Raw genomic sequence first — 55,970 nt, 5'->3', positions numbered from 1 at the left:
TTGATTATTGAATGCTGTTATATTACAATTATAAAAAAAGGAGGCGTCAACTATGATTCCAGTATCTGAGTTCTATAACAACCTTCCGAAGAAAACATGTGCTCGTTGCGGATCTGTAATATCTGAGCAAGCTGAATCGTATAAAACGGAGTGTGAAGAGTGCCATACGAATCACGATAACTACCCTGCATAATAGAATAAAGATAGGAAACGTCAATGAAACAATACACTAAATAGCACCTCACCAAAAAAGTTTGGGGAGGTGTTTTGTTTTTTGGGTATATAGAGAAGATAACCTAAATTTCAGAAATGAGGTGCAGCATGTATAATAAAACGGTCAACTCGCTGCAAGCCGACATCCTACTGCAGGTGAAACGCTGGTTTTCTTCTTGGCCACCAAGCTATGAACAACTCGAAGGCTTTATTTATGGTTATCTCCAAAATTGTGACCCCACTTCTCCTATATCAGAAAAAAAGCTTTTTGCGCGAGAATTGGTTCCACGCATTTATGAAGAACTTCATAAACACGATGTTATGTGAACACTTGAAATGCAATAGTGTTTTATATTATGATTATTCTTACCTTGAATACAATAGGCAATGATGAAGAGAAGTAAGCGGAACGAGACGTAATAGAGAGCCGGGGATGGTGGAAGCCCGGTACGCACTCCCCGACTGAATGGACTTCTGAGCTCCCTGTCGAACGAATGAAGCAGCACTAGTAGACAGCGGCGGGTCTCCCTCCGTTATACGGGAATGAAGTGAACTGGCTGCATATGCCGGTTAATTAGGGTGGTACCACGGCTCCTCGTCCCTTGCGGATGTGGGGTCTTTTTTATTTATTTTTACATAGAAGGAGTGATGTACATATGAAACAGATCTTTTCTGGTGTACAACCTAGCGGAAATTTCACATTAGGCAACTACATTGGCGCCATGAAGCGCTTTGTTGACCTACAGACAGAAGGAAACTGCATCTACTCAATCGTTAACCTTCACTCGCTTACCGTGCCTAAAGAAGCCAAAGAACTGCATGACTATACGATGCAGTTAGCCGCCATGTATTTAAGCATTGGAATCGACCCGCAAAAATCGATTTTATTCATCCAATCGCAAGTACCTGAGCATGCAGAGCTTGGATGGTTAATGCAGTGTACGGGATACATCGGGGAATTAGAACGCATGACACAATATAAAGATAAGTCGGCGGGCAAAGAAGTCGTTACCGGCGCTCTTCTTACCTATCCTGCGCTGATGGCTGCCGATATCCTTCTCTATAATACAACGCACGTTCCTGTAGGAGAAGACCAGAAGCAGCACTTAGAATTCACAAGGGATATGGCAATGCGTTTCAATAAGAAGTATGGAGAAACATTCGTAATTCCAGAACCGATGATCCAAGAATTCGGCGGTCGCATTATGTCGCTCGATGATCCAACGAAAAAAATGAGCAAGAGCAATCCAACTGCCGGAAGCTATATTGCTCTGTTAGATGAACCAAATGTGATTGCGAAGAAAATCAAACGAGCTGTCACTGATTCAGAAGGCGTCGTGCGCTACGATAAACAGAATAAACCGGCTGTCAGCAACCTGCTCACTATTTATGCAGCATGCTCTGGCGAATCAATCGATACGATTGTACAGCGTTATGAAGGACGAGGATATGGCGATTTCAAAAAAGATCTGGCCGAAGTCGTTGTCAATGCACTTACACCGATTCAAGATGAGTATACGCGCTGGATGGAAAGCCCAGAACTTGTTGATATCTTAAAAAATGGAGCGGAACAGGCACACGCTATTGCCGCTAAAACAATGGACAGAGTACGTAAAAATATGGGTCTTGTCGCATTCTAGGCAAACTAATGGCAAAAGGCGTGTATGTCCTCGGGATATACACGCCTCTTGCTTTATTTATTCTCCTTTAAACTCAGGCTTACGCTTTTCGCTGAATGCATTCAGCGCTTCTATACGGTCCTGTGTCGGAATGATAACTTCATATGCTTTTGTTTCGATTTTAAGACCGGTCTTTACATCAACTTCCATACCATAATTGATCGCATACTTCGCCTGAATGACAGCTAGCGGTCCGTTCTGCATAATTTCTTCAGCTAGCTCCCGGCACTTTGGCAGCAATTCTTCACGCGATGCTACCCCATTTAGGATTCCGAGCTGTTCTGCTGTAGTCGCATCAATTTTTCGTGCCGTCAGAATAAGTTCCTTTGCCTTTCCTTTTCCGATCAAGCGCGGCAGGCGCTGCGTCCCACCCGCCCCCGGAATAATCGCCCAGCTTACTTCTGTCATACCAAGCTTTGCCGAGTCGACAGCGTAGCGAAAATCACAGGCAAGCGCAAGCTCAAAGCCGCCGCCGAAACAAAAGCCGTTAATTGCCGCAATCGTTGGTTGTGGAAGCTCTTCTACCATATCAAATACCGAACGAATTTTATGAATAAACTTGCGCACATCTTCTTCGCTCATTGTACGCCGTTCTTTTAGATCCGCCCCCGAACTGAACGACCGCTCACCTGCACCCGTGAAAATAACAGCTCGAATTTCTTTATCAAAGCGGATTTGATCAAGAGTGTTTTCGAGCTGCACTAGTGTATCGTAATCAAAACAATTCAGCTCATCAGGACGGTTCAATGTTACGTATGCCAGATGGCCTTCTTTTTCGAAAAGAACTTTTGTCTTTGCTGCTACTTCATTACCCATACATTCGCCTCCACTTTTCTGCAGTTTTACCTTTTCCTGCCCTATAGATTCGACAAATGTATGCGTTTTCCTTCTATATTATATAGATTCAAAGAGGAGCTTTTTTATCACTTGATACCATAGCGTCTTGGACAATCCCGCTCCAACGTGATTGCCAGGTAATTCCCTCCATGACCCATTCTTTTATTTGCTTGATCGTATATTCAGTTAGACCAAGCGCTTTGCCGATGCAATAAATCATCGCAATTTCTTCTTGCGCAATATCTTTATCCAATGCAGCCAGCTTGAACATCTTACGAATAAGAACCATCTTTTCGGTATGGTCTAAATACGGACTTACCTCTAAGGCCAGTTCCTCTGCGTTCTTTGGATTCTCTAAATCATCATGGAAGATCTGTCTTTCTCTTACGGTAAAAACATCTAGATTTACCTGCTGAAAAATCCGCTGCATCTCTTCATCGTCTAGATATCCATCTGCCTGTGCTACACAAATTAACAACCTAATTTCATATAGTTTCGGATGACTTGCCGCATCCGCTTCGCCCATCATGGAATCAATACTCCTTTCATGAAAACGCTTTAACAACATTATAACATGTTTGATTGTAATAATTATTGTGAAAATCGTAACGTTCACATAAAGTTTATAATTTGCAGTCCAAATGCAGGAAACGGCCCTGCAAAATGCAGAGCCGTCCGCTTTACTCTTTTGTCGCGTGGATGGTTTGGGCAAGTTGAGCAATCGTTGACGTTAACTGTTCTAGCTTGGCTTCAATTCGCACCAATAAGTACAGTGTGATGGTCACCGGAAAGCCTACATTTGAAATAAAAGCCACCCATTCATTCATACTATGCCTCCTTATGCTAACGGGATTACGGAGGCTGTCTGATCAATCACGCGTGCGTTTTTCTTACCGGTAATTGTTCCTGTCGTCGTTGTAAAAATCTGTTTTGCAATTAGCAAATCCATCGTAGCCGCTACCTGTACCGGATCAACTGGGAGCTTAGGATTTGGCAGCGTAAGACGCAGCGTACTTCCGTCCTGAGCCGCGAATGTCAATTCCAATGTTTTCATGCCTGCTTCTCCCTCCTTTCAGCAATATCCACTTCCATCCTTACTCCTCCACTACATCTGTCGTAACAAGCTGCTGCACACCTGCAAGCGGAAGCGTCTGCAATTTCGCAAGCGCTGTCGCTGCTTCATGAATTGCTATGGGCGTAGCCGTTGTAGCTATATTTTTGTATACTTTTTTAGCAAGCTTCATTCTCCCTTTTACGTCTACGCCATCCTGAAACAAAAGAACCAGTTGTATTCCAGATACGGAACTTGTAACTGCCATCGTATTCCCCTCCTTTCTTTCGGCACTCTGTACCTTTCTACTGTATAATCCCAGCCCTCTTTATTAAAACGGGACAATATACAGTAATAATACAGAAAAAAAATAATGTTAAAAAAATTATTCCTTTTATCCCATAAGATGTATAAAATAAAATGAATGCTATATGTGTAAAGGAGATGAATATGGAACACAATAAACGGCAGCATTTTAGATATGTATTTCAAAAGCCATTATGTGCAAATATGACAATCGTTCAGATTAAGGAAAATCGCATTGATGCAAAAAGTATCAAAACATGCATTCTAGACATCGGGCCAGGCGGCATACGATTTATGACCCATCTTACACTGCCTGTTAACCCTTATGTGGTGCTAGAATTTCAGACACGAATTCTGGATCGGGAATTACATTTCCATGGCTATATTGTACGGAGAACTGCAGGGGATGATGAGTTTAAAGAATACGGGGTAAAATTCATGCTTGATGAAACCGAACAAGCAGACCTTACCTCCCTGCTGCATCTAATGTCTATTCGACTTAGGGTACATGTAGAGTCGCCCTCGTGCCAATTCTGCACCAGCTCGAATCATACCGTATGCCTGCGCAGTCTTACCCTCTCGCATGAGGGAGGAGACAACCCCTCTCATCCGTTCGCTTCCTCATAACTCCAAATAAAAAAGAGGGCATAGGCCCCCTTTCATCGTTTTATCCTTATTCTTATCTTATTAACGATTAATCCGTTGCATAGCTTCATTTTTGCTTGAACGCACAGAAAGCGGGTGAGGCAGAAGAGCACCCGACTCACGTACAGCGTCTCGAACGGCCAGGCGGGCAAGAATAGCAGGAGCTACTGCATTGGCTACCCGATATAAAATAAACCCTAATACAAGGCCGCCCACTACATCAAGTACCCAATGAATACGCAAGTACATTGTAGTAAAGATAATTAATGCACTGTACACTCCCCAAAATATAGCGAAGCGCTTATTCTCCCGTAGAGCGAGCAGTAAGCAGGAAAACGCAACAGACGTATGCAAGCTCGGGAAGCAATTTTTCACTGAGTAGGGAATATGACCCCAGTTATAGTTGATGGTAGACCATACCTCATGTACGTTAAAGAACAAATAGAATGGCAAAGCCAAAACCGCATGTACCATCCAATTGACAAATAAAAGACGTACCAGCGTCTCTCGGTTAGCTGTTACATATGCATATACTGCATATAATAAATAGACAGCAATAAAGCCAATTACATATACGTCATACAGCGGGTCTTGTGGTGTAAGCTCCCGAAACCAAAAAAAGGAAGCGTCATTATATGGAATAGAGGCCATGAATGCATTGGCATCCATATAAAACGGCTGTTTCTGCGCCCAGGCATGCAGCGCATCATTCGCTTGAAACATAGAGGTTGACAAGATTCCCATAACAACAATCACAAGAAGGATGAACGTATTCGTAAACCATTGCTGCCGTGTCGTTTTTTTCATGCGCTCAACATCTTCACCCCGAATCGTCAATGGCAATACAAGCAATACGATGAACAAGCTATTAAAACCGATTTCGTATGAAACAAGCAGCGCAATGAGAATAGTGAATAGAAAGCGTTGGATCATTATATGCGTCACCTTTTCTGTATAGCTTTGTTGGTATATAGCTTTCTACCGCAAGTTCGCACAAACCAAACTGGTGAATTATTCAAACAAGCGGGTAAATTCGTCAATTATTTGCTTATCCTGTAGAGCATTCCGTTTTGCTACTGCAAGCGTAATGCTTCCTAATGAAGCATAAAAATCTAATAAATCCGGATTTGTCTTTAAAATCGCATCCATGTGCTTTCTTACCGTGCTTATGTCCCCTCTAGCAATCGGGCCGGTGAGCGCTTGTTCCGCCCCCTTCTCCACTACATTATACACTGTCGCTTCAATGAGTGGGGTAAGAGCTTTCAATGCTTGTGTATCTTTGACCCCGGCTGCTTTCATCAATTCCACCGCATACCCGATGACGCCCACGAGACTGTTCGACGCTATGCTCGCGGCTGCATGATAAAGCGGTTTTTGTTTTTGTTCAAGCACAAAATAGGCATGCCCCAACCTTTCGACCCATTCTGTTAGGAGCGCAACCGCTTCCTCATCCCCTTCGATTCCAAACATGGCCTTCTTCATTGCATTAGCTCCCGAGTTTGCGTCCGCAAAGGTTTGCAGCGGATGCAGCGAGGCTACTACAGCGCCTTTTGCAGCCAAAGGGGCCAACAAAGCAGATGTTGCCGCACCGCTCATATGAAAGATCACTTTTTCATTAAGCGCAATACCGCTAGCGGAGATCGATCTTGCCACATTTTCAATCGCCGTATCATTTGTCGTGATCGCAATCCAGTCACTTTGCGCAATCAATGCCGATAATCTAGAAAACGCCTGAGCATTTGCACCTACAAGCTCAGCGGCTTGTCGCGCATGCTCATATGTACGGCTATAATACCCACATACCTTCTCCTGTCGCCTTGTCAAATAGAGCCCGAAGGCTACGCCTACTTTACCCGCACCAACCAATCCGATCGCTGTCACCTTATTCTCCCACCCTTATCCTTGGTTTGTATAAACAGTGTGAAACAGTTTTTTATAAAATACAAGTCAATGTGCGTAAACTTCTTTCATATCGGGTAGTACTACATGTACTAGCCTTTTTTTGTCCACATATTTTTGTAAAGTTTGTGTAAATTTTAGAGGTGTACCATTGTCTTTCGGTAAATTTTTAATTAAGATTTTAATGTTCGATCGGATTTGCTAAAATAAAGTTTGTATGAAAAAACTTTTGGAGGTATTGTTGCATGATTTTCTCGGCAAAACGAGATGTATTTCTGGAGATGCTTTCTAACATCGCAGAAAATTTACAGGAAGCCGCTCAGTATTTCGTTGACTTCAAAATTACAAACGAGGCGAATTTAAAGGAATTTGCTTCAACAATGAAGGACTATGAAACGAAAGGCGACCGTTATATTCATGAAATTATTGTAGCGCTGAACAAAACATTCATCACTCCGCTTGAGCGGGAGGATATTCTAGAATTAGCGAACGCCATGGACGACATTCTAGATGGAATGGAGCAATGTGCTTCCCGTTTTGAAATGTATAACATGACCAGCGCGGACAAGCATATGATTCAATTCACAGAATACATCTTAAAAAGCACGGAAGAAGTTGCTAAATCAGCCAAACTGTTGAACAAAAAGAAGCTGATGGACATTCGCCCGCACGCAATCAAAATTAATGATTTAGAATCGCAATGCGATGATCTGCTGCGCGTCTGTATTAAAGAGTTGTTCATCAAAGAAAAAGACCCGATTAAAATCATCCAATATAAAGAGCTGTACGAGATTTTAGAAAGCATTTCAGACAGCTGTGAAGACGTAGCCGACACCCTGGAAACGATCATCATGCGAAACGCATAAGGAGAGGCTCTTTTTTTATGGATACAATGATGATACTTATTATCGCGATTGTTATTCTCGCGTTAGCGTTCGACTTCATTAATGGATTTCACGACACGGCCAATGCAATTGCGACTTCGGTATCGACCCGCGCATTAAATCCGCGGACCGCTATTATCTTGGCAGCTGTTATGAACTTTATTGGCGCCATTACTTTTACCGGAGTGGCCAAAACCATAACGAAGGGGATCGTTGACCCGTTCGCGCTTGAGAACGGGACTCTTGTTGTGCTTGCCGCCCTGCTCTCGGCTATTATTTGGAATTTAATTACCTGGTGGTACGGAATTCCAAGCAGTTCTTCCCATGCGTTGATCGGCTCGATCGCAGGGGCTGCCATTGCCGCAGCAGGCATCCAATCCATTAACTACACCGGCTTCACCAAGATTATTCAATCATTGCTTATTTCTCCTTTTCTTGCTCTTGGAATTGGATTTATCGTCATGTCAATCTTTGCTTTAGTATTTAAGAACTTTAATCTAGGCAAGACCAATCGAGGCTTCCGAACATTCCAGATTTTCACGGCCGCCCTCCAATCCTATTCGCATGGGACAAACGATGCCCAAAAGGCAATGGGGATTATTACCCTGGCTTTGATTGCCGGCGGCTTTCAGTCTACAACCGATATTCCAACATGGGTACGAGTGAGTGCCGCTGTTGCGATGGGTGTTGGTACATCGGTCGGAGGCTGGAAGATCATTAAAACGGTAGGCGGAAAGATTATGAAGCTACAGCCGGTTAATGGAGCGGCAGCTGACTTATCCTCAGCAGCCATTATTTTTGGAGCGACTCTCATTCATCTGCCTGTAAGTACTACGCACGTAGTTTCCTCTGCGATTATGGGCGTAGGTGCCGCTAAACGCGTTAAAGGCGTAAAGTGGGGCGTTGCCCGAAAAATTGTTATGACTTGGATTATTACACTTCCAAGCTGTGCATTGCTTGCAGGAATTCTATATAAAATACTTGTGCTATTCATGTAAGTAAAATCAAAATCCCAGCGGGATGTCCGCTGGGATTTTTTATTTTCGACAACTATATAATTGCATCTTCGCATTTCCAAGCCCTTCGACGGCATGCACAACCATAACACTAAGCTTGGCATCATTACCCTTATCTTGGAGCTGCTTAACAACAAGAAATAAATCTTGGTACAAGTATGAGAAGTCTACATGCTGACGCGGGTACTGCTGCTTAAGCTTCTGGTCAATATCTTTTAGCTTCTTTCCTGCGGCCAATAGATTCTGCACAAGCTGCGCACTTACTGGCGGCGTTAATTTATATGTGGACTGATATTCCAATATGTCTTTATACAAAGTCCCCATATGCTCCATCGTCTCTTCTCCACGCAGAGCCTGAAAGTCCGCTAGATAGCGTTCAGCCTGATATTGTTGGTATTTTATAAAGCCAAGGTACAGCAAAGAAAGCACAAGCATATACAACACGATCTGCTTTCCGATCTTCTTCTTCAACGCAACCCCCTCCGCTCTTTTCCCTTCTGTACATGTTATTCTTGTCCATCCCTATTTTATGTCATAAAAAAAAACCGAAGCGCTTTGCACTTCGGTCTCCTTTAGAAAAACAATTCTTTTTCCCACTGTTTCATCTGCTGATCTAATGTTCCTCGATGAACCTTATGATGCTGAATTTTTTCCTTGTGTTTCTCAACTTCCTGCTCCAATTGATAGCGCCAACGCCTAATCTCATGAATTTTGCTATCGCAATCATGTATTTGCTTAATCCGGTCCATATAATAAACAGGCAGTTGAATAATATCCTTCTTCATCGCGACCATCTCATCGACAAGCTTACCGGATAGCCGCTTCATTTCCCGTTCTGTGTGCGCGCCGCTAATGCTCGTGTCAATACGATTCCATAAGCTTCGCAGCAGACCGTCCTCTCTCTCTTCTTCTCTCGACTCATGTACGTCCTCCCATTGCTCCTGAAGTTCTATCATTCGATTGCGAACCGTTTTCGCCTTGCCTTCGAACACACCGTCGAATTTATGTACATCGTGAGGGAGACGGTGGATGAGCGCAGTCTTGATATTCTCTCGTTCTTCAGCTATTTGATCAAGCTGACGCTGAAGCACTTTCATGTTCCCTGTTTTCTGTTCTAATAACCGATCCTCTAATTCAATAGCGTGCGCATGCTCTTGCATTTTGTTTCGCAGATGGTCATAAATCCCCTTTTTTTCTTGCCAATACCGTAGGAAGCTCCCAATCCTCTCTTCCGTATCTTCCGCTGTCAACGCTTCATTCCACAAAAATAGCATATAGATAACAAATGGCAGCATCCGCTCACGCAGACGCTGTGCAGAAAAAGCGGCAAGCGTCTTGCTCGACGGCTCAAAAAACTGCTGCATGTACAAAGCGATGCAGCCAGCATCCGGACGAAGCGGCACTTCAAGATTACCTTCTCTGCGTGCATTCTCGATTCGGTCCCCTTCATACATAAGCAAATCAAGCAAAGCCTCACCCTGGAATTCCTTCTCGTTTTTTGAAAGCGTCGCAAGCGCTTGTCCTACAACCTGTGACATATTCTGAATCAAATCTTCTTTTGTTATGTACATAATCTTTTCGTTATGAATGGTTTGATTCAAACGAATAAGGAGCTTTAGCAGTACTTCATTTCTAGACCACCCGCTTGCTCGGGCGGCTTCTCTCTCCAATGTTCCACCCAGTTTACCTGATATCAGATCAAGTATATTGCTTTTGTCAAGCAGCGCAAACAACAATCGTGCCGCCCCATCCGGCAACGATACGAGCGCATTGACGACAGCCTGCTTTTCCATAATGAATCCTCCCCCTTCCCTCTTCTTTACTACTAAATGTACCATAAGAGTATAGACGCATCAGTATTTGTTCACTTTTTCGCCACATTCGACAAAAGTAGAGCAAACATCATTGAGAAATATGCAACCGTTTGACAAAATTCACATGAAAAACATGGCATACTTAAAGTGTTGTAACCACTCCTCTATTTTAATCCCTGCCGCTAATGGCAGGGATCTTTTTTGTATGATCCGTGATGACAATCACAGCACCTGCATGGTATCAGTGATAGAATTATGTATAATAGAAAAAGCACAGCATTCTGGAGGGATTCAAAAACAATGATGTCACATAATCCATATGAAGCGATCGGCGGCGAAGAGACGCTTCGCAAACTGGTAGCTGCATTTTACTCACGGGTTGCAAAAGACCCGCTGCTCAGCCCGATTTTTCCGAAAGACCTCACTCTTACCGAACAAAAACAATTTATGTTTCTTACACAATTTCTCGGTGGTGAGACACTCTACAGCGATGTATACGGTCATCCAATGATGCGAGCACGCCATATGAATTTTCAGGTCACGCCAAAGCGTGCGGAGCGCTGGCTTGCCCTTATGAGCGAATCGATGGACGAGATCGGCATGGAAGGATCTGCCCGTCGCTATATGTATGAACGCCTCATTCAGGTTGCTCATCACATGGTCAATTCCCCTGATGATGAAACGACTGATCGCTTAGCTTCTCTATAGACAACAAAACAGCGGAGCGGGAGAATCCCGGCTCCGCTGTACACTGTTACCCTACGCATTCGCATCTTCTATGACCGTAGCTGCTCGCTGCACTTCTTCCTTATACCACATAAGCAATTTTTTGAAATACGGACCCGGAACACCTGCGCCAATCACCGTCTCATCCACTTGTACAACGGGAAGCGCCTCCTGAATAGAGCTTGTAACCAGTACTTCATCCGCGTCTTTTAACGCTGCTACCGATATATCCCTTTCTTCAATCCGTACCCCGTGGACACGCAATAACTCCATCATTTTCTGTCGGGTTATTCCGTTTAGGATGGAGCGATCAGCAACAGGTGTAAAGAATATCCCGTCTTTTACAATGAATACGTTGGTTGATGACCCTTCTTTAAGCTTACCCTCCCGAACAAAAAGTGCTTCATGAGCTCCCTGACGATGAGCCTTTTCTTTAGCCAATACATTAGGCAGCAGACAAAGGGATTTAATATAGCAGTTGCTCCATCTCTCATCCTCAAATATCCTCGTTGTAATCCCCTGCTCACGCATCTGTGTTAGGTCAGATACGCCTTCCTTCCAAATAAGATAGAGATTTGCCGCCACATTCTGCGGAAATAAATGATTACGTGGACTTGACCCGCGTGTAATCTGTATATATACAGTACCCTCTTGGATACCAGAACGTGTAATTCCATTATAAACAAGGTCGACAAGGTCTTTTTTTGATACAGGAAGTTCTAAGAGAATTGCTTCTGCTGAAGCTGATAGACGTTCAATATGTTCCGTTAGCGTATACGGATGCCCATCATATATTCGCAGCATTTCATAAATACCATCGCCAAATTGCAGACCTCTCTCTTCTATAGATAGAACCGGTTCGTCAAGTTCGATAAAACGACCATTGAAATAAGCAAGGTTTTGTCCCATGTTACTTCCTCCAGTCTTATATAAGGTTATCTTTGTACATTTGCATCCACCTTCAGCCATCTGCACATCGATCAGTTCATAAAATATACAAACTATTATGGCATGGGTGTGTATAAAAGAAAAGGACTTCTAGCTGTATTTGCTCTAATGGTTTTCATATATATGCGGCATACTATATGTAAAAAGGAGGGATCTATATCGTGGATGGGATGAATTTTATCGCGATTCTTGTAGGGATTGCTGCTGTTGTAACGCTCGGCTACTATCTTATTCCTGCTTTTAGCCCTGCGCTTGCAGAGCGCTTGAAAATCGCACAGACAGAAAAGCCCCCTTCCGATTCCGAAACGGATCAGTAAGGGGCCTCTGCTATATTCCTATACTATGCCAGCATGGCAGTAATTTTACGAACATAATTCTGTGTCTCTTTAAAAGGAGGGATTCCTCCATACTTCTTCACATTGCCAGGGCCTGCATTGTAAGCCGCAAGCGAGAGCTCAACATCTCCGTTATAACGATCAAGAAGCGACTTTAGATATCGTGTACCGCCGTCAACATTCTCATTAATATCAAATCCATTTTTCACACCAAGTGAAGCGGCTGTCGCTGGCATAAGCTGCATCAGCCCCATCGCTCCGGCATGAGAGCGTGCAGCCGGATTAAACCTGCTCTCCTGGTGAATCACAGCGCGCAGCAGCTTTTCCGGTACACCGTATTTTTCAGCGGCAGAGGCGATCACCTGATCAATATCAGTCCGACCCGAAGCAGGAGCTGTAGCAGCTGATGCATAAGGATTGCTTGCAGGAAGCACCTTACGTGTCAAGAACGCTGTCGGCAGCGTTGATGTCGCCTCTGCTGCCCCTACCTGTCCAACGCTAGTGCTTGAAGCCGAATAAGGAGAAGCTGATAGCATAGCCATCATGAGTTCCGAAGTCGCTGTCTGCCGATTGGGGTCTACGGTAAGAGATGCCGCTTCATCTTTTACGGCTGCAGCCAGCATCTCCGCAAACATTGCAGATTGCCCGGCAGTCATCTCCTGTCCAAGCTTCTGCTTCACTTTCGGATTTTTCTCGGCCATTGATAATATGATGCTGTCCGCAAACCAGTTCGGCGAGGCCACTTCCATCTTCCATTCCCCTTCCGTATCATTCCATTTCCTTTCTATTTTACCTCTTTTCCTTCTGGCATTAAAGATATATTTTGACAAACAACATATTTTACACTTTTTCTATTCAAATGTATACTTATGTGAAGCATACCAATGCAAGCATTTAAATTTGAGGAGGAATAAACTTGATACTGGAAGAAATCAAGGGCCTGCATGTGGGCAATTTTTATTTAACACACTCACAGCCGAACGATACGGCATTAATCTATCATGATACAAAAATTACATACGGTGAGTTAGACCGTACGATTTTGCAATATGCTACGTACCTGCAGCAAAAAGGGGTAAAAGCAGGCGATGTGGTTGCACTGAGCTGTTATAATACGCCGGAATTTATTTATACTTACTTTGCTATAGCTCGGCTTGGCGCTACTGTTGTACCACTGAACTTAACGTTAACAATGGAGGAAATTACATACGTTATTCGTAACGCTGATACAAAGGCGATGTTCATCCACGAGAACATTCTCGCTAAGCTTCAGATAACGGCTGTACAACTCCAGGCAAGCTTAGGATTACAGGACGTATTCATCATCAATCCAGAGACTTCAGCGATCATTGCCGCTATTGACCCTGTAGAGATGGTGGGAGTCAACCCACGCACGATTTCTACCCTTCTGTATACATCCGGTACAACCGGCAAGCCAAAAGGGGCCATGCTAAGCCATGAAAACCTCCTTGCTAATACAGCTTCGTGTAATCGGTTACTCCAACTCAATGAAAAAGACGTATTCATGTGCGTGCTTCCGATGTTTCATACGTTTGGCTTCACTACTTCGGTTCTGCTTCCCCTGTACGCAGGAGCAGCAATCGTTATTCATGAAGCGTTTCATCCAAAGGAAATTATGCAGTCCCTCGTTCAGAATCATGTAACCGTATTCTGCGGTGTGCCGGCTATGTATGTTGTTCTAGCGCAGGCTCTCCGCTCCGGTAAGGCGGAGTTTCCCGATTTGCGCCTTGCCGTCTGCGGCGGATCGGCTATGCCTGTAGAAGTGCTTAACTTATTCAATCACCAGTACAATATTCCTCTTGTAGAAGGATATGGCCTTACTGAAGCGTCTCCTGTTGTCAGCCTTAACCCGCTAGATGGCGAGAAAAAGCCAGGGTCCATCGGCAAACCGTTGCCTGCTGTAAGTGTTCGTATCGTTGATGAGAAAAGAAATGAACGGGCTGCCGGTCAGGAGGGTGAGCTTCTCGTGCAAGGTCCGAATGTCATGCAGGGCTACTATAAGCTAGAAGAAGCCACGAAAGAAACAATTATTGATGGATGGCTGCATACAGGCGATATCGCATATATGGATGAAGAAGGATATATCTTTATCGTTGACCGCAAAAAAGACATGATTATTACCCGCGGGCTAAACGTATATCCTCGGGAAGTCGAAGAGGTCCTATACCGGCATCCCGGCGTATTAGAGGCCGCTGTTATCGGAGTGCCTGATCCTGTTAAAGGCGAGGTTGTCAAAGCATTTGTTGTCCCAAAAGAAGGAGAGACGCTTGACCGCCGCTCCGTTCTTGATTTTCTGAAGCCGCATCTTGCGAATTATAAGATGCCTCGCTTCGTTGAAATTGTTGAAACACTGCCGAAAAATGCCGCAGGCAAGATCTTAAAGAAGGAATTACGCAATCTTCCGCACTAACCAAGCGAGTGAATCACAAACAATAAGAGAATTAGCACGGTGAGAATCGTGAATGGGTTGCCTTTGGCAAATGGGGAAGCCGAATTGTACAAACTGGCTCGCAGTAGAAAAAATATGATAAAAACAAACAACCAAACACCACCCAACAGATGACGATTCCACGGCTCCACCAGCCGAAGCATCATCCCGCCGTGCAGCGCAGCAACCGCAATACCCATCAGCGAAAAAAAGGAAAAGGCCGGTGCACTCGTACGGCCAAGCCTTCGGAAAGCCGAACTGCCGCGCATACTTGAAGCCAGGAAAAGCATATACGGAATTAAAAGTGCAAAAAGGGCCGCATACCCTACGCCCTGTCCAAACGCATACCATATACTTCCTGTCTCATTTTTGCCGCCCGCATTTTCTGCTGGCGGCTCTTTTTCGATCACTTTCTTCTGTTCGGTAGAGGACGAGCTTTGATGGTCGGCTGTCGCTTTATCCGCTTCTACTGTCTTTGCAGGTACACTCTGCTGATTGCTTTGTTCGTGCGTTTGCTGTTCTGTTTCCTGCTTGACCGAAGACGTACTTTCGTTATGGTCAATCCCCCCCTCCTTTCCCCCACCGGCTTCTTGTCCACCTTCCCTCTGTCCGACTGTCTGTTCTACCGCTTGCTCCGTATAATCAGGAATCGGGTCCATGACAAGTAAAAACAGCAAAATGCTAAACACGACAATACCGATAAGCAGGATAAACCAAATAATATTGCGAACCCACACCCCTTCTTCATCTCCTTCAAACCGCTCGTACATTCATACTTGTATATATGCTCGGCCCTCTAAAATATACACAGATCTCTAGATGAATTGGCGATAAATTGTAACAATTACACCTTACAAATACGGAAGATGCATTTATAATTAACGGTGGATGATAAAAAAGGGGGATTTTTACATTGTTTAAGCGTTTTATTCTTACTCTTTTTTTGCTTCTTCTTTCTCTTTTTGCCGTAGCCTGTACATCATCACAAGCTGCACAGGAGAAGCTTCCAAATGGTGATACTTTAGAAACCACCGACAGCATTCATAACACTCCACAAATGCTGACCAATACGGACGGAAGCATTCTACATATATATAAGCTTGCACTAGAGCACCAGGAAATCATGAAGCAGGTTCCTGTGTATGATGGTAGTGACTATCCTAATATCCTAGAGGCATTCCTGTATAAAATCAATCCGGATGGAAAAATTGTTTGGAACTCCCATGGCAGCACAAGTGGAAAGGCTATTGCAGTTGCCACTGATACAATTGCTCTGAGCCAGGCCGGTAAACCTCTACAGGAGATCCAGCAGGTGATTGCAAAAAAATATGGAGAAGAGTACGGAGCGGACTCTCCGCGACGTAATTATCAATAATAAAGAGAAGAAGGCGCGTAGGTATATACCTACGCGCCTTCTTCTCTTTATTATTATGAATTATATTGCTTTTGGCTTTTGTAAGGATATCCCGTTGATCTTTTGTGCCAGGGCAAAATCTTTGCCTGTTAATCCATTTTTGTCATGCGTTTTTAGACGAAGCTTTACTTTGTTATAACGGATGTCGATATCAGGATGATGTTGTGCATCCTCCGCGAACTTACCTACTTGATTTACAAATTCAAGTGCTTCGCGAAAGCTTCCGAACGCGGCTTTACGCTGAATTGATGCATCGTCTTCAAGCGTCCATCCAGGAATTTTGGACAAATTCAGCTCAATTTGTTCTTGCGATAATTTGGCCATCTTCATCATCCATCCTTTCTTCCTCTTCTAAATTTTTTACCCACTACCACTTTATGCAAAACCTAGATATTTTTTTCCCTAGGTAGGGAAACGATAAATCGAGAACCTTTTCCCACTGTACTCTGCACCTGTATGGTTCCGTTGTGGCTTTGTATGAGGCTTTTTGTAATGGCTAGCCCTAATCCGAAGCCTTCATACTTTTTGTTATAAGAGGAATCCATCTGCTTGAATGGTTGATATAGCTGTTCAATCTGCTCTTGAGAGATGCCGATTCCGTTATCTTCAACTTCAAGATAGCCAGCCTCATCGTCTGTGTATGTACGAATCACAATTCGACCGCCATCCGGGGTATATTTAATTGCATTTTGCAATAAGTTTGCGACAATCTGTTTGATTTTTCCGCGATCTGCTAACAAGTATAATGGAAGAGCAGCATGTTCTAGCTCAATTGTATGCTCCTTGACACTGATGCTCGTTGCAAGATCCTCTACAATCTCATCCACTACATCCTCTAGCTTAAAGCGCGAGAGCTTAAGTTCCAGCTTGCCGGACTCAATACGGGAAAAATCAATTAAATCATTAATCAAGCTTAACAAATCCTCAGACTTGCGGTGTATGGTCTGAACAAACTTTACATCTGTCGCGTTCTCTACTTTCTTCAAACGCTCAGCCAATAATTCAGAATACCCCATAATAACAGTCAGCGGTGTACGCAGCTCATGCGAGACATTCGCTAGAAATTCTGTTTTAACCCGATCAAGCTCGGCAAGCTTACGGTTTGTATCTTCGAGTATTTTATTCTGCTTTGACATCTTTCTTATAAAAGCCACAAGAATGCCGATCAGAGTAAAAATAATAATAATACTTGTTACCAATTCCCTTCCACAGACTCTCTCTGGCACCGCAATAAGCCGATAAATAAACCAACCTACCTGCAGAAGGATGAACACAAGAAAGAAAGAAACACAAAACTCTAAAGAATTCGTTCGCTTCACCAGCTTACCCTACTCCTCTATATGCGGAGCAGTAACTGAAGGCTGCCCCTCCTGTTTGTCCTGCAGCATATATGTCTCTATCTTCTCCAAAAAGCTTCGAATACGCACCGGTTTCGTAATATAGCCAATACAGCCTGCTTCTAGTGCCGATTTAATATCAGACTTCATAGCCAGAGCTGATAGCGCTACAATTGGAATCGAAGCCAATTCAGGAATGGATTTAATCGTTCGGGTTACAGCTAAGCCATCCATACGCGGCATATGGATATCCATCAGAATCAAATCAGGTCGAAATATCTCAAGCATCTCTAGCGCTTCGATTCCGCTTTCTGCTACATGTACTTCATATTCGGGCTTTAGCTGTAAAATTTCAATAAATAGTTCACGATTTGAAGGGTTGTCTTCCACAAGTAAAATGCGGTATCCCATCTTACATTCCCCTTTACTAATTCAATAACCTTACTTACGAGTATGTGAAGGCTCTTCAGCATCTTTCAAAGGAGGAAAAATATAATCCACTACTCTCATAACCTGTCCCCGTTCTACAAAACGCAGCGGCTTCTCAATATAAGCGTACACCTTCTGCTGCGTACACTCCCGTACACCTTCAAGAATATCGACATAACCGGGATGAAAAGACTGCGCCGCAATCAAAATATCATGTTCGGTATGTCCGCGCACAATCTTGACCGCTTCTTGCCTTGATTCTATCATAAACACCAAGAAAGAACGCTTATCTTTTTGAATTTGCCTAGAAAATTTAGAAAAGTATTCAAGAAAATCCTTTGTATACAATACGAGAAGCGGTTCACTGTCGCTGATTTGTGTGCATGATTGACAGCTAAGAGTTTCTTCGGCACAAGCAGGCAGCTCAAATGAAAACACGCTCCCCTCTCCTAGCTTGCTCGTAACTCCAATCGCTCCGCCGTGCAGCTCGATCAACTGCTTGGATAAGGCAAGCCCCAGTCCGGTTCCTTCGTATCTGCGTTCCAATTTACCGTCATTTTGATAGAACGGCTCAAAAATCTTGTTTACTTTCTCCGCCTCAATACCAATTCCCTCATCCGATACATGAACTACGACCGTATTCTCGCCCTGTTCTAATGTAATCTGAACCGTGCTATCTGGAGAGCTAAATTTAATGGCATTGTCCGTTAAGTTGAGTAGAATTTGCCGAATCCTTGTCTTGTCTGCAACTACGGGAAAAGCTGGATACGCTGTGGTAAACACAAGTGAAATGCCATGTCCGTCCGCTTTCGCTTCAAGCATGGTCAGCGTATTTCGAATCAATGCCACAAGATCAAATCGAGACATTTCCAATTCATACTTTCCTGCCTCAATCTTACTTAAATCAAGAATATCATTAATCATTGACAGCAGGTGTTCGCCAGCCTTCATAATATTATTTGTAAATTTTCTCTGAGCAGGAGAGAGCTGCTTCTCAGCATCCTCATGCAGAAGTTCCGCAAAACCGATAATGCCTGTAAGCGGCGTACGAAGCTCGTGTGACATATTCGCTAGAAACTCCGATTTCAACCGGGTAGATTCCTGTGCACGGCATGTTTCTTCCTGAAGCCTTACATTCGTCTCCCGTAACTCTTCCACTAGATTGTTTGTATTCATACTCATTTGATTGAATGCCTTGCTTAGCTCGCCCCATTCATCTTGGCTTGTTATGGCTACTCTAGAGCTAAAATCGCCTTTCGCCATGCGGCGAACCGTGGATAGAAGCGATAAAATCGGATTCGTAATACTACGTGCCATATAATAAGAAAACAGAAGCGCAACAAGGAGGGTAACTGCCATAACAATGTAGCCAGCCTTCGCTGAAGCCCATGCATTCTGCAATACCTTAGCATTCTCATGATTGATTTCTTTAATTTTTCGCTGTGAAAGATTCTCTACCTCATTCATTAATTGAATGGCGATCGGTTGTGCTCTTGCATTCAACGTATCCAGCGCATCCTTTCGGTTGTTGCGCTGATATACAGGAATGACTTCATTATATAGAATATCCTCCCAGTCTCGACTGTGGTTAATAAACCGTTCAATGCCTTCTTCTTCATAAGGCAGCGCACTGTGCAACAATTGATCCTCAATACGATGCGCATGGGTACTTGCATCTTCAAACTTAGCTAAGAATTCCTGGCGTCCTGTTGAAACATACAGCATCACATAGTTAATCCGCTCCATGATTGTACTCTTGAGCTGAAGCTGTGTTGTTGAGTTTGGGACAGAACGAGTAATAATCTTATCATTATCCCGAACCACCTGCAGCAGTTGGTTGTTCAACACAAGCATACCGCTTGCCGCAAACAGAACGACCGCTAAAAACACACTAAAAAACTTAAAGCGAATCGACATGTTATTCCATTTTTGAAGTATTTTCATCGCATCCGCTCCATTATTTTCCTCGGCATTTGACAGAATGAATGGGCAGTGGCAAGGAGAATTCTCCCGTTTTGTATTGCTTAATCTTTTGTTCTAATTGCTCTTGAACAAAAGGCGGCACCATCGGTCCAAAACCAGCCAAATCCTGTCCTCCATTGTTGAAGTCATAGTTCACACACCCGCCAGGCAGCGTTCCTTCCTTATGCTGCATGGCTACTTTAACATAGACATCGCTGACATTTTGCACTGTACTGGTAATAACCGTGTCTTTAGAAACGAACGATTGATCGGAAATATATCCAATAGCCCATCGTCCTTTATGATGAGCCTCCATAATTACATCAATATTAAAACCATCTCCCATAGGCACAAGAATATCTGCGCCCTCTTCCATCATCTGTTGGGCAATCTGTACCGCTTTTGCTCCGTCATTCCAGCTATTTACCGACCGAACCATCACTTTAGCTTTTTTATTATAGTCTTGAACTCCCCGTATAAACGGAGCAATCTCATTCATAGAGCTGTAAGCGGGAATTAAACCTACTTTTTTCGACTTGGTCATTGTTGCAGCTACCATACCCGAGAAATATCCGAGCGATTCGGGTGTAAAATTAATGGCTGATACATTATCCACTTCCGATCTCCCGTTAAAAAAAACAAACTGCGTATTTGGATAAACAGGAGCAAGCTGATTAAATACCTTCTCAAAGCTGCGCCCATTACCGAAAATAAGCTCATAACCTTGTTCAGCTAGTCGTTTGGTTTCGGCAATCTGCTTTTGCTCCGTATTTACATGCTGCATATATATTGTTTGCGCATTCATTGTCCGCTTAATTTCCTTTAGACCATCATATGCCTGGTTATCCCAGCCCTGATCGTATTTTTTTCCTTCTAGCAATAGCGCTATCTTCAGCGTTTTATTATGAGGAACATATTTTTCTTCTTTATCTGAAGAAAGCAGTGAGCAACCAGACAACAACAACAGCGCCAAAAGAAAAAATAGTTTTCTTCGCATACGGCACATCCCTTTTTCTATGGCTATATTACTACCATTGTAAACATTATACTCTAGAGGGCTGAAGTGCAAAAATTGCAGAAAAAAATCCAGATTGGTACATTTCTGGATTTTAAGGGGTGGAAATATTATATTGTTTAATTTTGTAATATAACGTTCGCAAGGAAATATCAAGCTTCTCAGCCGCCAGGCGGCGATTACCTTCTACTTCGTTAAGTACCTTCTCAATGTGCTTACGCTCTACTTCTTCAAGGGTCGGCAAATGTTCTGGTACACTCATAATAAACTCAATGGCATTCTGCACCGTATCCCGCAATTGAGGAAGCTTAAACGGCTTGCAAATATAATCAAGCGCCCCTAGCTTCATCGCCTGCACTGCCGTCTCAATGGTCGCATAGGCAGTGACCATAATCACCTGACAATCCTGCTCGATCTCTTTCATCTTGCTCAATACTTCAATGCCGTTCATCTCCGGCAATTGAATATCAAGCAGGACCAGTTCGGGATAATGCTGTTCATACAGTTGCAGCGCCTCTTGTCCCGAATAAGCAGTAAGTACTTCTACCTGATCGGATTGAATAGCGGTAACCATCAAAAAACAAATATCAACATCATCGTCGACAATCAATACGGTTGGCTTTCCTCTCATTCCCTATTCCACCCTCTTTTCTTTTCATTTTATATCATAGAAAACAGAGAAAATACAGAGAATAAGTGGAAAGAAATCTCATGCTATACGGTTTCTGCCGGTGTTTTCACTTTGATTAAGATGTCACGTGCAATATGAACGCCACAAGCTCCAGCCTGGGCAAGTCCACGTGTAATGCCTGCACCGTCTCCTCCAGCATAGAGTCCCTGAATCTCCGTCTCAAAATGCTCATTGAGGTAAGGACGCGCAGAGTAAAATTTAGCTTCCACGCCATAGAACAACGTATGTTCGCTCGCAATTCCAGGTGTTACATGATCCAGTGCTTCCACCATCTCAATTAAACTCTTCATCGTATTATACGGCAATACAAGTCCTAAATCACCCGGCACAGCTTCTTTCAGCGTCGGTTCTAGAAAACCTTCTTTTAAGCGTTTTTCTGTCGTTCTGCGCCCGCGCTTAATATCTCCGTAGCGCTGCACGATGACGGAGCCATTAGATAAATCATTCGCATGGCAGCAGATTTCTTTGGCATACTCGTTCGGTTTATCAAACGGTTCCGTAAACACATGGGAGACAAGCAGAGCAAAGTTCGTATTTGGAGAACCAAGCTTCTCATCTTTGTAAGCATGTCCATTTGCCGCCATGACACCACTATGGTTCTCTACGACTACATGACCGCTTGGATTGGAGCAAAAACTTCGAATTATTTGATCTGTAGTAGATTTATACAGGAATTTCCCTTCATATAGATGCTCATTAATTTCTTCCATAACTACATTGGATGTCTCAACTCGAACACCGATATCTACTTGGTTATTCAGCAGACGAAGTCCTTGACGCTTTAAGATATTGCCGAACCATTCAGAACCGTCACGTCCCGGAACGATTACTACATGGTCAGCTAGATATGTTTCGCCGGATTTGCATTCCACTCCCTGGATACGTAGACCTGTTTCCGTATTTTCAACAAGAATATCAGCGACTTCTGTTTTGAACTTCATCGTGATTCTCTTCTCTAACTCTCGATAGATGCTTTGAAGAATCTCAAGGTTTTGTTCCGTTCCGAGATGGCGAACGTTTGCACGCAGCAATTTCAAACCCACACCTGCAGCTTTTCGCTCAATTTCACGCACTGCTGACGTTGTAGGATCAGTAATACTTAACGTCGCACCATGCTCCAAGTTAATCTCATCAACATAACGAATCAGCTCCAGCACCTCTGAAGGAGCGAGATAATCAGTCATCCAGCCACCAAATTCAGTGGTGATGTTAAACTTACCATCCGAATAAGCACCCGCACCGCCAAAACCATTCGTAATCGAACAAGCCGGCAGACAGCCACTGAATTCCTTACGACCGGCAGGAGGCGGACACTTTTTAATTTTCTTTTCTAAAATGGGACAGCGACGTTTGAAGATATCGTGTCCTTTATCTATTAATAACACATCTAAAGCAGGATTTTTGCGTGTTAATTCATATGCCGTAAAGATACCGGCCGGGCCGGCACCTACAATCACAATATCGTACCTCATCAGTTGAAAGCCCTCCTGGATGTACATCTATTTTTGAGACCTTCCTGATTATATCGTCTACTATGTAAAGAATCAATAAAAAATACGAATGTTTTTATGTCTATTGCTATATTTGTTCGTTATTTGGCATACGAATATTCGGAAATTAGTGTTCCTGAGATAAATAAGTCTGTCCATCCATCCATAACTGCTTCTTCTGGCATAGAAGAAGGCTGTACATCATCTCCGTGAAGGATAAGGGAATAAATACGGGCAAATAATATATTGTAGAGACCGGAAGCAATCGCATAGCTATTGGCACTTGGCCGCACCTGACCCGCAATTTTGTAGTAATCGAAAAACGCAGTAAGCTTCTCAATAATTTTTTCGGAAAACATTGCCACATATTTACGGCACTCTTCCATCTTTTCCGCTTCACTGAGCAAAAGCTTAATCAAAGGCAGCTCTTTTTTGAATGAGGAAACAAACGTGCGAATGATGGAACGCAAATCCCGTTCATAATCATCTGATATACGTTGTACAATATATTCGCTAATTTCTGTTAGCAGCGCATGACGCTGGAACATCTCCGTAAACAGCTTTTCCTTGCTCTCAAAGTGACGATACACTGTCAGATCATTTACACCAGCCAAGCGGGCGATTTCACGTATGGTGGAAGCCTGGAAACCTTTTTGCGAGAAAATCTCTACAGCTGAAAGCAGGATCTTTTCTCTGGTCCTTTTTACTCTCGGGGAATACTTCTTTTCCATGCATATTCTCCTTTTCTCTATCAAGTTCTATTTCTTGCAACTGCCAAAATAATAGGCACAAAAACCTATACTACCAGTATCCACCATTTTCCTTCACGAAACAAGTTACAATTTAAAAAATTAATCGAAAAAAATTAATAAACATTAAAAAAAGCTTCAATTCGCATATCGAATTGAAGCTTTGAGATCTCAATATATAATGGTCGGGAAGACAGGATTTGAACCTGCGACCTCCTCGTCCCGAACGAGGCGCTCTACCAAGCTGAGCCACTTCCCGTCGATGGTACAATATATACAAAAAGTCCATGGTAGCGGCGGAGGGGATCGAACCCCCGACCTTACGGGTATGAACCGTACGCTCTAGCCAGCTGAGCTACACCGCCTTAAAACGTAATGATGGCGGAGAAGGAGGGATTCGAACCCTCGCACGGTTTAACCCGTCTACTCCCTTAGCAGGGGAGCCCCTTACAGCCTCTTGGGTACTTCTCCATATATAAATGGCGGACAGGGTGGGATTCGAACCCACGAGACGAGTTAACCCCGCCTACACGATTTCCAATCGTGCTCCTTCGACCGACTCGGACACCTGTCCGTAACTTTTAACAGTCACAAGATATATCCTATCACGCAGCCAACATAAAGGCAAGCATTTTAAAAAGGCTCCTTCCCCGTATATGGGAAAGGAGCCTCTCTTTTTATTCACAATGCTGTTTGTATGCTTCAAGCAGATCAGAAGCAATGATTTCAAGCGGGCGGTTCTCGATCTGATGGCGCTCCATCATATAGACCAACTTCCCGTCCTTTAGCAACGCGAAAGATGGTGAGGATGGCGGATAGCCTGTAAAATACTCTCTCGCTTTTGCTGTTGCTTCTTTATCTTGACCTGCAAACACCGTATAGAGATGATCCGGCTTCTTCTCGCTATTCTGCACCGAATACGCTACAGCCGGACGAGCAAGTCCTGCTGCACATCCGCATACGGAATTGACAACTACAAGCGCAGTTCCTTTCATGTTCTCAAACTTCGCCTCTACATCCTCGGGCGTCAGCAGCTCTTCAAATCCTACAGATGTAAGTTCTGTACGCATCGGTTGAATAACTGAACGCATATATTCATCATATGACATCATGGTAAAATCCCTCCGTTACTTTTTGTTGGCATTCCATTGCAATCTTTTTTCAAAAAAAACGATTGCCTTCATTATAACGATTTCTTTCTTTGGAGGAAAGTTTTGCAGAACATTTCCTTCGTTTTTACACATTCCATAGCGCTATGGAGTCTTTTTACAAACTTATTAATTTTTATTTTTACTGGAACTTTTTACGCACTGGCCTCGTTTTTATAGTAGAATATGCGATATAGCTTTATACGTAAAAAATTGCCACCCTTATTCAACGCAGACCTCTCAGCCATATTGTCAAGCATGACCTTATAGAGAAAGAAGGGACTTACTTTGGAGAATAACCGGAGGAGAAAAAGAAGAAATCGAATCTGGCTTGCTATCCTATTATTAGGCGCAATTATTCAGATTAACTTGATTTTTAATGAAAGCCCATCCGTTCAATCAGCAAATAAAATACTAAACCAAATTGCTGGTGAAGCGGTTTCCGATAAGAATACGGACGAACATAAAGACCAACCAACTCAACAGCCAAATCCAGCTACAAAACCCGCTTCTGACGCACCAGTTCAAACAACAAAACCACAACCACATTCTTCTGATATGCCAGTCGTCGGCCATATGATTGCAAAAATCCCACGCTCAAAACCGACCGTATACTTAACGTTTGATGACGGACCCGGAAAGCATACGAAAGATATCGTAGCAATTTTGGATCAACAGCAGCTTAAAGGCGGATTCTTTTGGATCGGGCAAAACTTAAAGACTGAGCAGGAAGCTGAATTTGCTAAGCAGATGATCAAAAACGGCCATGTTATTGGGACACACACTATGAATCATGCCAGATTAGCAAAAAAATCAAAAGAAGAACAAATCCAGATGATTCGCGCATCTACCGACTACATCTCGCAAAAAATCGGCGTGCCTATCCATTATTTCCGCCCACCCTATGGGGCCGTGGATCACAATACGATGCTAGCCTCTAAAGAAACCAATCAAATCCTAACGTATTGGAATGTTGATAGTCTGGATTGGAAATATGGAGATAAGCCCAACCTTATTATGGATAATATTGCTCGTGAAGTAAAGCCGGGTTCAATTATACTTATGCATGAGAAAGAACAAACGGTGCATCTGCTTCCAAAAGTCATCGAACTGCTTAAAAACCGCGGATATGATATCGCACCTCTTCCGACAGTAGACGCTGCAAAAAAAGCATAAGCTTTCCCATAAAAAACGGGACAAACCGCATCTGTAGCGATTTGTCCCGTTTCATTTTAGCTGAGCACATCGCGCCGGATAAATACCGTATACGCAATAAGCAGCGATACTGCGCTCCATATTCCAAGCACTGCCAGTGAAAAGGGAAGGCTTAACCCGGGAATAGGCGGCAGAGTACCTGATAAGTAATCAGGCAGTTGCAAATTAACCATAAAAAAGTACTTCGCCGACTCCCAAGCAGAGGCCATGTTCGTAAGAATTGTTCCGGCAATCAATGCCGACACCATAATCCCCATGCCAGCCGCCGTCGTGCGTACCAGGACTGATACCATAAAGGCAATGCATGCAACTGCAAGACAAGCGTACCATGAGAGACCGTATTCCATAAGAATATACAGCCATTGCGGCAGCACATGCACACCTTCCGTATTTACATCTTCCCCACGAATCTGAAAACCGGTCAATACCGGATACGTCCAGCCCCCATATCCGAAGACAAGCCCTGAAATCAGGTACGCAATGATCCCTGTTAACATCACAATCGCCGATACAAATAAGACAAGGGCAATCAGCTTGCTTGTGAGCACCCTTCCACGTGTAACAGGACGCGTTAGCAGAAGCTTAATCGTCCCGCTCGTATGTTCACCCGAGACAAGATCAGAAGCAACGACCACAATGAGCAATGGGATGAATAAGGATACGGCATTGCTCATGAAATCCCGCGTGAATGTAACGCCGTTCGGCGAGGTCGGATTGATGTCATGATCCAAGTAATACTGCTGCTGTTGAATCCGAATCTGCATCCACTTCTTCCATTCTTCCGGAATGCGCGTGCTGCTCAATCGGTTGGTTGTATCGTTAATGCTCTGCCGTACCGCTACTTTCCAATCGGTCGTTCCAAGCTGCTTTTGATTGCTTATGGTGGCGCGTAATTGAGCATATGTAAAAATCGGTACGAGCACTAACAAAATCAATACAATCACCCACAGCCGCTTCCGCTGCAATATCTTCACCGTCTCATTCATAACCAATCCATACAAGTTAGACATGGCGCTCCCCCTCGGTCATATCCAGAAACAAGTCTTCAAGACTTGGCTTTTTCCATTCGATCCCTTGGACTGCAATGCCTTGAGCGACCAACGCGGCGTTCAATTCGGAAATATGCTCGGGAACAACATCGGTTATAATCCCTCCATCCGATGTCGGCTCCTCTTGCACCTGCACAAACGGTGAGGACGCAAGGCAACGGCGAAGCGCCTTCTGCGGCTCCCCATACCAAATAATAGTACGGAATTCTTGAGTTAACAGTTCATCCACTTCGCCTACGCGAATAATTTGTCCTTTATTAATAATAGCGACTCGATCACACATCAATTGGATTTCACTGAGCAGATGACTTGAGATGAATACGCTCAGCCCTTCACTGGCAAGCTGTCGGATAAAAGCCCGCAGCTCTTTAATTCCCTGCGGATCAAGGCCATTGGTCGGTTCATCCAATATTAAAAGCTTCGGGTCACCTAACAACGCCTGAGCAATGCCTAATCGCTGACGCATTCCTAGTGAATAATCCTTCACTTTATCATGAATTCGCTCCTTTAAATCAACACGCTCAATGACCTCATCAATCTTTTCCTTTTTCACATCAGGAAGCATACGTGCAAATTGTTCAAGATTCTCCATCCCCGTTAGAAACGGATACAGTTCCGGGTTTTCTACAATGGAGCCCACCTGAGCAAGCGCCTTCGTATGCTGCTTTTGTACGTCATAACCGCATATGCGTATGCGGCCGGTCGTCGGCCGAATAAGACCGACCATCATGCGGATGGTTGTTGTCTTGCCTGAGCCATTCGGGCCTAAAAAGCCGAATACCTCTCCTTCTACTACAGAAAACGATATGCCCTTGATAATCGGTGTACGACGAATGGTTTTGGTTACGCTCTCTATCTCAAGGGTAGTGGCTCGCTGCTTCACTTCTTATCCCTCCTTACCTGATCGACTCCGCCATCCGCTGCCCGATACGTCGATATCCGGCTTGATTGGGGTGAAAGTGGTCACTTGATAAATACTTTGTGCCGTGCGTTCGAAATAAATCATCTGTCGGAACAAAAATTGTACGTGGATACTTATATAACACCGCAGACGTTTCCCCATTCCAACGCCGGATAACTTCATCACTTGCTTGTGCATTCGATAAATCGGAGAAGGCATTATACAAACCAACGTACATAACCGTAGCCTGAGGATTCAATGAACGAATGATTTGTACAATCTGCTCGTACTTCTTCATAGCTTCCGGCAGCCGTTTGTAGCTAAGCTCCGGCTTTACTTCCTCCATTCCTCCCGCATTAAATAAATCATTTCCGCCAATGGACAGCGTGATAATATCGGCTTGGCGCACCGTGCGTCGGATATCTTCTTTCTTTTGCAGATCACGCAGCAAGTCCGCTGTTTTATACCCGTTTACCCCATGATTCAGCACGTAGACTTCCTCACCCGTGTTTTGTGCGAGGCTCGTCCGTAAATTCCCTACATAACCAAGTCCCGCTCCATCTCCTGTTCCTCTCGTCAGCGAATCGCCTAGAGCGACAATTTGTACCGTATCTTTTGCAGGCTGCACCGGTTTCTCTCCCGCACTTTTATCCGTCTTCCAATCCGTTGCAGACGGAGAGAGGATATTGGTGACACCGAGGTAGAATCCCGTGGATAATAGCAGCGTGGAAAGAAGCGAGAAAACTGCGAAAAGCCGCCAAGCGGCCCGTGATGACATAGCCGTCCCCCCTGTATCCTGTTACGTATTAAATTTATTATATACACAAGTCATGATATAACAGCAAATTCTCGCATCTCCGTCTGTTTGCTACGAAAGATACTTGGGTAAAGTAAAATACACAGAAACATAATTATTACGGGAGGGTGAGTACATTGAATAACAACAATGACAACAGAAACCATAGTGAAAAAGACAAGAAAGAGCACGCAATTGAAAATACAGCCGTACCGGATTTCAAGACCGCCAAAGAAGTGGGCGATCAGGTAGAGCACTTGAAATCAAATGAAGAGCTGCGCAAAGAAGGTAAGTTTGAAGACCCTATCCAGGAGACAAAAGAGCATGCCGAACAAGCAGCAGATAAACACTCAAACGTAAAGCTTAAACGAGCTGAAGATGAAGAATAAAAAGAGAAAGGGCCACCCAAAAATAGGGCGGCTCTTTTTTGTGCGCTGTACGATTCCTTAGATGGACAGCGTTTTTCCCAATTCGTATATATCCATATCAATGCTATGTTCGCCGCTGAACACATCGGCAAAGTCAACAGAAGTAATTCGATTTTGTCGAATACCTACCATCTTTCCGCTCTCTCCTTCACGCAGCAAATCAACCGCCTTGGCGCCCAGCCGACTGCCCAGCATCCGATCAAAAGCGGTCGGAGAGCCGCCGCGCTGTACATGTCCGAGCACGGTTACTCTTGTATCTAAGCCTGCTTCTTCTTTTATTTGCCGTGCAATCTCTGAAGCCGGACACACACCTTCGGCTACTATAATGATGCTGTGCTTCTTCCCCCGCTTGTTCCCTTCTAACAGTCGATTCGTGACATCTGTTATTTCAAATTCCATCTCAGGAATGAGGATCGACTCCGCTCCACCGCTTAATCCTGCCCACAGGGCAATATCCCCCCGGTGTCGTCCCATGACTTCTACAACAAAAATTCGCTCATGTGAAGTGGCCGTATCGCGTATCTTATCAATGGCTTCAAGGACCGTATTCACCGCCGTGTCAAATCCTAACGTCATTTCTGTACCTGCAATATCATTATCAATAGTTCCAGGAATACCAATAGTGGAAAACCCCTTATCCGAAAGCCTTTGCGCCCCCCTGAAGGACCCGTCTCCACCAATGACCACCAATCCTTCAATTCCCTTAGCGCGCAGGTTTTCAATCCCTTTCTTCTGGCCGGCATCTGTTTTGAATTCCTCGCTTCGGCTACTGTGCAGAATTGTACCACCACGCTGAATGATATCCCCTACACTTCCAACATTCATTCTCTCGATCTGACCTAGCATCAGCCCTTCATATCCATGGTAGATACCGTACACTTCCATACCGTGCGAAATTCCACGCCGTACAACTGCACGCACCGCCGCATTCATACCTGGAGCATCTCCACCACTTGTTAGAACCGCGATTTTTTGCATTCTCATCATCCTCTCCTGTTTCTATACCGACGAAGGTGAAAAATTCATATCAGCCAGCTTTGCTAAACCTACGATTCCTGCGTCATTTCCCAACGCTGCCGGGACAATGATATGTTTCTCTTCTACATCAGGCAGCATATATTCATAAAAATAGCGGATCATCGGCTCAAACAGCGCAGCACCTGCTGCAGATCCGCCTCCTCCAATCACAATCCGTGAAGGAGCCGTCACCGTATAAATGCTTGCCAATGCATAGCCAAGATAAAACGCCGCATTCTTCAATACGTTACGTGCGGCCGCATCCCCATTCTGTGCCGCTTCCGCTACGTCCCTGCTGCTTACCCTCCCAGCCTCATTCATACGCTTAGCTAATAGACTCTTGGGATGCTGCTCTGCCGCCTGCGCACCATAATACGCAATGGCAGTGGCAGACGCTTCTGTCTCTAGGCACCCTGTTCTTCCACAATTGCACATACGTCCACCATCTATTTTTACACGAAAATGACCAATCTCTCCAGCTAATCCATGCATTCCATTAATAATCTGTCCGTTAGCGATAACGCCCCCACCTATGCCGGTTCCAATGGTTAGACATAGCAGATTATCCATCCCTCTACCAGCACCCTTCCACATCTCTCCAAGCGCTGCAGCTTTGGCATCATTAGTTACAAATACCGGTACCCCAAGCACGGACGATGCTCGCTCCGTTACGGCAACATTCCTCCAACCGAGATTGACGGCACGGATCACCCATCCGGTTTCCATCTCAACAAACCCAGGTACCCCTATGCCTGCCGCCCGGATCTTCACAGGTGGGATACCGCTCTCATCACAAAGCACCTCACGCAGTTCACGGAATTGCTGGAATGCTCGCTCTGGATCGCTTTGTGTTGCTACGCTTCGCTTTACCCTAACAATGCCTGATTCATCCACAAGTCCGGCCTTGATATTTGTTCCTCCTACATCAAAGCAAATATACATAGCAGCCACCTCCTCCCTGTCTGCTCTACTTCTTCTCCGGTTTATTCTTCCATTATAATATGTAAAAAGACAAAGGGGGACGTAACATCCCCGTCTGTCATGGATTTATAACGCATGCGCGCATCTGTCGCTAACATGATCTGCTGCTTGCAAAAAAATCCCATAATAACTTAGATGCCTTTGGGCCGCGCGCATCTGTATGTGTACCGTTAGCGCTTCCTCCCGGCCAAGCATGCCCGAGTCCAGACACGAGCCACTTCTCCACTACAGGTACACCGTGATCATCATAATAAATTGATTTCGTATACTTTCTTCCGCCCGTCTCGCCTGTAGTGGTATGGACCGATTTTTCTTGTTTCCCATCTTCGTCTTCTTCGGAAAGTGCTGCATTCGCAAGAATTAGCCATTGTTCAGCTAATTGATTGGCGTTTACCGGATTTACTATCCGGTCCGCTTCACCATGAATGATAAGGAGCGGTACCCGCCTTCTATACTTCCCCATTTCTATATACGCCTTTTTAGCGCGGGACTCTATATCATCCTTACCCTTCTTCATAACAGAAAGCCCTTCTCTTATATCCGTAGCCGCCCCATATCCGACACCTGCTACCACACCGACAGCAGAGAAGACATCAGGATATGTTACCGCCAAAATGACGCTCATGGACCCACCCGCCGAAAGACCCGCAATATATATCTGATCTTCAATCACACGATAGCGGTGTTTTACGAAATCAACCATGCCTTTAATTACGGCAGGCTCACCAACTCCACGGTGCTGGTTATAATCATAAAACCAATTCCAGCAGCGCTTCGGATTAGCAAGTATATTCATCTCAGGGTAGAGTACGATAAAATTATGCTTCTCCGCCAACTCATCCATCTCCGTACCTGCCGAGAAATCATCCATATCCTGTGTGCATCCATGCAGCATAACTACGAGCGGAAGCGAGTCCGCTTTATGATATCCGCTTGGCACATATGTTTTGAATGAGAAATTGCTTCGATAATAATGCTTTTGCGTCCCCGTCTCAATCCGCTTAGGGTGCGAGGCAAAGGCATCAGCCAGTATGGAGAAAGGCGTCGTAATCATCGCAGAGATCAGGGCCGTTATCGGTTGAACAAACGCTTCTAGCACAGCATTCAGCCCACTTTCTTTAAAGGTAAAACAACGTCTTTCCTCTTTGTTCCCCTTTTTCCTATCTTGTTAAACGTTATAATATTTTTATGCTACGGTAGACAGTTCGGTATTGACTTTCTTTTGATAGTCATGCGTATAATAGAAAGGTTTGCACGAACTAGGAGAACGGAATGCAAAGGAGGTATGCTACATGGCAATAACAAGCTATGAACAAATTGAAGCAAAAATCTGGGATATCGTAGAGACGGAAATCGTTCAAAGCGAATTCATGCAGTCTCTGCTGGCTGGCGCATGGACACCTGCACAGGTAAAAGAATTCGCACTGCAATACAGTTATTACAGCCGTAACTTCCCGCGTGTGCTCGGTGCGGCTGTCGCTGCAGTTGAACCTGAAGATGACTGGTGGGTTCCGCTGGTTGATAATCTATGGGACGAAGGAGGACGCGGCAATCCGCAAAGCTATCATTCCCGCCTGTATCACTCGTTTATGATTACAGCGGCACCTGACGTGCCAACAAATGATAAGTATGTGCCGGATTATCCGGTAGCTCCCGCGGCAAAAGAGGCTGTAGATACGTTTATTTCTTTTCTACGCAATGCCACATCGCTTGAGGCGATGGCCTCTATCGGTTTCGGCTCGGAACTTTTTGCCGGGAAAGTAATGGGCTTAATTGGTCAAGGGTTAGAGCATCCCAATTATAATCAGTCCCAAAAGTTAAATACGACGTTTTGGACTGTACATGCAGACCATCATGAGCCACGGCACTATGAACTATGCAAAAATGTGCTGACTCGTTTCACTTCATCACAGGATTTAGAGCATATGTATCGTGCAGGCGCCTATATTACGCGTTCTGAAGCCCGCTTCTACAACGGCCTATACGAACGTATGAAAAGTGTATAAAATATACATTGCAAAACAAAAGCGGCCTGTTTCTTATTGCTAGAGCGGGCCGCATTCATTATGATGAAGCTATATAGATAACTTAAGAGAAAGAGAGGAGAGAAGTTGGAAGTCGGAACTGTAGTGTCGTCCATTCTAACGATGGCGGCCATGATTCTTATCGGCAGTCTGCTGGCGCGTACGATTCCATTTACGCCGGAGAGACGGCAGCTGCTTATTACGATTATTATTAATGTTGCCATGCCTTGTATTGTTTTGAATGGAGTTTTTCACACCGAGATTGATGCAAGCTTTCTTACCCTGGTATTGCTCATCTTTCTTTGTTCAATTATTATCAATTGTCTTGGTGTCCTCCTCGGCTGGCTGGCAGCTCGCGCAATGCGTATTTCGCCTGACAAAGCGAAGGAGATGGCGCTTCTCTCCGGACTTGGCAATACGGGCTTTATCGGCATTCCATTGTGCGCCGCTCTCTTCGGTCCCGAAGGTGCACTACTAGCGGCTATTTTTGACGCCGGGCTTGATGTTACGATCTTTACGCTTGGTGTCATTATGTTGCAAGGAGAGAATGGTTTTACATTTCGCTCCTTACGAGGGCTGATGAATATTCCAATGGCTGCTATTATTGTTGGCATGCTCGCAGCTGTGCTACATATCACTCCGCCTGCTGGCGTAGCGAATTTGACGACAGCACTAGCCAACCTTGCTTCGCCGTTGGCCATGCTCTATCTTGGTATGTTGATTCCGTCCATGCTTAAAAAGAAACGGACATCTACACTGCACCAGCTTAGCATGCCACTGATTATGAAATTGCTGGTTTTCCCGGTAGCTACAGCATCGCTGCTTCATCTTCTGTCCCTGCCGTTAGAGGTTGCGCAGATTATCATCGTGCAATCTACGATGCCTACTCTCACCCTGGCATCTATTTTGTTCGCTAAGTACTCGCGTGATGAAGAATACGGAGCAACAATGACCGTATTCTCTACCCTCATATCCATGACAACCATTCCAATCATGACGATGTTTGGCTTCTCTCTTCTCGTCAAATAGCAAAGGAGCGCGATGCGCTCCTTCTCTATTCAACCAGCGGTTCTTCATTTATGCTGCCATACGTACGAAACGCTTCACGCACCTGCGCACTGTTGCCTGCATCCTCATCGACAATCACAAGAATATTCCCGTTCTTTAAGTGCGTATCGTACTCCTTCGCCTTCTCTTCAGGTATCCCAAGCCCAATTAAAGCACCGACAATACTGCCACCCAGATATCCTGTTACAGCCCCTGTAAATAATCCTACGAGTGGACCTGCTGCAATTACAGGTCCAATACCTGGAATCGCTAGCGCACCAAGTCCCGCTACCAATCCAGCCACACCACCGAACACCCCCCCTGACACGGAGCCAAGCATAAGACCGCGCTCCATATTGTTTTTATTCTGTGTTTTGATTTGTGCCTGTTCATTTTTGTCTTTTGAAATGAGTGAAATATCATCTGCTTTATAACCGAGCTGTTGCAAGGCACGCAGTGCTGCAATTGCAGCTGCTTCCGTTTTGAATACACCAACCAATTTTTCTGCCATTTCTTTTTCCTCCATGTACTTTTTTCTATCCTAGTTCTATTTACCCAGTACGAATGCAAGCAAAACAAAAAGCTCTCCACAACGGAGAGCTTGTACGCTTTGTCTATACTATATTAAAGAAGAGGATCATCCTTACGTGATTGTACCGAAGTATTGTTCAAATACGGGTCATACATATGAGAGTTCAATGCATTGTTCGTGCGGAATGTCTCGTATACGTGATGTTCACGCTCAGCATCGGCATCGACAAGCACGAGAATCTCACCTTTGTTTAGGTATTCTTCATACTGTTTGGCCTCATCTTCCGGAATGCCCATACCAACCAATGCACCCACCAAGCCGCCGGCGCCTGCTCCTACAACTGCACCGCCAATTGTTGCCGCAATCGGCCCTGCCGCTACAATAGGCCCGATTCCAGGAATAGCCAGAGCTCCAACGCCAACCAGCAAGCCCGTCAATCCGCCAAGTACGCCACCTGTGGTAGCCCCGGCAGCCAATCCTTCCTCTACTTTCGTATCCGTCTCTTCTTCAATCGTATCTATACGGTCTCTATCTTTAGCGATAACAGAGATGTCCTCGGAGCGGTATCCTCTCTCTTTGAGCGTCTCAATAGCTCGTACGGCTTCATCATGATCATGAAATACACCAATAATTTTTTTATCTTCATTCATTTTTTATGTCCTCCTTCTGTTTTTCATAGTGTGGTAGTTAGTGTTGTTTGGTGATGACAATATATCTCTACCCCTTTCTGCTGTCTTTTAAAACAAACCGCTACTACAGTCCTTCTCAAATAAAAATTTGTAAAGATTATGTATGCATTTTTAGTATAAAAGTATGAGTCTTTAGCCGATTATCATGATATAATCACAATAATTCTAGAATCTTATACCAAACTATTCATTCATCTACAGCTGGATTTTACATATTACATGCAAAGGAGAAAGATCAATGACGGGATGCCCATTTAAACATCTGCTCGGTAATGAAAGAGGAGCATTAGGCTTATTTAAAGGAACAAAAAAAGCAGAGCCGACTCAACAACAAGACGCAAAACCCAAGGCTGTATCAACAAAGGTATCCCAATATTACCAAGAGATAATGAACAGCACAGAAGCATCCAAAGCAAAGTTCGTCGGCCTAACCGAACAAGACCTCCAGCAGCTTGTTTCCATTCGTCCGATTTTTGAAAAATACGTGGCTGATATTGTGCATGCCTTCTACGGTCAATTGGCGCAAGTCCCAGCCCTTATGTCTATTATCAATAACCACAGTTCCGTAGACAAACTACGGCAGACGCTTGAAAGTTATCTAATGGATATGGTGTCTGGAGAGATCGGACAGGATTATATTGTGCGCCGGAAGATTATCGGCAGCGTCCATAACCGTATCAACCTCTTTCCAGAATGGTACATCGGGGCATATACACTCATTCAAAATGAAGTACTGGCAGTGCTGCTTCGGGAGATGAAATCCGATATCGAAGCACGTGATGCCTTTTCTTCGTTCCAGCGACTTTGCTCCTTTGACATGCAAATCGCCATCGCTACCTATATTGATTCCTATACGTCATCTATGATGCGACTCAATGAAATCGAACGCATCCAGCACCGACTCAATGAATCATCCGCCATGCTTGTAGCTACTGCTGAAGAAACGAGCGCTTCGATTGGCGAGAAAGAATCACACGTCGTTCAGATGCTTGACGGCACCCGCGATATCCAAGAGAGCTCAAAGCAAATGGTAAACGATGTAGAGGAAGGCAAAAGCGAAATTGCTTCTGCACTCAACGAAATCGACCGTATCGTAGCGATTATGGATGAGACACGTGACAAGTCCAAGGAATTGATCGAAAGTGCAAATAAAATCGGGGAAATTGTGCAAGTCATCCATGCGATCTCCAATAAAACAAATGTCTTGTCCCTCAATGCCAGCATTGAGGCCGCGCGGGCAGGAGAGCACGGACGAGGTTTTACTGTGGTAGCAAAGGAAGTACGCAACTTGGCCATGCAGACGCAAGCAGCGCTTGAGCATATTCATGAGCAAATCTCCATGGTACAAAACAATGTTAGCTCATTTGAAGATTCATTCGAGCAAATTGCTAAACAAACCAGCCGTTTCCGAGACATCAATACAGCTATTATGAATATTATGGACACTTCTTCTATCCAGGTGCGTGCCAACAGCGACAAAATCACAAACGTTAGCAGCTATATTCTCGATTTCCAGCAGACATTCACCGAGATTTCTACTGCATCAGAGCAGGTTGCCCAGATGGCGGAAGAGTTAAGCATGCTAAGCAACCAACTAAATGACAAATTCAATATTAAAAAGTAACGCTCGCATAGATAAAGAAATACGGGGCATAGGTGGGACACGAGATGACTACAAACAAATTTTCTTTTGAAAAACGGGATTTTTCATCGCTCGAAGAAATGGTGGATACGCTGCTCCATGAAGCGAATGAACAAATTATCCGCATTGATATCGGCCAGACAGACAACACAAATGAACACAGGAATTACGTGAAATGGCGCCTGCTCCACCTTCAATACTTTTTTGGAGATATTGTTCCGTCCGCAGTAAGATCTACGTATAATTCTCTCTGGAGTCAGCTCTATCGGCTTGAGCATCAAGATGAATACAAGCATCCTTACTTAAAACGATTAGTGGAACAGGCTCAGCATGCTAAGCTATGAGTTTGATACCGTAACAAGAGAGCGCGTTAAAGAATACGCAGAGCTAATTTTACACGATGTTCAAGAGTATATCTCCTTATCAGAAGGCTGTATGCTGCACTATTCCTTCCATCTCTGTATATGGGAGATTCTTGCTAATATCGCAGATCACAATCCGTGTGCTGCTTCTACATGCCATACACAAGTTACTGTTATGTGGACAGAGGATGAGATCGTGCTAGAAATTACAAACCAAGGCGCAACCTTCGATTGGCAAAAATATCTTGCATCTGCTCTGCCTTCTCCCGACCAAGTACGGGGGCGCGGCTTATACATTATCAAGAGTATAAGCAAATCTTTTACGTATAAAGAAGATGGCAAAACGGCGCATATAACATTTGATCGTCATTAGCTAACGTTTTGAAATCGAAAAAGGGGAGAATCCAATGATTACTTGTGATGTGCAAAATAAACAAATCGTATGTACGTTTCATGAAGATATCAATTTTGAAACGGTAAGACAAATAGAGACAAAAGTTCGGGAATTTGTCTTACCCGAACAGCCAAACCAGCTTGTGATTGATCTTGCTCACGTACGGTTTATCGATAGTACTGGTGTAGGATTTCTGATCAGTTGGATTCATCCGCTGATCTCTCACTATCAAATCCGAATGATTAACAGCTCTCTTCCCGTAAAAAATATCCTACAGATTTGTAAACTTGATACACTTGTAGAAATCGCATAATAAAACCAGGCAGGAGATGCTCCTGCCTGGTTTTATTGCGCTGTAAGGACCAAAAGGCATACATCGTCTCTCTTCTCTTCCTTTACAAAAACGGTTAATGCCTCCCTTGTGATGTCTGCTGTTGGTATATGAACACGTTCAAGAAAAAATGTCTGCAATTGCTCAACAATATCAAAGGCTGCATAATCTGTGCTTTCGATTAATCCGTCTGTATATAGCACAATACGAGCGGATGTGGTATATGAGATTATTCCTTTGTCAACTTGAAGATCAGGTACAATTCCAACCGGAAGACTTCCCCGATCAAGTCGTGCGGTCTCCCCTTCGGCTGTACATATAATTGCTGGAGGATGACCGGCATTAACATACTCTATGATCCTCTTCTGCGTGTCAACAACAATGTAAATACACGTAAAATAATATGCCTGTAAACGCTGGTGTCCAGCATACAAGTTGTTCATATGACGATTCAATTCTTTTATAACCTTGATCGGATCTGTTAAGCGGGTGATCAGTCCCTGCAGCAGTGAACGAACAGACATGCTGATCAACGAAGCACTAATACCGTGGCCTACCACATCAAGCAGCATAATACCATAACGGTGTTCATCAATCCGATACCAACAGTACATATCCCCGGCTAACTGTTCGGATGGAATATAAGCCGCCTCCATCTCTAGACGCTTCTCATATAATGGGGGACTTAACACGCTCTCCTGAACCAACTTGGCTAACTCAAGCTCTGACTGCAGCACCTGCTCCGCTTTCTTACGGCGCGTGACATCAGCTTGAAGACCTACAAAGTATAGTAAATCGCCTGACTCATCGAAGACGGGACTAATCGTTAACTCATTCCAAAAACTGCGCCCATCCTTGCGATAGTTCAACAATTCTATGGTAATCGGTACACGCTCCCGAATAGCTATTTTGATCTGATCAACGGCTTCTCGGTCGGTTTCATTTCCCTGTAAGAAACGACAATTAACGCCCAGAACTTCTTGAATCTGATAGCCAGTCAATTTCTCGAACCCTTTATTCGCAAATATGAGCGGATTATCAGGCAGTCTTGGATCAGAAATCGTTACGCCCATGACGGTATTAGCGATGGCTGCGGCAAGATGATCGTTCGTCTCTAAAGCCCGTAACAATCTCTCATCTGATTTCTTCCGTTCCGTAATATCGTGCAAATATATACATAGACCTTCAGCAAATGGGGTTGCACGTACCTCAAACCATTTTTTGTATGTGCTAAAGTAGCCTTCGAACTTTACCGGATGCTGTTCAGCTACCGCTTTGAAGTATTCTGATTGAAATATAGATACCATCTCAATCGGAAATTCATTCCACATATTTTTCCCTATCAGCTCTTCTCTTTTTTTTATGAGAATTCTCTCAGCTTCCTGGTTAAGATATGTAAATCGCCACTGTTTATCTACAGCAAAAAACGCATCGGCGATCGATTCGATCATCAGCGCAACATGCTGCCCGGCCCACTCTTCCCTCATGGTGCCACCTCACCGACTATCTTTTCTTATCAGTGTACCATACCTGACAAAATTTAAAATCCCCTGCTCTACCTAATGGTAAAAGGAGCAGGGGATGAATAGGTTGTATTCACATTTTCATAAAAGCAACTGTGTCGCTTCTTTTCGCACTTGCGCCATGATAAGCGCCTGTCTGATTTCTTCTTCTGAACACTCATATAATTGGCGTTCGCCTATTTTGTATATGCCTAGGTGCAGCAGTTCTTCTACGTATTTCTCCATTTTCTTTTCTCTCCTTGTTACACTCTTTCTCTACATTATCTATTTACCCTTTTTTAGAAAAAATAAACGCGCGTCCGCATGTATATCACGATAAGCAATTCGCTTTTCCCGGAATACAATGTAGCATCCATACTCTATATGATAAAGAAAGGGTGAACATGATGAATACGGAAAAGAAAGAACAACAGGCGCTCAAGCTTCTCGGTGTCTCGGGAATCGGCTTGCTGTTCGATTCTATGGACGTCGGTATTCTTGCGTTCGTCATCGCCGCTCTAAAGGTAGAATGGGGATTGACGCCTGCAGAAATGGGACTGATCGGTACGGTCAACTTCATCGGAATGGCGCTCGGTGCGGCACTTGCGGGAATGTGGGCGGATCGGTACGGTCGAAAGCAGCTCTTTATCGTTACCCTGCTAATCTATAGTATCGCAACGGGATTGAATGCACTTGCCGGTACGCTGATGATCTTCATGGTTCTGCGCTTTATTGTCGGATTCGGACTTGGAGGGGAGCTGCCGGTCGTCACTACGTACGTGCTAGAATCATCTCCTCAACGAGAACGGGCAAAATGGGTTGTCTGGCTGCAGAGCTTCTGGGCGGGAGGAGCATTGGTTGCCGCTGTTATCTCATACTTCATCATTCCAGAATACGGCTGGCGTGTCGGTTTATTCGTAGGAGCACTGCCTGCGTTATACGCGTTGTATTTGCGGCGTGCACTGCCCGAGACACCTGCCTTCACAAGACAATCGGATACGCAAAAAATCGGCGAGAAAATCAAACTGCTCTGGTCCGCGTCTTATCGACGTACAACACTCGTATTATGGATCTTATGGTTTGCATCCGTCTTCTCTTATTACGGTATGCTGCTGTGGATGCCCTCTATCATGATCATGAAAGGGTTTACATTAATCAAAAGTTTTGAGTATGTTCTGCTTATGACACTTGTGCAAATCCCTGGCTATTTCACCGCAGCTTATTTTGTTGGCAAGTGGGGGAAAAAGCCTACGCTTGTTGTATTCATGGCGCTATCCGCTATCGCCTCTCTCGCTTTCGGTCTCTCACCGAATATCTGGACGCTTCTTGTTTCAGGTATTTGCCTGTCCTTCTTCAATCTCGGAGCCTGGGGTGCTACGTATGCTTATACGGCGGAACAATATCCAACAGCCTTCCGTGCAACCGGTACAGGATGGGCAGCAGGATTTGGCCGCATCGCCGGAATCATCGCCCCTTATCTTGTCGGCCTGCTGATCGGCATGAGTATTGGTTTTCCCTATATTTTTACAATGTTTTTCCTCATGACAATGTTCGCCGTAGTCACCGTACTCTTTTTTGGAAAAGAGTCGGCACCCGAATAAGCAATAGAACAAGAAAAGAACCGCCCGAACATTCAGGGCGGTTCTTTTCTTGTTCTATTGTGCGGTATATCCGCCATCAATCACAATGGCCTGTCCGGTAACCCCACTTGCCTTATCACTAGCAATAAATAAGGCATAGTCTGCTATATCTTTTACTGATAATAGCTTGCGCTGCGGTACCAGCGGATATATTACTTCCTCTAGCACTTTTTCCAAAGGTACATTGCGCGTTTTTGCAAGATCTGATAACTGATTGCGTACAAGCGGCGTATCCACATAGCCTGGGCAGATCGCATTAACCGTTACACCATGCGGAGCGGCTTCTAGAGCTGCTACCTTCGTCAAACCAATTACCCCATGCTTCGCGCTATTATACGCCGCCTTTCCTGCAAATCCAATCAAACCATTGATAGAGGCCATATTGATAATGCGGCCAAATCCTTGCTCCTTCATTATCGGCAGCGCATGCTTAATCGCCATAAACGGAGCAATCAGCATAACCTTGACCAAAAGCTCAAACTTCTCCGTTGGAAATTCCTCAAGCGGTGCAACATATTGAAGCCCAGCATTATTAATCAACACATCCAAGCGTCCAAATGCGGCTATCGTCTCTTCCAATGCGTTCTTCAATTGTGCTTCATCCGCTACATTACATGCCATGCCAATAGCTGTATATCCTTGAGCCGTAATCTCAACGGCCGCCGCCTGCGCCGCTTCCCCATTTAGATCGCTAATCGCAATTTTTGCGCCTTCTTCAGCGAATGCCTTGGCGATTTCAAGGCCAATACCGCTTGCCGCTCCTGTAATAAATGCGACTTTATTCTGCACTAATTTCGTCATAAATCGCTATATCCCTTTCTGCTTCTCTTTATGCTTGACCTGCCAACTTCGGAGAGATGATCAATTCTGGCTCTGTGCAGTCCTTAATGTCTTGAACCGTAAAGCCTGGTGCAACCTCTAACAACTCCAAACCGTTCGGTGTCACATCAATTACGGCACGGTCAGTAATGATGCGATTCACAACTCCCTTGCCTGTCAGAGGCAGTGTACATTCATTCAGAATTTTTGGTTGGCCATGCTTGTTCACATGCTCCATAATTACGATGATACGCTTGGCGCCATGCACCAAATCCATCGCACCACCCATGCCTTTGACCATCTTGCCTGGTATCATCCAGTTAGCGAGATCTCCATCCTTCGACACTTCCATGCCGCCGAGAATAGCCAGGTCAATATGTCCGCCACGGATCATTCCAAATGACTCTGCGCTATCGAAAATACTTGATCCCGGAATCATTGTTATCGTCTCTTTTCCGGCATTGATTAATTCCGGATCCACATTATCCTCTGTTGGATACGGTCCAATACCAAGCAGACCGTTCTCCGATTGCAGCACGACATGCTTATCATCTGGGATGTAGTTAGCTACAAGTGTCGGAATGCCAATGCCAAGATTCACATAGAAACCATCCTCTACTTCCTTTGCTGCTCTCATCGCGATTTGCTCTCTTGATAAAGCCATGATAATCCCTCCTGTTATGCTTGTACTTGCACCGTTCTACGTTCGATCCGCTTCTCATAATTCGTGCACTCGATAATGCGCTGTACATACACACTCGGCGTATGGATATCATCTGGATTCAACGCACCCGGTTCAACAAGTTCTTCCACTTCAGCAATCGTAACTTTTCCGGCTGCTGCCATCATCGGGTTGAAGTTGCGTGACGTTTTATTGTAAATCAGATTCCCCATCGTATCGCCCTTCCAGGCTTTAACCAGAGAAAAATCAGCGACCAATCCCATTTCCAGCAAATAATCCTTGCCGTTGAATGTGCGTACTTCACGCCCTTCCGCAAGCGGAGTGCCAACTCCGGCTGGCGTGTAGAAAGCCGGGATGCCAGCGCCGCCGGCACGGATACGCTCAGCCAATGTACCCTGCGGTACAAGTTCAACTTCCAGTTCGCCGGATAAATATTGACGCTCGAACTCTTTATTTTCACCTACATAAGAAGAAATCATTTTCTTGATTTGTTTATTTTGCAGCAGCAGGCCAAGTCCCCAATCATCTACCCCGCAGTTATTCGAAATAATCGTTAGGTCCTTAACTCCCCGATCACGTAATCCCAAAATCAGTTTTTCTGGAATCCCCACTAAACCGAAGCCTCCCACCATAATGGTGGCTCCATCTTGAATCCCATTTAAAGCTTCATCAATGGATGTAAACACACTCACTCGACTCACTCCTCACTGAATTTATAAATATGCTGCAGTATAAAATATTGCAATCGCTTGCAAGCAAGCGAAAATTTAAACAATGCCAAACATATAGTAAAGCACAATAATGAAGAAGACTGCTGCGGTTTTGATCAGTGTCATCGCAAAAATATCAATATACGATTGCTTATGTGTTAAGCCCGTTACCGCAAGCAGCGTAATCACCGCTCCATTATGTGGAAGCGTATCCATACCGCCGGATGCCATTGAAGCTACGCGGTGCAGCACTTCGGGGCTGATACCTAGCTTCTGTGCCTGCTCAAGATACGTCTCACCCATTGCAGCCAGAGCAATACTCATACCACCAGATGCCGAACCTGTAATACCGGCGAGTGTAGTCGTTGTTACCGCTTCATTCACCAATGGATCGGTAAACGTATTTGACATTGCACTGTTCACAGCTTTAAATCCTGGTAGCAAAGAAATAATGCCTCCGAATCCGTACTCAGATGCCGTATTCAGTGTCGCCAGCATCGCGCCGCCGATCGATACATTAATTCCTGCATTGAAATTCTCTTTGATCCGGTTAAAGGAGAATAAAAGAACCGTCAAAATCCCTAAAACCAAAGCGCCTTCCACAGCCCAGATCGCGGTTTCTTTCGTAATATCAACCGCACTTACCTTTTGAATATTAATTGCTTCAAAATCAAATTTCTTACCATAAAATTGAGGGATTAGATTCGTGAACACTTTGTTGAATACCCCTACAACAATAAGCGGGAGAATAGCAATGAAAGGATGGGGCAGCTTCTCATCAGCAAGCGATTCCGGTTCGTTTTTGTGTCCGGTACCATATCCCTCGCCTGCTATCTTCGCCTTCCTTCTTCTCCATTCTAAGTAAATCATACCAATAATAAAGACAAAAAGTCCACCAATAAAACCCAGCCACGGAGCAGCCCATGTATCTGTTTTAAAAAATGTTGTCGGAATAATATTCTGAATCTGCGGCGTCCCTGGAAATGCATCCATCGTAAATGTAAAGGCACCAAGCGCAATTGTACCTGGGATAAGGCGTTTTGGAATATCGGCTGCTTTAAATAACTCTGCTGCGAACGGATATACCGCAAATGCCACAACAAACAGTGAAACCCCGCCATATGTTAGAATCGCTCCAACCAATACAATAGCAAGCATCGCACGGCTTGGACCAATCAATTTGATGACAGCACCTGTAATGGCTTTGGCAAAGCCTGACATCTCAATCACCTTACCAAAAATCGCACCTAATAAGAAGACAGGAAAATAATTTTTAATAAAGCCGACCATTTTGTCCATGAAGACACCGGAAAAAAACGGCAATACATATCCCGGGTCTGTCAACAATACCGCAAACAGCGCTGCAATCGGCGCAAATAAAATCACACTAAATCCGCGGTATGCAACAAACATCAGGAAGAATAATGCTAATAGAATTACGATAATTTCCATCTAGTTTGTTCCCCCTTTTTTCTACTTGCAAAAAAATAAACCGCTTTCAAATTCGCGCCTCCCTTTCCTCTATCATGCTTTCGCTACTCCTAATCTAAAAGCAACATCCATGCCAATTCCCCATTCGTTTTTGACAAAACCTTTACATATCAAGAGAAGATTTTTTTTGCACCTTGTACTTTCTCTTTCTTTAGCATAAAAACTCGTTCCGCCAGAAAAAAAAATGAGCTTTTTTTCCACGAATCCGGAATCTCATTCCAAAAAACAGGACGAAAGGCCATCCCTCCGTCCTGTTTTTTACTGCTGCGATATGGTTACTCAGTCATTTCATATCGCGCCAACTTAGCATATAAACTTGACTTGCTAATACCCAATCGCTTTGCTGCCACTAGCTTATCGCCATCAGCTTCTCTAATGGCCTGGCGAATAGCCATCGCTTCTGCCCGTTCTATCGTTTGCTTTAACGTACAGATTTCCCCATCCATTAGCTTAGCAGGCGCTTGTTCTATCAGATTAGCCGGCAAATCCTGCTTTGTAATTGCCGCTCCATTCTTTATGTACAAAGCCCGCTCCAATACGTTGCGCAGCTCTCGAATATTACCTGGCCACGAGTAGGCGAGCATTGCTTCAAGCGCTTCCGGTTCAATCCCTTTCACTGGAATTCCCGTTTCCTTGGCAAGATGCCTAAGAAAGTGATCAATCAAAAAGGGAATGTCGCTTTTTCTTTCACACAGTGAAGGAATATCTAGCATCACCACATTCAAACGGTAATACAGATCGTGCCGAAACCTCCCTTGTTCTACCAATGAAAGCAAATCCTTGTTGGTTGCTGCAATGATTCGCACATCCACAGACTCCGGCCGGTCGGCTCCAATCGGTTCGATTTCCTTTTCCTGCAATACCCGCAGAAGCTTGGCCTGCATCATGAGCGGCATCTCGCTAATCTCGTCAAGAAAAATCGTGCCTCCCTTTGCCAGCGCGAATTTTCCTTTTTTTCCAGATTTTTTGGCGCCTGTAAATGAACCCTCTTTATAACCAAACAGCTCCGATTCTAGAAGTGTATCCGGAATGGCGGCACAGTTCACCTTGATCAGCGGACCGGCTCCACGGTAGCTTTCACGATGAATCGCATGGGCAAACAGCTCTTTCCCTGTACCGCTCTCGCCTTTGAGAAGAATCGTCGTATCGCTTTTGGCTACCTTTTGTCCAAGAAGCTTTACCTTCTCTAATTCCTCACTTCTTCCAAGAATTGTATCAAAAGAGTATTTGGCTTGCAGCCGCTTGTCCAATTCATCTTTATAATAATTAAGCTCTTTGCGTAGGTTTTCCAATTTCGTGGACAGGGCAAACAAATCATCGACCTGCTGAAACATGACCGTTCCGACAACCGCCGCAACCTCTCCTTGATTAAAGACAGGGATACGGCTTGCAATCATTTCCCGCCCGTTAATCTTTTGCATCTGGGCAATTTCTGGCTTTCCGGTCTGTCCTACAATATGCATTCGCGTGTTTTCAATCACGTCCGTAACATGTTTACCAACCAACTCGCTTAATTTCTTGCCTAAGAAATCGGCATAAATCTCATTTGCCATCAGGATATACCCGTTCGGATCGACAATAAGAACTCCTTCATAGGCGTGGTCGATAATCGTTTGCAGCATGTCTTTTTCTTCTTTTACTTTCTGTGCTTTGCCCGCCAAATCAGCAAGCAGCCGATGCACCCACCCATTTCGTCGAATCCTCATGGCATCTCCCTCCTTGTTCTCGGACGCATTACATTCCAGATTCCATCCTAGAATGCAATACAGCATGTATGTCCCCTTCATCAAGCTGCATCAATTCATCTGTTGTAAACGCCTCTTGCCCGCTCTCCATAAGCCGCTTTGCCTGTTGCTGTACCGCTCCATCAACGATAGAGCGTGCAAGCCGCGCATTCCCGTCCCTTCTCCCACCTTGTTTTGCAAAGGATTCACGCAGCTTCTCTACCGCCTTCGCGGATAGCTGATATTTCATATGTTCGGCATACTTTTTGGCTACCTCGACAAGCTCCTCTACAGAATAATCAGGAAAATGAAGGTATTTCGTAAATCTTGAGCGCAAGCCCGGATTTGACTCAATCAGCTCATCCATAAGCCCCGGATAGCCCGCTAAGATAATTGCGAGATTCTCCCTATGCTTGGTTACCTCTTCAACAAGCGTATCAATTGCTTCTAGACTATAGTCGTTCGGACCTGAAGGAAGCAGCGCGTGCGCTTCATCAATGAACAAGACACCGCCTAACGCTTCTGTAATTTTACGTTTTGTCTTAGCCGCTGTCTGTCCCACATATTCAGCTACAAGGTCAGCACGACCTACTGTAATCAGGTGGCCTCGCTTCAATATTCCGACTTCCTTTAAGATCGCTGCATAAATATGGGCCACCGTCGTTTTACCGGTTCCTGGATTACCGGAAAATACCGCATGCAGCTCAACCGGCAGACTAGGAAGTCCATGCTCCTTTCTCTTTTGCTGAATAGATAGGAAGGCGAACAATGTGGAGATTTCGTCTTTGATGTTCTGCAAACCGATAAGGGAATGAAGCATCTTATGGGCGGACTTTGTCTGTGGCACAGACCGTACGAAATCTTCCGCATATAAAAACGTATATTCATCTTGTGGCAACTGTTTTGTTTTAGCAAGCTTTTGCCCTTTGGCAGTAACAGCATCAAGAATGATGTTTTTTACCGTCCGCGCGTTGCCGAATGTAGCATCAACCTTCTCCATTTCGACGCGTTCCCAAAGCGCATCAATCGCACCTTCCGTTAAGATAAACTCATTATCTCGGGCCACTAAACGTCCAATGGCTACAAGTTCCTCCATAGTAAAATCCGGCAATACAAAATGCCCGCTTTCCGGAAACCGGCTTCTAAGTCCGGGATTTGCTAACAGAAAACTGCGCATCTCTTCCGGGTAGCCCGCTAACACAACAACGAATTTCCCAGCGTACTCCCCGTTTGTTATAGCTGCAACTAATGTATCCACCGCTACTTGACCAAAATCATTTTCAGCACTGCCCGACCGCTTTAGGCTATATGCTTCATCAATGAACAGCACGCCACCTATTGCGCGTTCTACCGCATCCATCACTTTCTGTTCGGTATGCCCGATATAGGAGCCAACCAATTGTGAACGATCAACCTCAATGACGGACGATGATGGAAGAAGTCCTAATTCATGATAAATCTCTGCCAAAAGCCTAGCAATGGTCGTCTTGCCGGTTCCTGGATTGCCCATTAGGATTGCGTGCAGGCCGATATCATCACGCATTGTATATCCTTGTTCATTTCTGCGTGCCAAATACAAAAGAAAATAATATAGATCCGATATGCGTCTTTTAATCCCGCTCATACCGATTAATGCATCCAGCTTCTCTAATGCGGAAAGCTCTGAAGCGGTATCTCTGCGGTATGGAGAAAACAACTGGTTCCAGCGTTCAAAATACTTATCCAACTCTTGAATGGCGCTATTCAGCTCTACAAGGAACTCTTCTGGAGCATACAGTCCATTGATCGAACGACTATAGATGAGAGCACACTCTTCAAGTTCACGTCCAAGCGTAGGCAGCGCTTCAAGATTGGCTGACGCCTGTCTGAATACGTCTTTCTGCCCGTCTATTTTCGCTGCAGCCTGCTCACCCTGTATAAGGTAGCGCTGGCCCAACACGTACACATCGCCTAGTAAACGCTGCACTTCCTGCTGCAGTTCAATCGTCTTGCCCTTTCTATATTCGGTGGGGTCCACCTGTCGAAGCGGAAGCAACATAACCCCATCAAAAAGATGAGCCAATTGAGCAAGAGCCACCTTTTCACTGTATTCCCATGCAATTTGCTGTGAGTCATCCAACGCAAGGGCATGCGCAAGCCATTCTCCGGCACGACGCGCATCATCGTTATGCCAGCGGAGCACACCCAGACATGTATAGAGAAGCGCCTCCCATGGACGGAGCTTCTCTTCTTCAATGCTCTCTCTCCAATGCGTAAGCTGCGTATAGAGCTCTGCGGCACGTGCCTCACTTGATCTTGGTTGTTCTTCCATTGACTCATATACGTTTTCGATGGCTTTAGTCCATTCGTCGAATTGTAGCATTCGGTTCATGAAGCACCTCTCTCTTTATTCTAACGCAGGATTATGAAATTCAAAGCCGTATTCCCCTAAGTATTTATTATACGTAATACTTCCTCCATCGAAATACCATGCATCACTAGCCCGGATAAAAAACCGAATACCTTCCACTTCAAACATCGCATCCCCTTCTGCTGCTTCATCAGGCGAGCTTTTTTCAACCGCATAAAACAAGCCGCCTGTTCCAGGCCCTGCCGTCCGTACATACAAACGATAGCACTCCCCATCCTGAAAATCGGCATACTTTTTATAAGCGCGAACGGTCTCCGGCGTGATCGTAAATTCCATACTTGGGCCTCCTTATTGTATACATTACGCCCCATGTAGAAAAAACCGTTCCCATGTTGGAACGGTTTTTATATAAAAGCAATATATCGGCCATAAGAAGTGCTGTAAGCCAGGTTTTGTACTTCCCGTACTCATCGCGGCAGCCAGCCTGGTACATGGAAGCGACAGTCATCTATCTACAGGATTGCTCCTGTTTATCCTCCGGTTCAGTTCCCTTTGGACAATGCCCCTACCAAAATTTGGGTTGCTCGCTTGCGGGGTTTACCTCGTTCCACCTCTGCCGTTTCCGACAAAGCTTCGTCACTGTGGCACTTTCAGGCTATTTTCGGCATATTCCATATGGAACGTAGCCAATTTCACCGCCGTCAACCGGTAATCCGGCTGCCCTACCTTGCGATAGGCACAAACACTCCAGGCATCTCAGCCTGGGCGAGCCTGGACTTTCCTCTATTCATCTACAAGATGAACAGCGACCATCCACACTTCTTATGTTATAAAATTATACCCATATTCATACTTTCATCTAACAATAAGCAAATGACATCTTACTATTCCACTGGAATAAAGCATAATGGTGCGGACGAAGGGACTTGAACCCCCATGGTATTGCTACCACTAGAACCTGAATCTAGCGCGTCTGCCGATTCCGCCACGTCCGCATGTAAGATGATGTTCTTTTTTACGCTCCGCAAAAGTATTTGGCATAAACTACAAAGCATATGCTTCACTTTTGTGGATACATTATGGTGAGCCATACTGGACTCGCGATGCACAGGATGTGCAAGCTTCCGTGTTGCTCACAGGACGTGAGCGCTTGTAGCGGAAGTTCCACATACTACGGTGAGCGTTCAGATGGAACAACATTATAAATGGTGAGCCATACTGGACTCGAACCAGTGACACCCTGATTAAAAGTCAGGTGCTCTACCAACTGAGCTAATGGCTCGCTGGCGTCCCAGGAGAGATTCGAACTCCCGACCGTACGCTTAGAAGGCGTATGCTCTATCCTGCTGAGCTACTGGGACACAATGCTGCTTAATTCAGCGACAAGAATTATATTATCACATAAATACAGGGTAACACAAGTTCTTTTTTTAGAAGTACATATAAAAATTATCATAGAAGTGAGAATAAGGAAAGCGGCAAGGCGCAAAATGCCTTGCCAGCCTCTTATTCATGTATCGGCAACCCAGCAGTGAACCATCCTGACACTTTGTCATACTCCTGCCAGTACTGTTCCCACTTCATTACAAAGCCTTCCATCATTGCAATCCATCTCAGCATATGCTCCCGTTCCCGGGCCAGTTCGGCAATGCCACTTACATCATTGTCCTGAAAGCACATGCGAACTTCTTCTTCGATCCACTGCACTTGCAGTCGCTTATGATCCACAACCTGCCGCAGACGTTCAAAGCGACGATGCAATACATCGAGTCCTTCAATCGCTTCCATCTATACGGCCATCCTTCTCTTCATTATTTATTTACGGCTTCGATTACTTTTTCAAGTGCAGCAACAATGCCTTCGCACTTTTCTTTTTCCGCTACAAGTGTAGAGATCGCAGACATATTATTCCCTTTGAAATGCTCAAGCACTTCCTCTTCCATTTCCTTAATACGCTGCTCCAATTTCTCTGTAGAATCCTGTACATTTACCAGTACATCTTCAAATACACTTGCTGTTTTCATATCGTTTGCCATTGTTGCGGCAACCTCCTCTTCCCTTTGGATAATAGCTGTTGTACTCTTTTGTTCGTGTTCAAGCTCCGTTGCGCGAATCTCTTCAGGCTCCATAGCCACATCTTCCACTTCTGCTTGTGCCTGCGTCTGTTCTGCTGCGCTTTCTTCTTCAACCTGATCCTCTCCACTTGCATAATCAAGAATCACAAGGCCTTCAATTACATGAAAACGCACATCACCCTCCGGCACAAATACATAATCGCGCCGCGATAAAGAAAGTTCGTGCTCCATCATGAGCAATAGCTGCGCAAGAGGCAGTTGTTTGACCTGCTTGTCCGTTAGAAGACGATACACCCGATCATTTGCGACTTCCCAACGCGAAAGATACCACAAATCCGAGTCGGCAATCTGGACAAAACGTGGATCTTTGTACAGCGGAAGCTTATCTTCTGAATAGCTGTATGAGATTACGTTTTGCCGGCGCAACTTCTTCAGACATTGCTCCGCTGTTAGCGGCCCTTTATTCTCAAGAAAATAGCGCACCAACTCTTCCGCTATGTGATCGCGAAACGGGGCTTCCATCTCTATCACCGCATGGGAAGCTCCCACGTGAAACGGCGAAATTTCTTCCGTAATCGCCCGTTCAATTACTTGAGATGGCGATTGATCGATATGCTGTAAGCTTGTACCGTATGTATTCTGCAGGCGGCTCTCTAATTCCTGCCTTGAAAGCGAGCGTTCGCCCTGACGAAACACTTTTTTCAACATACTGCTCGGCGTGTATACTAACTCACTCATTCCAAGACTCCTTTGCACATGTCTTATCGATATTATCATATCATGTTCTGTAGCCGGATGGATGGTAAATTTAACGTTTTGTTCATTTTTCCTAGCATCTCTGCGCCGATGCGACCATGCCGCCAAAAAAGTGTTCCATTTGATCGTTCCTATTAAGAAAAATTTATAAAAATGCATTGATTCGCATATTAAACCTAGACAAAACAACAATACGAATGTATATTTATTATTAAATATCAAATAATTATTCAAATTTACATACAGCGTATAAAAACATACCGTGTATATTTAATGGAGGGAGAACATTATGTTTATTCGCAAGGCAAAAATCCAAGACCTCGATGGAATGGTGGCCTTAATTAATGAATATGCCCAACAAGGTCTCATGCTGCCACGTTCAAAGCTATCGCTCTGCGAAACGCTTCATTGTTTCTCCGTCGTAATTGACGATAAGGGAGAAGTATCTGAGCCTGGTACCGTGTTAGGAGTGGGAGGCTTGCATATTTTATGGGAAGACTTGGCGGAGGTGCGCTCGCTTGCGATCTCGGAGAAAGCAAAAGGAAAAGGGCTTGGAAAGCAGCTCGTCATTCACCTTGTGGATGAAGCGGAGAAGCTTGGATTGCGTCGTGTGATGTCACTTACCTACCAACAGATTTTCTTCGAAAAATGCGATTTTCATGTCGTAGAGAAAGAAACGCTACCACATAAAGTATGGAAGGATTGTATTAATTGCTCCAAATTCCCGAGCTGTGATGAAATTGCAATGATTAAGGAATTATCACTTTCAGCTGTGGCCGCGCATTAATGCAAACGGCGAGACCCTATTGCTTGGTCCCGCCGTTTTTCATTTGTTTTATTCCTTTTACTTTCGGTTTTTATTCCGACCTTTAAAAGCATTTTTGATCATTTCAAAGCGGCTGCTTCCTACAAGCGAATCGGCCTTTACCAGCACATCACGGATAACCCCCATGATATTCTTATCACCATTCCAATGCTCCCGGATGATGTCTTCATCTACTTCCACGAGCATTTTATTCAGTGCTAAGGTAGCAAAGATAATATCATCAATATATCCACCAGGACCTACGATAATTTCTGGAATAATGTCAAGCGGCGACATAAAATACACGACAGCGGCAAGCGCAATGGATTTGGAGCGGAAGGGTATGCGCGGATCTTTGGCCAATCGGGCAAGCAGCACGAACAGATCAGGAGCAAGAAGCAGATACGGTCCTATCTTTTCTGTGCGCGTATCCCCCATTTTCTCGCGCATATACTTCTCAATCTTCACTCGCAGTTGGTCATAATAACGTGTATGCTCACGCTCTAATACAACTAAATCTCCTTTTGTCATGTCGGCGAATTCTTCCTCAAGCGAAGGCTCTACTTCTTGAAGCGGCTCCATCCAATCGAATTCAAGCGTCTCTATCTCAAGCTCCGGCGGACCGCTTACATGTAATTGAAGCGCTCCTCGTTCAAAAGTCGGCGTATCAACCGCAATGCTCTGCAGCACAGGATAAGCGCTTGCCAACTCTGCCAACTGAACCGTAATCCGGGTATCAGAGACGTGGATATCTCTCTTATTCCCCAGTATGTTCATCAATAACGTCTTACCGGTGAAGTTTTTTGTCAAAAACATCTCTGTTTCATGAAACAACTTTTGGGCAAGCGATACCTTTTCCTTTTGGACCTCTTCTGCATAAATAAATGTTACATATCGTCCTGAAGCATCAAAGCGAAACGTATCTATTTGTAGCGTATATAATACAGGCAGCCATTCATCGCGCATTTTGACCTGAGCTTTCGCTATCGCATACCCATCATACAGACGTAATGCATTCACATACAGCTCAGCCGGAAACATCTGGTTTAGCCTGGGTACAATTGCAGCATTAATCATATGTTCAGTCACTTTCATTCTATCTTCGGCTCCTTTCTCAACTCGCTAGTATTATGTTACCCTTCTATACGGAATGCAGAACATAACAGTTTCGCAAAAAGAAAAAAGCAGGTGTGTTTCTTCCTTACACCTCCTGCTCTTCTCCTTTAGGAGGAAGCCACTTTTTAATCATAATTTTGGTACCTTCCCCTATTTTGCTTTCAATATGAAATTCATCCATCAACCTTTTCGTTCCAGAAAGCCCGAGTCCTAATCCGCTTCCTGTTGTTACACCATCCTTCATCGCCTCGTTAATATCGGGAATTCCCGGCCCCTCATCTTGAACGGTAATTCTTAGGCACTGCCCATCCTTCTCGAATGTAATACATCCTTTGTCTCCGTAGTTAATAACATTGCGTGTCAATTCGGAAATGCTCACAGTAATCTTTGTTTGATCGACCACGGAGAACCCCATTTCGCGTGCATAAGACTTCCCAAATGTAGCAGCGACAATAATGTCTTCCTCGGTCTCAATGGCCAATTGAATCATTTTGTCTCTCCCTATGCTTGCCTAATGGCAACGTTGTATATATTGTACCCACTTCTTTTATGATAAAAAAACATTCCAGCATAAAAAGCCAGAATGCTTTTATATTGTGTATTACTTGAATCCACGTTCGTACTGGCGTGCCCCACTGTACTCACGTCCACGCAGCTTAGCAGCCTGCAGCAACCAATATGGATTGCGCAGCAGCACACGCCCAAGAAAGACAAGATCGGCCCGTTCATTTCCAATAATTTCGTTTGCTAGCGTATGGTCTTCAATTAGACCCACGCTTCCTGTAGCAATCCCTGCATCCCGGCGAATTGTTTCCGCATACGTTACTTGATACCCAGGAAACATCTTTTTCGGAGCGATTGGCAGAATAGCACCAGATGAGCAGTCAATCAGATCCACACCTGCTTCCTTGGCCATCTTCGCGATTTGCACGCTGTCCTCAATCGTTAATCCCCCTTCTGCATGATCAACGCAGGAGAGACGAAGATACAATGGATTCTCCTTGGGCCACTCCTGTTTTACCGCCTCAATTACAAGGGCAAGAAATCTCATTCTTCCCTGAATATCCCCGCCATATTGATCGGTACGCTTATTTGCGAGCGGTGATAAAAATTCGTTAATTAAGTAGCCATGCGCCCCATGAATCTCTACAATGTCAAAGCCTGCTTCACGCGCCCGACGAGCTCCTTGACGAAACGCTTCGAGTACTTCTTCAATATCTGCCTCTGTCATCTCATGCGGAACGATCGACTTCTCATCGAAAGCGATTGAGCTCGGTGCTACAATCGTCGTGTTCTCAAGCTGTGCTTTACGTCCAGCATGTGCAAGTTGAATCGCTGCGGCTGCGCCTTGATCTTTAACAAAGGAAACGATACGACGCAGCGGATCGATGTGCTCGTCACTCCAAATCCCTAAGTCACGGTGGCTGATTCTTCCGCGGGCCTCGACAGCCGTCGCTTCTAACATTACCAGTCCAACACCACCGACTGCACGAGTGCCGTAGTGCACATAGTGCCAGTCAGTAGCTTTTCCATCATCTTCTGCTGTGTACATACACATAGGTGACATCACAATCCGGTTGCGCAGCGTTACATTTTTTTGTACAAATGGGGTAAAGATATCAGACATCCCTTGCGCCTCCTTTTTCATTAGCAGTGTATTCTATACTTACACAAATAATGATACTATAAAAACAAAAGGCATAGGAACATTCATTATGTTTTTCGTTTATAATAAATAGCACATACTACGCGGACAGGCAACTTGCATCGGAAACGAGGAACACTTATGTGGAAAAAACTTTTTCGAAAAATGAAGTATCAGTATGTAAAATTGCTGCGCGCTCAAGGTGCTCCC

At 44.6% G+C, this 55,970-nt stretch carries 65 protein-coding genes, 7 tRNA genes, 1 other RNA gene and 1 other annotated feature (1 of these 74 only partly in view); of the genes, 21 read left to right on the top strand and 52 right to left on the bottom strand.

The genetic code is table 11. The features are described 5' to 3' along the window. Positions 1–52 precede the first annotated feature (52 nt). The 3 genes from yhfH to trpS all read left to right on the top strand — a co-directional run bounded on the left by yhfH (position 53) and on the right by trpS (position 1,853). Positions 53–193, top strand: a complete 141-nt coding sequence (gene yhfH, locus AB3351_RS07235) for a protein YhfH (protein ID WP_371146456.1) — start codon at positions 53–55, stop codon at positions 191–193. A gap of 128 nt (positions 194–321) precedes the next feature. After that, complete coding sequence (locus AB3351_RS07230; protein ID WP_371146455.1) at positions 322–540, top strand: hypothetical protein; 219 nt, start codon at positions 322–324, stop codon at positions 538–540. 51 nt (positions 541–591) lie between these two features. Beyond that, positions 592–819 (top strand) — a binding site (T-box leader). Positions 820–869: 50 nt separating this feature from the next. Beyond that, positions 870–1,853 (top strand): tryptophan--tRNA ligase, encoded by a 984-nt coding sequence (trpS, locus tag AB3351_RS07225; protein ID WP_371146454.1) that lies wholly within the window; start codon positions 870–872, stop codon positions 1,851–1,853. Positions 1,854–1,910: 57 nt separating this feature from the next. Here trpS and AB3351_RS07220 read toward each other — a convergent pair whose 3' ends face one another. The 5 genes from AB3351_RS07220 to AB3351_RS07200 all read right to left on the bottom strand — a co-directional run bounded on the left by AB3351_RS07220 (position 1,911) and on the right by AB3351_RS07200 (position 4,048). After that, positions 1,911–2,708 (bottom strand): enoyl-CoA hydratase-related protein, encoded by a 798-nt coding sequence (locus tag AB3351_RS07220; protein ID WP_371146453.1) that lies wholly within the window; start codon positions 2,706–2,708, stop codon positions 1,911–1,913. Between the two features lie 88 nt (positions 2,709–2,796). Beyond that, positions 2,797–3,258, bottom strand: coding sequence for a DUF533 domain-containing protein (locus AB3351_RS07215; protein WP_371146452.1), 462 nt, complete (start codon positions 3,256–3,258; stop codon positions 2,797–2,799). A 151-nt stretch (positions 3,259–3,409) separates the two neighbouring features. Beyond that, the gene (locus AB3351_RS07210) at positions 3,410–3,556 is read right to left on the bottom strand and encodes a YvrJ family protein (RefSeq protein ID WP_371146451.1); all 147 of its coding nucleotides are present in this window, start codon (positions 3,554–3,556) and stop codon (positions 3,410–3,412) included. 11 nt (positions 3,557–3,567) lie between these two features. Next, positions 3,568–3,783, bottom strand: coding sequence for a DUF2922 domain-containing protein (locus tag AB3351_RS07205; RefSeq protein ID WP_371146450.1), 216 nt, complete (start codon positions 3,781–3,783; stop codon positions 3,568–3,570). Between the two features lie 40 nt (positions 3,784–3,823). Next, positions 3,824–4,048 (bottom strand): DUF1659 domain-containing protein, encoded by a 225-nt coding sequence (locus AB3351_RS07200; RefSeq protein ID WP_371146449.1) that lies wholly within the window; start codon positions 4,046–4,048, stop codon positions 3,824–3,826. 182 nt (positions 4,049–4,230) lie between these two features. Here AB3351_RS07200 and AB3351_RS07195 point away from each other — a divergent pair, with 182 nt between their 5' ends. Then, positions 4,231–4,713: a PilZ domain-containing protein gene (locus tag AB3351_RS07195; RefSeq protein ID WP_371146448.1), complete on the top strand. Its 483-nt coding sequence runs from the start codon at positions 4,231–4,233 to the stop codon at positions 4,711–4,713. Between the two features lie 60 nt (positions 4,714–4,773). Here the strand turns inward: AB3351_RS07195 and AB3351_RS07190 are convergent, their stop codons facing one another. Both AB3351_RS07190 and AB3351_RS07185 read right to left on the bottom strand, forming a co-directional pair. Next, positions 4,774–5,664: a phosphatase PAP2 family protein gene (locus AB3351_RS07190; RefSeq protein WP_371146447.1), complete on the bottom strand. Its 891-nt coding sequence runs from the start codon at positions 5,662–5,664 to the stop codon at positions 4,774–4,776. Between the two features lie 78 nt (positions 5,665–5,742). Then, complete coding sequence (locus AB3351_RS07185; protein ID WP_371146446.1) at positions 5,743–6,612, bottom strand: Rossmann-like and DUF2520 domain-containing protein; 870 nt, start codon at positions 6,610–6,612, stop codon at positions 5,743–5,745. Positions 6,613–6,875: 263 nt separating this feature from the next. Here AB3351_RS07185 and AB3351_RS07180 point away from each other — a divergent pair, with 263 nt between their 5' ends. Together AB3351_RS07180 and AB3351_RS07175 are read left to right on the top strand one after the other, a co-directional pair. Then, the gene (locus tag AB3351_RS07180; protein ID WP_371146445.1) at positions 6,876–7,496 is read left to right on the top strand and encodes a DUF47 domain-containing protein; all 621 of its coding nucleotides are present in this window, start codon (positions 6,876–6,878) and stop codon (positions 7,494–7,496) included. Between the two features lie 17 nt (positions 7,497–7,513). After that, entirely contained in the window at positions 7,514–8,512 is a 999-nt protein-coding gene (locus tag AB3351_RS07175) for an inorganic phosphate transporter (RefSeq protein WP_371146444.1), read from the top strand. 39 nt (positions 8,513–8,551) lie between these two features. On the opposite strand, the gene AB3351_RS07170 is transcribed toward AB3351_RS07175, so the two are convergent. Together AB3351_RS07170 and AB3351_RS07165 are read right to left on the bottom strand one after the other, a co-directional pair. Then, entirely contained in the window at positions 8,552–9,001 is a 450-nt protein-coding gene (locus tag AB3351_RS07170; RefSeq protein WP_371146443.1) for a hypothetical protein, read from the bottom strand. 101 nt (positions 9,002–9,102) lie between these two features. After that, a complete protein-coding gene (locus AB3351_RS07165; RefSeq protein ID WP_371146442.1) occupies positions 9,103–10,323 on the bottom strand; it encodes a coiled-coil domain-containing 22 family protein in 1,221 nt (406 codons plus the stop codon). A 324-nt stretch (positions 10,324–10,647) separates the two neighbouring features. Between AB3351_RS07165 and AB3351_RS07160 the strand changes: the two genes are divergently transcribed. Continuing rightward, the gene (locus AB3351_RS07160; RefSeq protein ID WP_371146836.1) at positions 10,648–11,052 is read left to right on the top strand and encodes a globin domain-containing protein; all 405 of its coding nucleotides are present in this window, start codon (positions 10,648–10,650) and stop codon (positions 11,050–11,052) included. A gap of 51 nt (positions 11,053–11,103) precedes the next feature. On the opposite strand, the gene dat is transcribed toward AB3351_RS07160, so the two are convergent. Next, positions 11,104–11,979, bottom strand: coding sequence for a D-amino-acid transaminase (gene dat, locus AB3351_RS07155; protein ID WP_371146441.1), 876 nt, complete (start codon positions 11,977–11,979; stop codon positions 11,104–11,106). A 200-nt stretch (positions 11,980–12,179) separates the two neighbouring features. Between dat and AB3351_RS07150 the strand changes: the two genes are divergently transcribed. Next, entirely contained in the window at positions 12,180–12,335 is a 156-nt protein-coding gene (locus tag AB3351_RS07150; protein ID WP_371146440.1) for a hypothetical protein, read from the top strand. A gap of 23 nt (positions 12,336–12,358) precedes the next feature. Here the strand turns inward: AB3351_RS07150 and AB3351_RS07145 are convergent, their stop codons facing one another. Continuing rightward, a complete protein-coding gene (locus tag AB3351_RS07145) occupies positions 12,359–12,898 on the bottom strand; it encodes a lytic transglycosylase domain-containing protein (protein ID WP_371146835.1) in 540 nt (179 codons plus the stop codon). A gap of 371 nt (positions 12,899–13,269) precedes the next feature. On the opposite strand from AB3351_RS07145, the gene AB3351_RS07140 reads away from it, so the two are divergent. Next, the gene (locus AB3351_RS07140) at positions 13,270–14,784 is read left to right on the top strand and encodes a long-chain-fatty-acid--CoA ligase (RefSeq protein WP_371146439.1); all 1,515 of its coding nucleotides are present in this window, start codon (positions 13,270–13,272) and stop codon (positions 14,782–14,784) included. Here the strand turns inward: AB3351_RS07140 and AB3351_RS07135 are convergent. After that, a complete protein-coding gene (locus AB3351_RS07135) occupies positions 14,781–15,539 on the bottom strand; it encodes a hypothetical protein (protein WP_371146438.1) in 759 nt (252 codons plus the stop codon). The genes AB3351_RS07140 and AB3351_RS07135 overlap by 4 nt on opposite strands. Before the next feature lie 176 nt (positions 15,540–15,715). On the opposite strand from AB3351_RS07135, the gene AB3351_RS07130 reads away from it, so the two are divergent. Continuing rightward, positions 15,716–16,177: a PCYCGC motif-containing (lipo)protein gene (locus AB3351_RS07130; protein WP_371146437.1), complete on the top strand. Its 462-nt coding sequence runs from the start codon at positions 15,716–15,718 to the stop codon at positions 16,175–16,177. A 60-nt stretch (positions 16,178–16,237) separates the two neighbouring features. On the opposite strand, the gene AB3351_RS07125 is transcribed toward AB3351_RS07130, so the two are convergent. The 13 genes from AB3351_RS07125 to AB3351_RS07065 all read right to left on the bottom strand — a co-directional run bounded on the left by AB3351_RS07125 (position 16,238) and on the right by AB3351_RS07065 (position 25,001). After that, entirely contained in the window at positions 16,238–16,540 is a 303-nt protein-coding gene (locus AB3351_RS07125; RefSeq protein ID WP_371146436.1) for a 4a-hydroxytetrahydrobiopterin dehydratase, read from the bottom strand. 62 nt (positions 16,541–16,602) lie between these two features. Next, a complete protein-coding gene (locus AB3351_RS07120; protein WP_371146435.1) occupies positions 16,603–17,535 on the bottom strand; it encodes a sensor histidine kinase in 933 nt (310 codons plus the stop codon). Positions 17,536–17,544: 9 nt separating this feature from the next. Further along, positions 17,545–17,964, bottom strand: a complete 420-nt coding sequence (locus AB3351_RS07115; RefSeq protein WP_371146434.1) for a response regulator — start codon at positions 17,962–17,964, stop codon at positions 17,545–17,547. 30 nt (positions 17,965–17,994) lie between these two features. After that, the gene (locus AB3351_RS07110; protein ID WP_371146433.1) at positions 17,995–19,926 is read right to left on the bottom strand and encodes a sensor histidine kinase; all 1,932 of its coding nucleotides are present in this window, start codon (positions 19,924–19,926) and stop codon (positions 17,995–17,997) included. Between the two features lie 13 nt (positions 19,927–19,939). Further along, on the bottom strand, positions 19,940–20,941 hold the full coding sequence (locus AB3351_RS07105; RefSeq protein ID WP_371146432.1) for a BMP family ABC transporter substrate-binding protein: 1,002 nt from the start codon (positions 20,939–20,941) through the stop codon (positions 19,940–19,942). 112 nt (positions 20,942–21,053) lie between these two features. Then, a complete protein-coding gene (locus AB3351_RS07100) occupies positions 21,054–21,590 on the bottom strand; it encodes a response regulator (RefSeq protein WP_371146431.1) in 537 nt (178 codons plus the stop codon). A gap of 83 nt (positions 21,591–21,673) precedes the next feature. Then, positions 21,674–23,122: an NAD(P)/FAD-dependent oxidoreductase gene (locus AB3351_RS07095; RefSeq protein ID WP_371146430.1), complete on the bottom strand. Its 1,449-nt coding sequence runs from the start codon at positions 23,120–23,122 to the stop codon at positions 21,674–21,676. Between the two features lie 119 nt (positions 23,123–23,241). Further along, the gene (locus AB3351_RS07090; RefSeq protein ID WP_371146429.1) at positions 23,242–23,871 is read right to left on the bottom strand and encodes a TetR/AcrR family transcriptional regulator; all 630 of its coding nucleotides are present in this window, start codon (positions 23,869–23,871) and stop codon (positions 23,242–23,244) included. A 200-nt stretch (positions 23,872–24,071) separates the two neighbouring features. Continuing rightward, positions 24,072–24,148: transfer RNA gene (locus AB3351_RS07085), tRNA-Pro, on the bottom strand. Between the two features lie 29 nt (positions 24,149–24,177). Continuing rightward, positions 24,178–24,254, bottom strand: a tRNA-Met gene (locus tag AB3351_RS07080). 14 nt (positions 24,255–24,268) lie between these two features. After that, positions 24,269–24,360: transfer RNA gene (locus AB3351_RS07075), tRNA-Ser, on the bottom strand. A 9-nt stretch (positions 24,361–24,369) separates the two neighbouring features. Next, a tRNA-Ser gene (locus tag AB3351_RS07070) sits at positions 24,370–24,463 on the bottom strand. 103 nt (positions 24,464–24,566) lie between these two features. Next, entirely contained in the window at positions 24,567–25,001 is a 435-nt protein-coding gene (locus tag AB3351_RS07065) for a BrxA/BrxB family bacilliredoxin (protein ID WP_371146428.1), read from the bottom strand. A 324-nt stretch (positions 25,002–25,325) separates the two neighbouring features. Here AB3351_RS07065 and AB3351_RS07060 point away from each other — a divergent pair, with 324 nt between their 5' ends. Beyond that, positions 25,326–26,213, top strand: coding sequence for a polysaccharide deacetylase family protein (locus AB3351_RS07060; protein WP_371146427.1), 888 nt, complete (start codon positions 25,326–25,328; stop codon positions 26,211–26,213). Between the two features lie 56 nt (positions 26,214–26,269). On the opposite strand, the gene AB3351_RS07055 is transcribed toward AB3351_RS07060, so the two are convergent. The 3 genes from AB3351_RS07055 to AB3351_RS07045 are packed head-to-tail and all read right to left on the bottom strand — an operon-like array spanning position 26,270 to position 28,980. After that, the gene (locus AB3351_RS07055; RefSeq protein WP_371146426.1) at positions 26,270–27,262 is read right to left on the bottom strand and encodes an ABC transporter permease; all 993 of its coding nucleotides are present in this window, start codon (positions 27,260–27,262) and stop codon (positions 26,270–26,272) included. Continuing rightward, positions 27,255–28,184, bottom strand: coding sequence for an ABC transporter ATP-binding protein (locus AB3351_RS07050; RefSeq protein ID WP_371146425.1), 930 nt, complete (start codon positions 28,182–28,184; stop codon positions 27,255–27,257). Before AB3351_RS07050 ends, AB3351_RS07055 begins: the two co-directional genes overlap by 8 nt. A gap of 13 nt (positions 28,185–28,197) precedes the next feature. Then, positions 28,198–28,980, bottom strand: a complete 783-nt coding sequence (locus AB3351_RS07045; RefSeq protein WP_371146424.1) for a GDSL-type esterase/lipase family protein — start codon at positions 28,978–28,980, stop codon at positions 28,198–28,200. 155 nt (positions 28,981–29,135) lie between these two features. On the opposite strand from AB3351_RS07045, the gene AB3351_RS07040 reads away from it, so the two are divergent. Next, positions 29,136–29,387, top strand: coding sequence for a hypothetical protein (locus AB3351_RS07040; RefSeq protein ID WP_371146423.1), 252 nt, complete (start codon positions 29,136–29,138; stop codon positions 29,385–29,387). 57 nt (positions 29,388–29,444) lie between these two features. Here AB3351_RS07040 and pfkA read toward each other — a convergent pair whose 3' ends face one another. The 3 genes from pfkA to AB3351_RS07025 all read right to left on the bottom strand — a co-directional run bounded on the left by pfkA (position 29,445) and on the right by AB3351_RS07025 (position 32,523). Continuing rightward, on the bottom strand, positions 29,445–30,404 hold the full coding sequence (pfkA, locus tag AB3351_RS07035) for a 6-phosphofructokinase (protein WP_371146422.1): 960 nt from the start codon (positions 30,402–30,404) through the stop codon (positions 29,445–29,447). Positions 30,405–30,425: 21 nt separating this feature from the next. After that, entirely contained in the window at positions 30,426–31,385 is a 960-nt protein-coding gene (locus AB3351_RS07030) for an ROK family glucokinase (protein WP_371146421.1), read from the bottom strand. Positions 31,386–31,515: 130 nt separating this feature from the next. Beyond that, on the bottom strand, positions 31,516–32,523 hold the full coding sequence (locus AB3351_RS07025; protein WP_371146420.1) for an extracellular catalytic domain type 1 short-chain-length polyhydroxyalkanoate depolymerase: 1,008 nt from the start codon (positions 32,521–32,523) through the stop codon (positions 31,516–31,518). 193 nt (positions 32,524–32,716) lie between these two features. On the opposite strand from AB3351_RS07025, the gene AB3351_RS07020 reads away from it, so the two are divergent. Then, on the top strand, positions 32,717–33,430 hold the full coding sequence (locus tag AB3351_RS07020) for a TenA family transcriptional regulator (RefSeq protein WP_371146419.1): 714 nt from the start codon (positions 32,717–32,719) through the stop codon (positions 33,428–33,430). A 105-nt stretch (positions 33,431–33,535) separates the two neighbouring features. Then, the gene (locus tag AB3351_RS07015) at positions 33,536–34,477 is read left to right on the top strand and encodes an AEC family transporter (protein ID WP_371146418.1); all 942 of its coding nucleotides are present in this window, start codon (positions 33,536–33,538) and stop codon (positions 34,475–34,477) included. A 25-nt stretch (positions 34,478–34,502) separates the two neighbouring features. Here the strand turns inward: AB3351_RS07015 and AB3351_RS07010 are convergent, their stop codons facing one another. Both AB3351_RS07010 and AB3351_RS07005 read right to left on the bottom strand, forming a co-directional pair. After that, positions 34,503–35,006: a general stress protein gene (locus AB3351_RS07010; protein ID WP_371146417.1), complete on the bottom strand. Its 504-nt coding sequence runs from the start codon at positions 35,004–35,006 to the stop codon at positions 34,503–34,505. Positions 35,007–35,119: 113 nt separating this feature from the next. Then, the gene (locus tag AB3351_RS07005) at positions 35,120–35,677 is read right to left on the bottom strand and encodes a general stress protein (protein WP_371146416.1); all 558 of its coding nucleotides are present in this window, start codon (positions 35,675–35,677) and stop codon (positions 35,120–35,122) included. 277 nt (positions 35,678–35,954) lie between these two features. Here AB3351_RS07005 and AB3351_RS07000 point away from each other — a divergent pair, with 277 nt between their 5' ends. From AB3351_RS07000 to AB3351_RS06985, 4 genes are read left to right on the top strand one after another with little or no spacing between them, the layout of a single operon-like run. Further along, on the top strand, positions 35,955–37,340 hold the full coding sequence (locus AB3351_RS07000; protein WP_371146415.1) for a protoglobin domain-containing protein: 1,386 nt from the start codon (positions 35,955–35,957) through the stop codon (positions 37,338–37,340). A 44-nt stretch (positions 37,341–37,384) separates the two neighbouring features. Next, complete coding sequence (locus tag AB3351_RS06995; RefSeq protein ID WP_371146414.1) at positions 37,385–37,702, top strand: hypothetical protein; 318 nt, start codon at positions 37,385–37,387, stop codon at positions 37,700–37,702. Beyond that, complete coding sequence (locus tag AB3351_RS06990) at positions 37,689–38,093, top strand: ATP-binding protein (RefSeq protein WP_371146413.1); 405 nt, start codon at positions 37,689–37,691, stop codon at positions 38,091–38,093. The genes AB3351_RS06995 and AB3351_RS06990 overlap by 14 nt, the downstream gene beginning before the upstream one ends. A gap of 34 nt (positions 38,094–38,127) precedes the next feature. After that, the gene (locus tag AB3351_RS06985; protein ID WP_371146412.1) at positions 38,128–38,427 is read left to right on the top strand and encodes an STAS domain-containing protein; all 300 of its coding nucleotides are present in this window, start codon (positions 38,128–38,130) and stop codon (positions 38,425–38,427) included. Positions 38,428–38,459: 32 nt separating this feature from the next. Here the strand turns inward: AB3351_RS06985 and AB3351_RS06980 are convergent, their stop codons facing one another. Both AB3351_RS06980 and fbpA read right to left on the bottom strand, forming a co-directional pair. Next, complete coding sequence (locus AB3351_RS06980; protein WP_371146411.1) at positions 38,460–39,932, bottom strand: SpoIIE family protein phosphatase; 1,473 nt, start codon at positions 39,930–39,932, stop codon at positions 38,460–38,462. A 117-nt stretch (positions 39,933–40,049) separates the two neighbouring features. Then, on the bottom strand, positions 40,050–40,193 hold the full coding sequence (gene fbpA, locus AB3351_RS06975; RefSeq protein WP_371146410.1) for a Fur-regulated basic protein FbpA: 144 nt from the start codon (positions 40,191–40,193) through the stop codon (positions 40,050–40,052). Positions 40,194–40,354: 161 nt separating this feature from the next. Between fbpA and AB3351_RS06970 the strand changes: the two genes are divergently transcribed. Beyond that, positions 40,355–41,548 (top strand): MFS transporter, encoded by a 1,194-nt coding sequence (locus AB3351_RS06970; RefSeq protein WP_371146834.1) that lies wholly within the window; start codon positions 40,355–40,357, stop codon positions 41,546–41,548. Positions 41,549–41,602: 54 nt separating this feature from the next. Here AB3351_RS06970 and AB3351_RS06965 read toward each other — a convergent pair whose 3' ends face one another. From AB3351_RS06965 to AB3351_RS06900, 14 genes are all read right to left on the bottom strand, one after another. Then, entirely contained in the window at positions 41,603–42,388 is a 786-nt protein-coding gene (locus AB3351_RS06965; protein ID WP_371146409.1) for a 3-hydroxybutyrate dehydrogenase, read from the bottom strand. 28 nt (positions 42,389–42,416) lie between these two features. Further along, positions 42,417–43,070, bottom strand: coding sequence for a CoA transferase subunit B (locus AB3351_RS06960; protein ID WP_371146408.1), 654 nt, complete (start codon positions 43,068–43,070; stop codon positions 42,417–42,419). A 14-nt stretch (positions 43,071–43,084) separates the two neighbouring features. Beyond that, entirely contained in the window at positions 43,085–43,780 is a 696-nt protein-coding gene (locus AB3351_RS06955) for a CoA transferase subunit A (protein WP_371146407.1), read from the bottom strand. A gap of 75 nt (positions 43,781–43,855) precedes the next feature. Beyond that, positions 43,856–45,250, bottom strand: a complete 1,395-nt coding sequence (locus tag AB3351_RS06950) for a GntP family permease (protein WP_371146406.1) — start codon at positions 45,248–45,250, stop codon at positions 43,856–43,858. A gap of 72 nt (positions 45,251–45,322) precedes the next feature. Continuing rightward, positions 45,323–45,490 carry a hypothetical protein gene (locus AB3351_RS06945; protein WP_371146405.1) on the bottom strand — a complete coding sequence of 56 codons (168 nt, stop codon included), beginning with the start codon at positions 45,488–45,490 and terminating at the stop codon, positions 45,323–45,325. 74 nt (positions 45,491–45,564) lie between these two features. After that, a complete protein-coding gene (locus AB3351_RS06940; RefSeq protein ID WP_371146404.1) occupies positions 45,565–46,995 on the bottom strand; it encodes a sigma-54 interaction domain-containing protein in 1,431 nt (476 codons plus the stop codon). A 28-nt stretch (positions 46,996–47,023) separates the two neighbouring features. Continuing rightward, positions 47,024–49,384, bottom strand: a complete 2,361-nt coding sequence (locus tag AB3351_RS06935; protein ID WP_371146403.1) for an AAA family ATPase — start codon at positions 49,382–49,384, stop codon at positions 47,024–47,026. 15 nt (positions 49,385–49,399) lie between these two features. Next, positions 49,400–49,699, bottom strand: a complete 300-nt coding sequence (locus AB3351_RS06930) for an iron-sulfur cluster biosynthesis family protein (protein ID WP_371146402.1) — start codon at positions 49,697–49,699, stop codon at positions 49,400–49,402. 100 nt (positions 49,700–49,799) lie between these two features. Further along, positions 49,800–50,184, bottom strand: an RNA gene (gene rnpB, locus AB3351_RS06925) — RNase P RNA component class B. A gap of 87 nt (positions 50,185–50,271) precedes the next feature. After that, positions 50,272–50,358: transfer RNA gene (locus AB3351_RS06920), tRNA-Leu, on the bottom strand. Between the two features lie 211 nt (positions 50,359–50,569). Next, a tRNA-Lys gene (locus tag AB3351_RS06915) sits at positions 50,570–50,645 on the bottom strand. Between the two features lie 2 nt (positions 50,646–50,647). Next, positions 50,648–50,724 (bottom strand) — tRNA-Arg (locus AB3351_RS06910). A 145-nt stretch (positions 50,725–50,869) separates the two neighbouring features. After that, entirely contained in the window at positions 50,870–51,151 is a 282-nt protein-coding gene (locus AB3351_RS06905) for a hypothetical protein (protein ID WP_371146401.1), read from the bottom strand. A gap of 23 nt (positions 51,152–51,174) precedes the next feature. Continuing rightward, complete coding sequence (locus AB3351_RS06900) at positions 51,175–52,176, bottom strand: hypothetical protein (protein ID WP_371146400.1); 1,002 nt, start codon at positions 52,174–52,176, stop codon at positions 51,175–51,177. Positions 52,177–52,483: 307 nt separating this feature from the next. Between AB3351_RS06900 and AB3351_RS06895 the strand changes: the two genes are divergently transcribed. Beyond that, positions 52,484–52,981 (top strand): N-acetyltransferase, encoded by a 498-nt coding sequence (locus AB3351_RS06895; protein ID WP_371146399.1) that lies wholly within the window; start codon positions 52,484–52,486, stop codon positions 52,979–52,981. Between the two features lie 57 nt (positions 52,982–53,038). Here the strand turns inward: AB3351_RS06895 and AB3351_RS06890 are convergent, their stop codons facing one another. The 3 genes from AB3351_RS06890 to namA all read right to left on the bottom strand — a co-directional run bounded on the left by AB3351_RS06890 (position 53,039) and on the right by namA (position 55,742). Then, positions 53,039–54,094 carry a YkvA family protein gene (locus AB3351_RS06890; RefSeq protein ID WP_371146398.1) on the bottom strand — a complete coding sequence of 352 codons (1,056 nt, stop codon included), beginning with the start codon at positions 54,092–54,094 and terminating at the stop codon, positions 53,039–53,041. A gap of 106 nt (positions 54,095–54,200) precedes the next feature. After that, positions 54,201–54,605 (bottom strand): ATP-binding protein, encoded by a 405-nt coding sequence (locus tag AB3351_RS06885; RefSeq protein ID WP_371146397.1) that lies wholly within the window; start codon positions 54,603–54,605, stop codon positions 54,201–54,203. Positions 54,606–54,716: 111 nt separating this feature from the next. Beyond that, entirely contained in the window at positions 54,717–55,742 is a 1,026-nt protein-coding gene (gene namA / locus AB3351_RS06880) for an NADPH dehydrogenase NamA (RefSeq protein WP_371146396.1), read from the bottom strand. A 159-nt stretch (positions 55,743–55,901) separates the two neighbouring features. Here namA and AB3351_RS06875 point away from each other — a divergent pair, with 159 nt between their 5' ends. Then, positions 55,902–55,970, top strand: the 5' portion of a protein-coding gene (locus AB3351_RS06875; RefSeq protein WP_371146395.1) for a DUF2062 domain-containing protein. 432 nt of this gene lie beyond the right edge of the window; the window shows 69 of its 501 coding nt (coding positions 1–69); it begins with the start codon at positions 55,902–55,904; its stop codon lies off the right edge, out of view.

This window comes from Aneurinibacillus sp. REN35, assembly GCF_041379945.2.
Taxonomy (GTDB): Bacteria; Bacillota; Bacilli; order Aneurinibacillales; family Aneurinibacillaceae; genus Aneurinibacillus.
The sequence above is the reverse complement of the archived record's forward strand: the minus strand, read 5'-3'. Positions and strand labels throughout refer to the sequence as shown.

Bases quoted from the DNA above. Each gene is read 5' to 3' on its own strand.
- yhfH (WP_371146456.1), top strand. From the start codon at position 53: ATGATTCCAGTATCTGAGTTCTATAACAACCTTCCGAAGAAAACATGT.
- AB3351_RS07230 (WP_371146455.1), top strand. From the start codon at position 322: ATGTATAATAAAACGGTCAACTCGCTGCAAGCCGACATCCTACTGCAG.
- trpS (WP_371146454.1), top strand. From the start codon at position 870: ATGAAACAGATCTTTTCTGGTGTACAACCTAGCGGAAATTTCACATTA.
- AB3351_RS07220 (WP_371146453.1), bottom strand. From the start codon at position 2,708: ATGGGTAATGAAGTAGCAGCAAAGACAAAAGTTCTTTTCGAAAAAGAA.
- AB3351_RS07215 (WP_371146452.1), bottom strand. From the start codon at position 3,258: ATGATGGGCGAAGCGGATGCGGCAAGTCATCCGAAACTATATGAAATT.
- AB3351_RS07210 (WP_371146451.1), bottom strand. From the start codon at position 3,556: ATGAATGAATGGGTGGCTTTTATTTCAAATGTAGGCTTTCCGGTGACC.
- AB3351_RS07205 (WP_371146450.1), bottom strand. From the start codon at position 3,783: ATGAAAACATTGGAATTGACATTCGCGGCTCAGGACGGAAGTACGCTG.
- AB3351_RS07200 (WP_371146449.1), bottom strand. From the start codon at position 4,048: ATGGCAGTTACAAGTTCCGTATCTGGAATACAACTGGTTCTTTTGTTT.
- AB3351_RS07195 (WP_371146448.1), top strand. From the start codon at position 4,231: ATGGAACACAATAAACGGCAGCATTTTAGATATGTATTTCAAAAGCCA.
- AB3351_RS07190 (WP_371146447.1), bottom strand. From the start codon at position 5,664: ATGATCCAACGCTTTCTATTCACTATTCTCATTGCGCTGCTTGTTTCA.
- AB3351_RS07180 (WP_371146445.1), top strand. From the start codon at position 6,876: ATGATTTTCTCGGCAAAACGAGATGTATTTCTGGAGATGCTTTCTAAC.
- AB3351_RS07175 (WP_371146444.1), top strand. From the start codon at position 7,514: ATGGATACAATGATGATACTTATTATCGCGATTGTTATTCTCGCGTTA.
- AB3351_RS07165 (WP_371146442.1), bottom strand. From the start codon at position 10,323: ATGGAAAAGCAGGCTGTCGTCAATGCGCTCGTATCGTTGCCGGATGGG.
- AB3351_RS07160 (WP_371146836.1), top strand. From the start codon at position 10,648: ATGTCACATAATCCATATGAAGCGATCGGCGGCGAAGAGACGCTTCGC.
- dat (WP_371146441.1), bottom strand. From the start codon at position 11,979: ATGGGACAAAACCTTGCTTATTTCAATGGTCGTTTTATCGAACTTGAC.
- AB3351_RS07145 (WP_371146835.1), bottom strand. From the start codon at position 12,898: ATGATGGCTATGCTATCAGCTTCTCCTTATTCGGCTTCAAGCACTAGC.
- AB3351_RS07125 (WP_371146436.1), bottom strand. From the start codon at position 16,540: ATGGCCAAATTATCGCAAGAACAAATTGAGCTGAATTTGTCCAAAATT.
- AB3351_RS07115 (WP_371146434.1), bottom strand. From the start codon at position 17,964: ATGGGATACCGCATTTTACTTGTGGAAGACAACCCTTCAAATCGTGAA.
- AB3351_RS07110 (WP_371146433.1), bottom strand. From the start codon at position 19,926: ATGAAAATACTTCAAAAATGGAATAACATGTCGATTCGCTTTAAGTTT.
- AB3351_RS07105 (WP_371146432.1), bottom strand. From the start codon at position 20,941: ATGCGAAGAAAACTATTTTTTCTTTTGGCGCTGTTGTTGTTGTCTGGT.
- AB3351_RS07100 (WP_371146431.1), bottom strand. From the start codon at position 21,590: ATGAGAGGAAAGCCAACCGTATTGATTGTCGACGATGATGTTGATATT.
- AB3351_RS07095 (WP_371146430.1), bottom strand. From the start codon at position 23,122: ATGAGGTACGATATTGTGATTGTAGGTGCCGGCCCGGCCGGTATCTTT.
- AB3351_RS07090 (WP_371146429.1), bottom strand. From the start codon at position 23,871: ATGGAAAAGAAGTATTCCCCGAGAGTAAAAAGGACCAGAGAAAAGATC.
- AB3351_RS07065 (WP_371146428.1), bottom strand. From the start codon at position 25,001: ATGATGTCATATGATGAATATATGCGTTCAGTTATTCAACCGATGCGT.
- AB3351_RS07055 (WP_371146426.1), bottom strand. From the start codon at position 27,262: ATGTCTAACTTGTATGGATTGGTTATGAATGAGACGGTGAAGATATTG.
- AB3351_RS07045 (WP_371146424.1), bottom strand. From the start codon at position 28,980: ATGTCATCACGGGCCGCTTGGCGGCTTTTCGCAGTTTTCTCGCTTCTT.
- pfkA (WP_371146422.1), bottom strand. From the start codon at position 30,404: ATGCAAAAAATCGCGGTTCTAACAAGTGGTGGAGATGCTCCAGGTATG.
- AB3351_RS07030 (WP_371146421.1), bottom strand. From the start codon at position 31,385: ATGTATATTTGCTTTGATGTAGGAGGAACAAATATCAAGGCCGGACTT.
- AB3351_RS07020 (WP_371146419.1), top strand. From the start codon at position 32,717: ATGGCAATAACAAGCTATGAACAAATTGAAGCAAAAATCTGGGATATC.
- AB3351_RS07010 (WP_371146417.1), bottom strand. From the start codon at position 35,006: ATGGCAGAAAAATTGGTTGGTGTATTCAAAACGGAAGCAGCTGCAATT.
- AB3351_RS07005 (WP_371146416.1), bottom strand. From the start codon at position 35,677: ATGAATGAAGATAAAAAAATTATTGGTGTATTTCATGATCATGATGAA.
- AB3351_RS07000 (WP_371146415.1), top strand. From the start codon at position 35,955: ATGACGGGATGCCCATTTAAACATCTGCTCGGTAATGAAAGAGGAGCA.
- AB3351_RS06995 (WP_371146414.1), top strand. From the start codon at position 37,385: ATGACTACAAACAAATTTTCTTTTGAAAAACGGGATTTTTCATCGCTC.
- AB3351_RS06990 (WP_371146413.1), top strand. From the start codon at position 37,689: ATGCTAAGCTATGAGTTTGATACCGTAACAAGAGAGCGCGTTAAAGAA.
- AB3351_RS06985 (WP_371146412.1), top strand. From the start codon at position 38,128: ATGATTACTTGTGATGTGCAAAATAAACAAATCGTATGTACGTTTCAT.
- AB3351_RS06980 (WP_371146411.1), bottom strand. From the start codon at position 39,932: ATGAGGGAAGAGTGGGCCGGGCAGCATGTTGCGCTGATGATCGAATCG.
- fbpA (WP_371146410.1), bottom strand. From the start codon at position 40,193: ATGGAGAAATACGTAGAAGAACTGCTGCACCTAGGCATATACAAAATA.
- AB3351_RS06970 (WP_371146834.1), top strand. From the start codon at position 40,355: ATGAATACGGAAAAGAAAGAACAACAGGCGCTCAAGCTTCTCGGTGTC.
- AB3351_RS06965 (WP_371146409.1), bottom strand. From the start codon at position 42,388: ATGACGAAATTAGTGCAGAATAAAGTCGCATTTATTACAGGAGCGGCA.
- AB3351_RS06960 (WP_371146408.1), bottom strand. From the start codon at position 43,070: ATGGCTTTATCAAGAGAGCAAATCGCGATGAGAGCAGCAAAGGAAGTA.
- AB3351_RS06950 (WP_371146406.1), bottom strand. From the start codon at position 45,250: ATGGAAATTATCGTAATTCTATTAGCATTATTCTTCCTGATGTTTGTT.
- AB3351_RS06940 (WP_371146404.1), bottom strand. From the start codon at position 46,995: ATGAGGATTCGACGAAATGGGTGGGTGCATCGGCTGCTTGCTGATTTG.
- AB3351_RS06935 (WP_371146403.1), bottom strand. From the start codon at position 49,384: ATGAACCGAATGCTACAATTCGACGAATGGACTAAAGCCATCGAAAAC.
- AB3351_RS06930 (WP_371146402.1), bottom strand. From the start codon at position 49,699: ATGGAATTTACGATCACGCCGGAGACCGTTCGCGCTTATAAAAAGTAT.
- AB3351_RS06905 (WP_371146401.1), bottom strand. From the start codon at position 51,151: ATGGAAGCGATTGAAGGACTCGATGTATTGCATCGTCGCTTTGAACGT.
- AB3351_RS06900 (WP_371146400.1), bottom strand. From the start codon at position 52,176: ATGAGTGAGTTAGTATACACGCCGAGCAGTATGTTGAAAAAAGTGTTT.
- AB3351_RS06895 (WP_371146399.1), top strand. From the start codon at position 52,484: ATGTTTATTCGCAAGGCAAAAATCCAAGACCTCGATGGAATGGTGGCC.
- AB3351_RS06890 (WP_371146398.1), bottom strand. From the start codon at position 54,094: ATGAAAGTGACTGAACATATGATTAATGCTGCAATTGTACCCAGGCTA.
- AB3351_RS06885 (WP_371146397.1), bottom strand. From the start codon at position 54,605: ATGATTCAATTGGCCATTGAGACCGAGGAAGACATTATTGTCGCTGCT.
- namA (WP_371146396.1), bottom strand. From the start codon at position 55,742: ATGTCTGATATCTTTACCCCATTTGTACAAAAAAATGTAACGCTGCGC.